At 41.6% G+C, this 57,671-nt stretch carries 54 protein-coding genes (1 of these 54 running past the window's edge); 21 read left to right on the top strand and 33 right to left on the bottom strand.

Going from position 1 to position 57,671, the window contains the following annotated elements; translation table 11 throughout:
* Nucleotides 1-2,645: the 3' portion of an alpha-mannosidase gene (locus NWP22_RS06380; RefSeq protein WP_271732652.1), read on the top strand. The gene continues 484 nt to the left of window position 1, outside the view; 2,645 of the gene's 3,129 nt are visible here — the last part of the coding sequence; the start codon falls outside the window, past its left edge; its stop codon occupies nucleotides 2,643-2,645.
* Between the two features lie 25 nt (nucleotides 2,646-2,670).
* On the opposite strand, the gene psbN is transcribed toward NWP22_RS06380, so the two are convergent.
* Nucleotides 2,671-2,802, bottom strand: coding sequence for a photosystem II reaction center protein PsbN (gene psbN / locus NWP22_RS06375; protein ID WP_200988972.1), 132 nt, complete (start codon nucleotides 2,800-2,802; stop codon nucleotides 2,671-2,673).
* A 191-nt stretch (nucleotides 2,803-2,993) separates the two neighbouring features.
* Here psbN and psbH point away from each other — a divergent pair, with 191 nt between their 5' ends.
* The 3 genes from psbH to pth all read left to right on the top strand — a co-directional run bounded on the left by psbH (nucleotide 2,994) and on the right by pth (nucleotide 4,305).
* Nucleotides 2,994-3,197 (top strand): photosystem II reaction center phosphoprotein PsbH, encoded by a 204-nt coding sequence (gene psbH, locus NWP22_RS06370; protein WP_200988973.1) that lies wholly within the window; start codon nucleotides 2,994-2,996, stop codon nucleotides 3,195-3,197.
* A 162-nt stretch (nucleotides 3,198-3,359) separates the two neighbouring features.
* On the top strand, nucleotides 3,360-3,632 hold the full coding sequence (locus NWP22_RS06365) for a TatA/E family twin arginine-targeting protein translocase (RefSeq protein WP_271732655.1): 273 nt from the start codon (nucleotides 3,360-3,362) through the stop codon (nucleotides 3,630-3,632).
* A 34-nt stretch (nucleotides 3,633-3,666) separates the two neighbouring features.
* Entirely contained in the window at nucleotides 3,667-4,305 is a 639-nt protein-coding gene (gene pth, locus NWP22_RS06360; protein WP_271732657.1) for an aminoacyl-tRNA hydrolase, read from the top strand.
* A gap of 118 nt (nucleotides 4,306-4,423) precedes the next feature.
* Here the strand turns inward: pth and rpsU are convergent, their stop codons facing one another.
* A complete protein-coding gene (gene rpsU, locus NWP22_RS06355) occupies nucleotides 4,424-4,600 on the bottom strand; it encodes a 30S ribosomal protein S21 (protein WP_200990068.1) in 177 nt (58 codons plus the stop codon).
* Nucleotides 4,601-4,772: 172 nt separating this feature from the next.
* Entirely contained in the window at nucleotides 4,773-5,633 is an 861-nt protein-coding gene (gene rsmI / locus NWP22_RS06350; protein WP_280801635.1) for a 16S rRNA (cytidine(1402)-2'-O)-methyltransferase, read from the bottom strand.
* 31 nt (nucleotides 5,634-5,664) lie between these two features.
* Here rsmI and NWP22_RS06345 point away from each other — a divergent pair, with 31 nt between their 5' ends.
* From NWP22_RS06345 to NWP22_RS06330, 4 genes are all read left to right on the top strand, one after another.
* Nucleotides 5,665-6,537 (top strand): sugar kinase, encoded by an 873-nt coding sequence (locus NWP22_RS06345; protein ID WP_280793150.1) that lies wholly within the window; start codon nucleotides 5,665-5,667, stop codon nucleotides 6,535-6,537.
* Between the two features lie 44 nt (nucleotides 6,538-6,581).
* Nucleotides 6,582-7,433 carry a 3'(2'),5'-bisphosphate nucleotidase CysQ family protein gene (locus NWP22_RS06340; protein WP_280793187.1) on the top strand — a complete coding sequence of 284 codons (852 nt, stop codon included), beginning with the start codon at nucleotides 6,582-6,584 and terminating at the stop codon, nucleotides 7,431-7,433.
* A 201-nt stretch (nucleotides 7,434-7,634) separates the two neighbouring features.
* Nucleotides 7,635-7,967 (top strand): RNA recognition motif domain-containing protein, encoded by a 333-nt coding sequence (locus tag NWP22_RS06335; protein WP_280801634.1) that lies wholly within the window; start codon nucleotides 7,635-7,637, stop codon nucleotides 7,965-7,967.
* 275 nt (nucleotides 7,968-8,242) lie between these two features.
* Nucleotides 8,243-9,004: a hypothetical protein gene (locus NWP22_RS06330; protein ID WP_271732663.1), complete on the top strand. Its 762-nt coding sequence runs from the start codon at nucleotides 8,243-8,245 to the stop codon at nucleotides 9,002-9,004.
* A 23-nt stretch (nucleotides 9,005-9,027) separates the two neighbouring features.
* Here NWP22_RS06330 and NWP22_RS06325 read toward each other — a convergent pair whose 3' ends face one another.
* From NWP22_RS06325 to NWP22_RS06310, 4 genes are all read right to left on the bottom strand, one after another.
* Nucleotides 9,028-9,915 (bottom strand): hypothetical protein, encoded by an 888-nt coding sequence (locus NWP22_RS06325; RefSeq protein ID WP_271732665.1) that lies wholly within the window; start codon nucleotides 9,913-9,915, stop codon nucleotides 9,028-9,030.
* Nucleotides 9,916-9,924: 9 nt separating this feature from the next.
* A complete protein-coding gene (locus tag NWP22_RS06320) occupies nucleotides 9,925-10,437 on the bottom strand; it encodes a hypothetical protein (protein WP_271732667.1) in 513 nt (170 codons plus the stop codon).
* A 17-nt stretch (nucleotides 10,438-10,454) separates the two neighbouring features.
* Nucleotides 10,455-11,108 (bottom strand): class I SAM-dependent methyltransferase, encoded by a 654-nt coding sequence (locus tag NWP22_RS06315; protein WP_280801633.1) that lies wholly within the window; start codon nucleotides 11,106-11,108, stop codon nucleotides 10,455-10,457.
* Between the two features lie 127 nt (nucleotides 11,109-11,235).
* The gene (locus NWP22_RS06310; RefSeq protein ID WP_271732669.1) at nucleotides 11,236-12,372 is read right to left on the bottom strand and encodes a cob(I)yrinic acid a,c-diamide adenosyltransferase; all 1,137 of its coding nucleotides are present in this window, start codon (nucleotides 12,370-12,372) and stop codon (nucleotides 11,236-11,238) included.
* A gap of 250 nt (nucleotides 12,373-12,622) precedes the next feature.
* On the opposite strand from NWP22_RS06310, the gene fraC reads away from it, so the two are divergent.
* Together fraC and fraD are read left to right on the top strand one after the other, a co-directional pair.
* Nucleotides 12,623-13,168 carry a filament integrity protein FraC gene (gene fraC, locus NWP22_RS06305; RefSeq protein WP_271732670.1) on the top strand — a complete coding sequence of 182 codons (546 nt, stop codon included), beginning with the start codon at nucleotides 12,623-12,625 and terminating at the stop codon, nucleotides 13,166-13,168.
* Nucleotides 13,169-13,213: 45 nt separating this feature from the next.
* Nucleotides 13,214-14,257: a septal junction protein FraD gene (fraD, locus tag NWP22_RS06300; protein ID WP_271732671.1), complete on the top strand. Its 1,044-nt coding sequence runs from the start codon at nucleotides 13,214-13,216 to the stop codon at nucleotides 14,255-14,257.
* A 23-nt stretch (nucleotides 14,258-14,280) separates the two neighbouring features.
* Here the strand turns inward: fraD and NWP22_RS06295 are convergent, their stop codons facing one another.
* Nucleotides 14,281-15,162, bottom strand: coding sequence for a carbohydrate ABC transporter permease (locus NWP22_RS06295; RefSeq protein WP_271732672.1), 882 nt, complete (start codon nucleotides 15,160-15,162; stop codon nucleotides 14,281-14,283).
* Between the two features lie 24 nt (nucleotides 15,163-15,186).
* Between NWP22_RS06295 and purN the strand changes: the two genes are divergently transcribed.
* Nucleotides 15,187-15,828, top strand: a complete 642-nt coding sequence (purN, locus tag NWP22_RS06290; protein ID WP_271732673.1) for a phosphoribosylglycinamide formyltransferase — start codon at nucleotides 15,187-15,189, stop codon at nucleotides 15,826-15,828.
* Between the two features lie 86 nt (nucleotides 15,829-15,914).
* On the opposite strand, the gene NWP22_RS06285 is transcribed toward purN, so the two are convergent.
* The 4 genes from NWP22_RS06285 to NWP22_RS06270 form a co-directional block, all read right to left on the bottom strand.
* Nucleotides 15,915-16,511, bottom strand: coding sequence for a CPBP family intramembrane glutamic endopeptidase (locus NWP22_RS06285; RefSeq protein ID WP_271732674.1), 597 nt, complete (start codon nucleotides 16,509-16,511; stop codon nucleotides 15,915-15,917).
* A complete protein-coding gene (locus tag NWP22_RS06280) occupies nucleotides 16,504-17,580 on the bottom strand; it encodes a DUF3326 domain-containing protein (protein WP_271732675.1) in 1,077 nt (358 codons plus the stop codon). Before NWP22_RS06280 ends, NWP22_RS06285 begins: the two co-directional genes overlap by 8 nt.
* On the bottom strand, nucleotides 17,577-17,765 hold the full coding sequence (locus tag NWP22_RS06275; RefSeq protein ID WP_271732676.1) for a hypothetical protein: 189 nt from the start codon (nucleotides 17,763-17,765) through the stop codon (nucleotides 17,577-17,579). Before NWP22_RS06275 ends, NWP22_RS06280 begins: the two co-directional genes overlap by 4 nt.
* 99 nt (nucleotides 17,766-17,864) lie before the next feature.
* A complete protein-coding gene (locus NWP22_RS06270; protein ID WP_271732677.1) occupies nucleotides 17,865-18,185 on the bottom strand; it encodes a 2Fe-2S iron-sulfur cluster-binding protein in 321 nt (106 codons plus the stop codon).
* Between the two features lie 489 nt (nucleotides 18,186-18,674).
* Between NWP22_RS06270 and acnB the strand changes: the two genes are divergently transcribed.
* Both acnB and NWP22_RS06260 read left to right on the top strand, forming a co-directional pair.
* On the top strand, nucleotides 18,675-21,284 hold the full coding sequence (acnB, locus tag NWP22_RS06265) for a bifunctional aconitate hydratase 2/2-methylisocitrate dehydratase (RefSeq protein WP_271732774.1): 2,610 nt from the start codon (nucleotides 18,675-18,677) through the stop codon (nucleotides 21,282-21,284).
* Nucleotides 21,285-21,641: 357 nt separating this feature from the next.
* Entirely contained in the window at nucleotides 21,642-23,723 is a 2,082-nt protein-coding gene (locus NWP22_RS06260; protein ID WP_271732678.1) for an AAA-type ATPase lid domain-containing protein, read from the top strand.
* Nucleotides 23,724-23,856: 133 nt separating this feature from the next.
* On the opposite strand, the gene NWP22_RS06255 is transcribed toward NWP22_RS06260, so the two are convergent.
* The 3 genes from NWP22_RS06255 to NWP22_RS06245 all read right to left on the bottom strand — a co-directional run bounded on the left by NWP22_RS06255 (nucleotide 23,857) and on the right by NWP22_RS06245 (nucleotide 28,363).
* Nucleotides 23,857-25,692: an AAA family ATPase gene (locus NWP22_RS06255; protein ID WP_271732679.1), complete on the bottom strand. Its 1,836-nt coding sequence runs from the start codon at nucleotides 25,690-25,692 to the stop codon at nucleotides 23,857-23,859.
* A 67-nt stretch (nucleotides 25,693-25,759) separates the two neighbouring features.
* Entirely contained in the window at nucleotides 25,760-27,643 is a 1,884-nt protein-coding gene (locus tag NWP22_RS06250; protein ID WP_271732680.1) for an ArsA family ATPase, read from the bottom strand.
* Between the two features lie 39 nt (nucleotides 27,644-27,682).
* Nucleotides 27,683-28,363 (bottom strand): GvpL/GvpF family gas vesicle protein, encoded by a 681-nt coding sequence (locus NWP22_RS06245; RefSeq protein ID WP_271732681.1) that lies wholly within the window; start codon nucleotides 28,361-28,363, stop codon nucleotides 27,683-27,685.
* A gap of 349 nt (nucleotides 28,364-28,712) precedes the next feature.
* On the opposite strand from NWP22_RS06245, the gene NWP22_RS06240 reads away from it, so the two are divergent.
* Nucleotides 28,713-28,961: a hypothetical protein gene (locus tag NWP22_RS06240; RefSeq protein ID WP_271732682.1), complete on the top strand. Its 249-nt coding sequence runs from the start codon at nucleotides 28,713-28,715 to the stop codon at nucleotides 28,959-28,961.
* Between the two features lie 57 nt (nucleotides 28,962-29,018).
* Here the strand turns inward: NWP22_RS06240 and NWP22_RS06235 are convergent, their stop codons facing one another.
* From NWP22_RS06235 to gvpA (NWP22_RS06200), 8 genes are all read right to left on the bottom strand, one after another.
* Nucleotides 29,019-29,306: a gas vesicle protein GvpG gene (locus tag NWP22_RS06235; protein ID WP_280801642.1), complete on the bottom strand. Its 288-nt coding sequence runs from the start codon at nucleotides 29,304-29,306 to the stop codon at nucleotides 29,019-29,021.
* A 95-nt stretch (nucleotides 29,307-29,401) separates the two neighbouring features.
* Entirely contained in the window at nucleotides 29,402-30,142 is a 741-nt protein-coding gene (gene gvpF / locus NWP22_RS06230; protein ID WP_271732684.1) for a gas vesicle protein GvpF, read from the bottom strand.
* A 47-nt stretch (nucleotides 30,143-30,189) separates the two neighbouring features.
* Entirely contained in the window at nucleotides 30,190-30,654 is a 465-nt protein-coding gene (locus NWP22_RS06225; protein WP_271732685.1) for a gas vesicle protein K, read from the bottom strand.
* 169 nt (nucleotides 30,655-30,823) lie between these two features.
* The gene (locus NWP22_RS06220; RefSeq protein ID WP_271732686.1) at nucleotides 30,824-31,216 is read right to left on the bottom strand and encodes a gas vesicle protein; all 393 of its coding nucleotides are present in this window, start codon (nucleotides 31,214-31,216) and stop codon (nucleotides 30,824-30,826) included.
* Nucleotides 31,217-31,364: 148 nt separating this feature from the next.
* Nucleotides 31,365-32,345 (bottom strand): gas vesicle protein GvpN, encoded by a 981-nt coding sequence (gene gvpN, locus NWP22_RS06215; protein WP_280801632.1) that lies wholly within the window; start codon nucleotides 32,343-32,345, stop codon nucleotides 31,365-31,367.
* 574 nt (nucleotides 32,346-32,919) lie between these two features.
* Nucleotides 32,920-33,513, bottom strand: a complete 594-nt coding sequence (gene gvpC / locus NWP22_RS06210) for a gas vesicle protein GvpC (protein ID WP_280801631.1) — start codon at nucleotides 33,511-33,513, stop codon at nucleotides 32,920-32,922.
* A gap of 45 nt (nucleotides 33,514-33,558) precedes the next feature.
* Entirely contained in the window at nucleotides 33,559-33,774 is a 216-nt protein-coding gene (gvpA, locus tag NWP22_RS06205; RefSeq protein WP_063873375.1) for a gas vesicle structural protein GvpA, read from the bottom strand.
* A gap of 131 nt (nucleotides 33,775-33,905) precedes the next feature.
* A complete protein-coding gene (gene gvpA / locus NWP22_RS06200) occupies nucleotides 33,906-34,121 on the bottom strand; it encodes a gas vesicle structural protein GvpA (RefSeq protein WP_063873375.1) in 216 nt (71 codons plus the stop codon).
* Nucleotides 34,122-34,563: 442 nt separating this feature from the next.
* On the opposite strand from gvpA (NWP22_RS06200), the gene NWP22_RS06195 reads away from it, so the two are divergent.
* From NWP22_RS06195 to NWP22_RS06180, 4 genes are all read left to right on the top strand, one after another.
* Entirely contained in the window at nucleotides 34,564-36,192 is a 1,629-nt protein-coding gene (locus NWP22_RS06195; protein ID WP_271732689.1) for a purple acid phosphatase family protein, read from the top strand.
* Between the two features lie 121 nt (nucleotides 36,193-36,313).
* A complete protein-coding gene (locus NWP22_RS06190) occupies nucleotides 36,314-37,366 on the top strand; it encodes a D-alanine--D-alanine ligase family protein (RefSeq protein WP_280801630.1) in 1,053 nt (350 codons plus the stop codon).
* A gap of 57 nt (nucleotides 37,367-37,423) precedes the next feature.
* Nucleotides 37,424-37,615, top strand: a complete 192-nt coding sequence (locus NWP22_RS06185) for a hypothetical protein (protein ID WP_271732691.1) — start codon at nucleotides 37,424-37,426, stop codon at nucleotides 37,613-37,615.
* Between the two features lie 81 nt (nucleotides 37,616-37,696).
* Nucleotides 37,697-38,296, top strand: a complete 600-nt coding sequence (locus tag NWP22_RS06180) for a hypothetical protein (RefSeq protein WP_280793167.1) — start codon at nucleotides 37,697-37,699, stop codon at nucleotides 38,294-38,296.
* A 373-nt stretch (nucleotides 38,297-38,669) separates the two neighbouring features.
* Here NWP22_RS06180 and NWP22_RS06175 read toward each other — a convergent pair whose 3' ends face one another.
* From NWP22_RS06175 to NWP22_RS06160, 4 genes are all read right to left on the bottom strand, one after another.
* The gene (locus NWP22_RS06175) at nucleotides 38,670-39,602 is read right to left on the bottom strand and encodes an alpha/beta fold hydrolase (protein ID WP_280801641.1); all 933 of its coding nucleotides are present in this window, start codon (nucleotides 39,600-39,602) and stop codon (nucleotides 38,670-38,672) included.
* Nucleotides 39,603-39,791: 189 nt separating this feature from the next.
* A complete protein-coding gene (locus NWP22_RS06170; protein WP_271732694.1) occupies nucleotides 39,792-40,184 on the bottom strand; it encodes a DUF4112 domain-containing protein in 393 nt (130 codons plus the stop codon).
* Between the two features lie 79 nt (nucleotides 40,185-40,263).
* Entirely contained in the window at nucleotides 40,264-41,991 is a 1,728-nt protein-coding gene (locus tag NWP22_RS06165; protein WP_271732695.1) for a DUF389 domain-containing protein, read from the bottom strand.
* A gap of 88 nt (nucleotides 41,992-42,079) precedes the next feature.
* A complete protein-coding gene (locus NWP22_RS06160; protein ID WP_271732697.1) occupies nucleotides 42,080-42,925 on the bottom strand; it encodes a procyclic acidic repetitive family protein in 846 nt (281 codons plus the stop codon).
* 93 nt (nucleotides 42,926-43,018) lie between these two features.
* Between NWP22_RS06160 and NWP22_RS06155 the strand changes: the two genes are divergently transcribed.
* Nucleotides 43,019-43,936, top strand: coding sequence for a metallophosphoesterase family protein (locus NWP22_RS06155; RefSeq protein ID WP_271732698.1), 918 nt, complete (start codon nucleotides 43,019-43,021; stop codon nucleotides 43,934-43,936).
* Between the two features lie 122 nt (nucleotides 43,937-44,058).
* On the opposite strand, the gene pcrA is transcribed toward NWP22_RS06155, so the two are convergent.
* From pcrA to NWP22_RS06135, 4 genes are all read right to left on the bottom strand, one after another.
* Nucleotides 44,059-46,383, bottom strand: a complete 2,325-nt coding sequence (gene pcrA, locus NWP22_RS06150) for a DNA helicase PcrA (RefSeq protein WP_280801629.1) — start codon at nucleotides 46,381-46,383, stop codon at nucleotides 44,059-44,061.
* A 73-nt stretch (nucleotides 46,384-46,456) separates the two neighbouring features.
* Nucleotides 46,457-48,169, bottom strand: a complete 1,713-nt coding sequence (locus NWP22_RS06145; protein ID WP_280801628.1) for a sensor histidine kinase — start codon at nucleotides 48,167-48,169, stop codon at nucleotides 46,457-46,459.
* 510 nt (nucleotides 48,170-48,679) lie between these two features.
* A complete protein-coding gene (gene metK / locus NWP22_RS06140) occupies nucleotides 48,680-49,942 on the bottom strand; it encodes a methionine adenosyltransferase (protein WP_271732703.1) in 1,263 nt (420 codons plus the stop codon).
* Between the two features lie 369 nt (nucleotides 49,943-50,311).
* Entirely contained in the window at nucleotides 50,312-51,316 is a 1,005-nt protein-coding gene (locus tag NWP22_RS06135; RefSeq protein WP_271732704.1) for a phosphoribulokinase, read from the bottom strand.
* 980 nt (nucleotides 51,317-52,296) lie between these two features.
* Between NWP22_RS06135 and petH the strand changes: the two genes are divergently transcribed.
* Nucleotides 52,297-53,640: a bifunctional rod-capping linker CpcD/ferredoxin--NADP reductase PetH gene (petH, locus tag NWP22_RS06130; protein ID WP_271732705.1), complete on the top strand. Its 1,344-nt coding sequence runs from the start codon at nucleotides 52,297-52,299 to the stop codon at nucleotides 53,638-53,640.
* A gap of 166 nt (nucleotides 53,641-53,806) precedes the next feature.
* Nucleotides 53,807-55,093 carry a homoserine dehydrogenase gene (locus NWP22_RS06125; RefSeq protein ID WP_271732707.1) on the top strand — a complete coding sequence of 429 codons (1,287 nt, stop codon included), beginning with the start codon at nucleotides 53,807-53,809 and terminating at the stop codon, nucleotides 55,091-55,093.
* 188 nt (nucleotides 55,094-55,281) lie between these two features.
* Here NWP22_RS06125 and NWP22_RS06120 read toward each other — a convergent pair whose 3' ends face one another.
* Entirely contained in the window at nucleotides 55,282-55,719 is a 438-nt protein-coding gene (locus tag NWP22_RS06120) for a CAAD domain-containing protein (RefSeq protein ID WP_271732709.1), read from the bottom strand.
* Between the two features lie 902 nt (nucleotides 55,720-56,621).
* On the bottom strand, nucleotides 56,622-57,080 hold the full coding sequence (locus NWP22_RS06115; RefSeq protein ID WP_271732710.1) for a pentapeptide repeat-containing protein: 459 nt from the start codon (nucleotides 57,078-57,080) through the stop codon (nucleotides 56,622-56,624).
* Nucleotides 57,081-57,671: the final 591 nt, after the last annotated feature.

Below are 57,671 nucleotides of genomic sequence, written 5' to 3'. Positions count from 1 at the left end.
AGTCTAATGATCATGATCATCCAGATCCGGGTTTTATGGCTGATGAGTTGGCGGTGGTACAACTGTTTTTAGCAAAGTTTGCGCCGGAACGTTTGGTTGATTTGGCGCAGGGGTTGCGGGAGGTAACAAACCCCAGGGGGACACAGATCGCCAACAAGGAGCTACGGGAAGTTTATCAGCGGTTATCGGGGTTGATCAACAGTTTAAATCCTAAAATCTATTTATTAGGTCATGCTCATTTAGATTTAGCATGGCTTTGGCCGGTGAGTGACACTTGGAAAGCGGCGCAAAATACTTTTGAGTCGGTTTTGCGGTTACAGGCTGATTTTCCAGAGTTGATTTTTTGCCATTCTACCCCAGCCCTTTATGCTTGGGTAGAGGAACATCGCCCAGATTTGTTTAGGCAAATTCAAGCCCAGGTAGCAGCTGGACGCTGGGAGGTTGTGGGGGGTTTGTGGGTGGAACCGGAATTAAATTTGATTTCCGGTGAGTCTATTGTACGTCAGCTGTTGTATGGTCAGCGTTATATCCAAGCTAAGTTTGGTAAGTTGTCCCCGGTAGCTTGGTTACCGGATACTTTTGGTTTTTGTGCGACTTTACCCCAGTTTCTAGTTAATGCTGGTATTGAGTTTTTTGTAACTCAAAAGTTACGCTGGAATGATACTAGCCAATTTGATTATGACGCTTTTTGGTGGCGATCGCCTGATGGTAGTCAAATCTTTAGTATGATGTCCGCACTTATCGGTCAAGGTATTGACCCGGTACAAATGGCAACATACGCTGATGAATGGCAAAGCAAAACCGGTTTTAAACAGTCCCTGTGGCTTCCCGGGGTGGGTGACCATGGGGGCGGTCCTACCCGTGATATGCTAGAAACTGCCCAACGCTGGCAAAGGTCTGATGTTTTCCCAGATTTAGAGTTTACCACCTCACAAAAGTATTTACAGCAAATCCAGGAGCAAGCTAACAACCTTCTACCTACCTGGAATGACGAACTATATTTAGAATTTCATCGCGGTTGCTACACTACCCATGCAGACCAAAAACGGTACAATCGACGCTGTGAAAATTTATTATATCAAGCAGAATTATTTGCTAGTTTAGCCTCCCTGATCTGTGGGGTGACCTATCCCCTTGAAATCGAAAAGGCTTGGAAACAAGTTTTATTTAACCAGTTTCACGATATTTTACCTGGTTCCTCCATTACCCAAGTTTATCAAGATGCACTCCCAGAATGGCAGCAAGTGGAAGCAGTAGGAACAAAGATATTACAAGAATCTTTATTAGCGATCGCCTCCCAAACCATTCTACCCCCTCCCCCCCATCCAGAATCAGAACCGATATTTATCTTCAATGCTCTCAATTGGCAACGTTCTGAGGTTGTCTGTGTCACACTACCTGAATCTCACCCACAATGGCAAGTCTACAACCTTTCAGGACAGCCAATTACTTCTCAAATATCAGCAGACAGAAAACTGCTGTTTCTAGCTCCTGAAATTCCCCCGGTAGGTTACCGCATTTTTTGGCTTTCCCCCACATCCCCAACCCCCCAATCCCCCAACACCCCCGACTGGACTTTAGAAAATGAATTTCTGCGGGTGATAATTAATCCCGACACGGGAGATTTATCTAGTGTATTTGATAAAACCCATCAACGAGAAATTCTAACTGGTGCGGGTAATCAACTACAAGCCTTTAAAGATAGCGGACAATATTGGGATGCTTGGAATATTGACCCCAATTATGCCCAACATCCCCTACCACCCACACAACTAAAATCTTTAGCATGGTTAGACCAAGGCCTAGTACAAAGTCGTGTCCGGGTGGTGCGTCAATTAGGTAAATCGGAATTTTGCCAAGATTATATTTTACAAGCTGGTTCGCCATTGCTAAAAATTGCCAGCACCGTTAATTGGCAAGAAAATCAGGTAATGGTAAAAGCAGCCTTTCCTGTAAATGTAGAAGCTGATTTTGCAACTTATGAAATTCCCTGCGGTGTCATTCGTCGCCCTACTCAACCCCAAACACCCGCAGAACAGGCTAAATGGGAAGTTCCCGCCTTGCGTTGGGCTGATTTAACTGGGGAAACTCAGGTAAATGTAAATAATGTAAATATTTATGTAAATATTTATGGTGTCAGCTTGCTGAATGACTGTAAATATGGTTACGATAGTAAAAGCAATCAATTACGCCTCACCCTGCTACGCAGTCCCAACTGGCCTGACCCAAAAACAGACAGAGGACTACATGAATTTACTTACGCCCTATATCCCCACGGGGGTAGTTGGGAAACAGCCAACACAGTTCAGCGTGGGTATGAGTTGAATATTCCCTTACAAGTAGTTATCAATCCCCCCACTACTCAGGATGCTACACCCTCACCCGGTGAAAGTGTGAGTTTCCTCAATTTATCCGCAGCCAATTTAATCTTAATGGCCTTCAAGCCCTCTGAGGACAACCCCCAGCAATTCATCCTCCGGTGTTATGAATGTCAGGGAGACACAGCGCAGTTAAGTTTACAGAGTCATTTAGGGCTAAGTTTGGGAAATGCTGTAGATTTGTTAGAAGCGAAATCATCCCAGCCGCAAAACTCAATCATAGAACCTTGGAAAATTGCCAGTTTTGAGGTGAACAGTGAACAGTAAACAGCCTGCGCACTGTTCCCTCACTCTAGTCTTCGTGGTCTTCAAAGGGGTCTGCTAACTGCTTACTAGGAGGACCGAAGGAAATGTAAATGGCATAACCCGTGATGGCAACTAAGGCAGCGCCAACGGAAATACTAACAATTGTTGCGGTGTCCATAAATGAAGAATTAATTATGAGTGCTATTATGGTTAAACTTGGCCTAGATTGGCACTGTTTATTTTAACATTTGTTTCGCTGTCACTAAAATTATTTTCCCTATGGCAAGTTATGACTCAGGCGCTTCGTGGTAATAGTAGAATATTACAGAAGATGAAAAAAAGCTTTGGTAACTGAATCTTAGGTGAACTATGGCACAACGCACTAGGTTGGGAGATATACTCAAACCTTTAAATTCTGAGTACGGTAAGGTTGCCCCTGGTTGGGGTACTACGCCTTTAATGGGTGTTTTTATGCTCCTATTTTTCGTGTTTCTGCTGATTATTTTGCAAGTTTACAACAAGTCTCTGTTGATTCAGGACGTAATGGTTGATTGGCGCTCTTTGGGCGGCTAAGTCAATACAGCGCAACTGTACCCGGCTTGTCCGGGTTTTTTTTTGGTTTTATACCAAAAACGTTAGCCTTAAATAAGTCAGCATGATATACATAAGGGGAGTTTTGATTTCGATTCTCCCCGGCCTAACTTGACCGCATTGTCTATTTATAGGAGAAAGGGCGTGAATATATTTGGTATCGGTCTACCGGAAATGGGTCTGATTATGGTAGTGGCTTTGTTGATTTTTGGCCCCAAGAAGTTACCAGAAATTGGTCGTAGTCTCGGTAAAGCAGTGCGGGGTTTTCAAGAAGCTTCTAGTGAGTTTCAAAATGAGTTTAAACGGGAAGCTGAACAAATAGAACAGGCTGTGAAAACTTCCGCACAAATCGAACCCAAGCAACTCGAAGCCACTAAATCTGAACAGGATGCGGCCGGTTCCTCCCCAATCAGTTAGGGAAGGACTAGCCAAAAAATTGATTTAAGGCATAATGACAGAAAGTGTTACGAAACCATCTCTGGTGATTCCTCAACTAATTGTCGGGTTGGGAAATCCTGAGCCTAAGTACGACCAAACACGCCATAATGTTGGCTTTGCTGCTATAGATGCACTGTCTCGTGCTTGGCAAATTCCTTTAGGGGAAAATCGCAAGTTTCAGGGTGAGTATGGCGAGGGAATAGCCCCGGGTAGGGGTAAAGTCCGCTTACTCAAACCTTTAACTTATATGAATCGCTCTGGACAGTCCATTCAATCTGTGACTAGTTGGTATAAATTACCTCCTGAGTCAGTGCTGGTGATTTATGACGATATGGATTTACCTTTGGGTAAAACTCGTTTACGGTTGTCTGGTTCGGCCGGGGGACACAATGGGATGAAGAGTACAATTTCCCACCTTAACACCCAAAACTTCCCGCGTTTACGCATCGGCATTGGTAAACCCAATGATGGCAGTAATAGCGATAAGTCTGAATCAATCTCTCATGTTTTAGGCAAGTTTTCTGCAGATGAAAGTCAACTGATATCTCTTGTGCTTCAGTTTGTGGTTGAGTGTGTAGAATTTAGCCTGAAACAGGGAGTAGAAAAGGCGATGAATCGTTGTAATAGCCACAATATCCCAGTCTATCCATAAACTACGTGAAAATAATATACCCTCACCTCTGAGATGTGGTGGGGTATATCCAAAAATCTTATGTAATAATTAAGGCAATGTACTATTGCTGATGTTAGGTCAAGCCTAAATAGGTTTATTAAAACCTTCGCTTACGTCTAGCTGATACCGCCTTACGTTTGCGCTTTTCTAGAGGTGTTTCAAAGTGGCGATGAAACTTGACATCAGCTAATATACCAGCTTTAGACACCTGGCGTTTAAACCGACGCAAAGCTGAATCAATACCTTCGTTTTCTCCTAGAACGACTTGGGTCATTCTTACCGCATCCTCATAATCAATACTTTCCACTGCAATTTTAGCCTCAAACTCAGGCAAACATCCCAAGGTACAGTCGGCATTAGGGGCAATTTATTAAATTTCTATTTGAGTTCATTAATTGTAATTACACTGAATATACAGTTGTTAAATCACCAAATCTATGGTACAATTATTGCTCGTTATCATTGCCCAGAGAAAGGGCTAGTTGATACAGCTGACGGCGAGGAAGAGAGGTAATTTTTGCTAATTGCCGGCTAGCTTGCGATCGCGATATTCCCTGAGTCATGATCTGAAGTAATTCAGCTTTGAGTTGTTCCTCTGTTAATTGGGGATGGACGGGGGGATTTCCGGCCACAAGTAGGGTATATTCGCCTTGGGGTTCACGCTGGCTGTAATGGGCGATAGCTTCGGCAATGGTTCCCCGCCAAAATTCTTCGTATAATTTAGTTAACTCCCGTGCCAGCACAATCTGGCGATCGCCACCCCAGACTGTTGCCAAGTCTTGTAAACTTTCTTGCAACCGATAGGGAGATTCATAGAAAATTAGGGTGCGGGATTCTGTCTGCAGAGAGTCTAAATACTCCCGCCGTTTTGCTGCTTTAGCTGGAAGAAAGCCTTCAAACACAAATCTATCTGTAGGTAGCCCAGCTGCGCTCAGAGCGGTAATCACCGCACTGGCCCCAGGAATTGGCACGACTGTTATTCCTGCATCAATACAAGCTATCACCAGTTCATAACCAGGATCAGAAATACCAGGCATTCCCGCATCACTCACCAGAGCTATGGCCTGGCCATTTGCCATATACTCTAATAATTCCGGGATACGGCTTTGGCGATTGTGTTCATGGTAACTTATTTGAGGGGTTTTAATTTGAAAATGCTGTAATAGTTTCCCAGTATGGCGAGTGTCTTCCGCGGCGATTAAATTTACTGTTTGCAAAATGCGCACCCCCCGAAAAGTCATATCTTCCAGGTTGCCAATGGGTGTAGCAACAATGTAAAGTGTTCCTGGTTTGGGTTCAGTCTGCATGAGTAAAAAAAATTAGCGTTAGGTGACACACATGAATAATCTCAGATCCCACCGGGGTTTATTTGTGGGTTTAATGACTTTGGATTTAATTTACCTCGCTGATTCTACCCCCAGAAATAATCAGAAAATTGTCGCTACTGACTATACTTTAGCAGCTGGTGGACCGGCTACCAATGCCGCTGTCACCTTTAGTTATTTAGGTAATCAAACTCAAGTTTTGGGGGTGCTGGGTTGTCATCCCATGACCCAACTGATTCGGGGAGATTTGGCAAAGTATCAAGTGGCGATCGCTGATCTTCAGCCTAGTATGACTACAGCACCACCTGTATCTTCCATTATCATCACCCAAAGCACAGGTGAAAGAGCTGTAATTTCTCTCAATGCAGCCAAAACGCAAGCTAATAGTGGATCTATCCCGGCAAATATTTTACAAGATATTGATATTGTACTAATTGATGGGCATCAAATGGCCGTTGGTCTGAGCATAGCGGCAATGGCTAAAGCTGAAAATATCCCAGTAGTCATTGATGGTGGTAGTTGGAAACCAGGATTTGAGGAAGTTTTACCTTTTGTTGATTATGCCCTGTGTTCGGCTAATTTCTATCCCCCTGACTGCAACACCGAGGGTGAGGTGTTGACTTACCTGAGTAAATTTAATATTCCCTACATTGCTATTACTCACGGGGAGAAACCCATTACATATTTATGTTCTACTGGAATGGGTGCTGTGGATGTCCCTCAGGTTCGAGCTGTTGATACCCTGGGAGCGGGAGATATTTTTCACGGTGCTTTCTGTCATTATATTTTAGAGGGCAGTTTTATGGATGCCCTGGCAGTATCTGCGACAATTTCGGCTGATTCTTGTCGATTTTTTGGTACTCGTCGGTGGATGGATGTTTCGTAATTGTCCACAGATCAACACAGATGAACACAGATGAAGAGGGGGGAATGAAGGATTTACAAGCAATATTGGCGATCGCTCTTGAAGTTAGTTGGGGTGCTTCTGATCTACTCAGGTCTTATTATCATGGCACTGCCAAAAATCCCGATCTTGATATACAGTACAAACACAATGAGCCTGTAACTGTTGCAGATGTGGCTGTGAGTCGATATATTATCGAGGAGCTACAAGGGGCTTTAGGTAATCAAGATTTTGCCTATATCAGCGAGGAGACCTATCAATCACCACTCGGTAAGCAATCCTCTCCATGGGTTTGGATTATTGACCCGTTAGATGGTACTCGAGATTTTATTCAAAAAACTGGCGATTATGCGATTCACATCGCCTTAGTCCAGGAATCACGTCCAGTTTTAGCTGTAGTTGCTATTCCGGAAGCTGAAAAGTTATACTTTGCGACTAAGGGAGGGGGTACTTTTGTCGCCACCCGTGACCAATGTTTTCCTATACAGGTCTGTTCCGGTAAGCCTATAGAAGATTTAACTGTAGTGGTCAGTCGCTCTCACCGCAATGAACCTTTAGATTATTTATTACAAAATTTACCTTGTCAAAATCAGAAATCTGTTGGTAGTGTAGGTTGCAAAATTGCCACAATCCTGGAAAAACAGGCGGATATTTATATTTCCCTTTCCGGGAAATCTGCCCCTAAGGACTGGGATATAGCAGCCCCTGAACTAATTTTAACAGAAGCTGGTGGTAAGTTTACTCACTTCGATGGCAGTTTGTTGCAATACAACACCCAAGATATTAATCAGTGGGGTGGTTTGCTGGCGAGTAATGGCGAACATCATCAACAGCTATGTAAGACCGCAGAAAAGTTAATGAGAGAGTGTCAAAGTTAAGTTTTTACTACCCTCTGTGAGTAAAAAAGTACCATCCTTAAGCTTAAAAGCTATGAACTGAATCAACCTGAGAAGATTTAAAAATGCTGTGCTATATTCGTGGGTATAAAGATTATTTTCGGTGGAGTAACTCCTTTTGGTTTCTAAAAAGCGCCTCTCCGAATCTAACTCTCTACACTTCTCGGAATTCGGAGACATTCTATGTCAATTTACGTCGGCAATTTATCCTATCAGGTGACAGAAGATGACCTGAAGCTAGCTTTTCAGGAATATGGAAAGGTTAATCGTGTTCAGTTACCCACCGACCGGGAAACAGGTCGTCCCCGTGGTTTTGCCTTTGTAGAGATGGAATCAGACGCAGAGGAAACAGCCGCCATCGAGGCTCTTGATGGTGCTGAGTGGATGGGACGTGATTTAAAAGTGAACAAAGCTAAACCACGTGAGGAAAGAAGTTCCACACGTGGTGGTGGCGGCGGTAACTGGGGTAACAACCGTCGTGACGGTGGCGGTGGGGGTCGCGGTGGACGCTACTAATCCCTAACATTGCCTTAGTAGTTCCCAAATGACCCTTAGCCCCCCCATTATAAATTTACTTTATGTTGGGGGGGATGTAATTATGGTAATGTATATTTTTGTATCGATTTGGCAGAGTGATTGGACTGATAATCTCATTTTTGCTCAACCTGTAAGATGATTAGACCTCTTTAAGCATTGGCGGAACTAATAGCCATAAATATATATCTTTTATATTTACAGGGTGTGGTGAATATAATTACCCGGCAAGTTTTGGCTCAAGATTATCAGGAAAAATGTTGCGCGTTTATCATCTTGTTCTCGGTGCTATTTTATTAGCTTTAACCCCGGTGGGAGTAAAAACTATTCTCCCTAATTTTTCTGCTGAGGTAGTAGAAAAGCCCAATTCTGTAGTAGAGACAACTCACAGCAGTCCTTCTCAAACCACTACTGGAATTACTTCTAGTACCATGGAAGGAAATACTTGGCAGAAAATTTTGGGTAAAACACCTACACCCAAGGGCTGGGAAGTTGTCCCTTGTCAGGTAAACCCCTCCCTGCTGTGCGTTTCTTCCCAAGGGAAACTTTTGGGTACCGTGGAAATCGGAGTTTATCCGGTGAAAGAAAATCAAAAATTTCAAAAAAATCTCACAGACGCGGGTATTCCCCTGGGTTCTCAGCTAGATTACCAAAGTCCTGATTACCAAAACAAGTTATTAATTGCACTCCAGACTTGGGTGGCTGATTTCAACGCTAGTTTTGTCAAAGACCGTCGGGATGTCCATGGAAACAAAATTATTTTCTCAGCTTACCCACCACAACCCGCATTAGTTGGTAAACTCCAGGGAATACGCTACGGGTTTGTGGGACTCAGTCCAGAGGGTGGAGTCGAAGAGTTACATATTAGTCATGTCACCTTCGACGGTACGGCTATTTACGTGATGACTACAGCTTTTGGCGCTGACTCTGTTACAGGTAAATTTGAGGAACTGGAAAATTTAGCAATTTTTCAAGCTTACTTTTCGGCCATCGCTTCCAATTTAAAATTACCGATGTGAGGGAATCCACCCGCTGGAATGGGTTAAATCTCGGCTACAGCGCGGGAAATCAATCGTCTCGCCAAGGTTTGTGTACCTGTGTGTTCATAGTAATTGGTAGCTACATCTAGAAAAGCCGCCAGATAATCTAACTTATCATCGGCCAGTTGCACAAAATTTTGCAAATTGCCAACTATTGTTTGTGGCGTTAAATTATTTTGGGTAACTAACCCCCCCATCCAACCTTTAACGGAGTCAAAGCTTTCGCCAATGAAGTTCAACTTACTCCCAACATTGTTACCGGGAATCGCATCTTGAATACCTTGGAAAGTCGAGTTTTGCGCTAATTCCTGGGGATTCATGCTAGATAGTGCAGATAATGCTTTGTAAATAAAGTCTGGACCTAGGGGTAATAATCCATCGACACAAACTAAAGCTACCATGCGAATCAGGGACTCACCAGCATACTCACCCAAAGAAGCGACAAAATCGCCGATACTGTCCCCCGGAATCCCATTAATTTGGCAGAATGCTACTAACTCTACTACTAATTTTAGGCACAAATCAATAGTTTGGGCTTTGTCGGCTTTGGGGGTGATATTGTTTAAAAAACCCAACAGAGGTATTTTTTCACCGACCTTGTTAGCTAATGCTGCTGTACCTAGGGCTGTATCTGTCCTGTCCACAGTTTGATAAAGCCACATAGCCCGTTGGTATCCTTGGGATCTGTCATTGTACAGGTATATCGCCCTTTCTCCAATTTGTTGAATTAAATCTTCATCAGTTTCCCCAGTTACAGTTTTAATGGTGTTGACAAAGCCTACGGTATTTTGCCACTCACCAGGAGCGATAAAATCTAGGGAATTTAACATGGAAACTGTTAACCCCCTAGTTGGAAGTTCATCAACTAACTCAAAAATTGGTTTGTTCACAAAAATCTCCTAGTTCAATTTAGCTAGACCATCAAGATTAAATTTCTCTATCCAATCTGCGCGATCGCTGGCGGTAAATGATGGATCGCGGGATAATACTTTTACTTGGTAACGATTATTTATCAATATTGCTGTTTGAGTCTGGCCAATTTCCCGCGCGGGATAACCAGCAATTGTCATAGTGCTATTAGAGTAGCTGGCCGCTGTTGCTGGTGTGCTGCTGGTGTCAGAAATAGCTAACATAGCTACATCTTGACCATCTTTCTTTAATTTAGCTTCAGCAAAACCTTTTTTCTCCTGGGTAAATACTCTTTGGTAACCATCACTAGCTACGGGAAAGAATTTATTAAATTCTCCCCCTTGAGTAGCAGTTTCTACAACTGCTTGACCTCGTTTTTGCTGAGTACTTTCCTGCTGTACCTGGTCAAAACGTCCCGGTTCTGCGGGGGTACAGGCGGTAGCTAGTATTAATACTGATATTACCAACCCAGCGAAAATTTTAGACACGCGAGGGAAATTCATTGTTTGTTCCTGATGTTTCAAATCTCAGCAATGCGGTGTGCTATGACAGCATAAAATGGATCTCCACCACCAGCACCTAACCACTGTAAAAAATTTGGCACAGTGGATTTATTCACAATTACCTCTGGAACTGTAAATCCCGGTACTGAGGTGAAGTACTGCTTCACTAATTCCACCCTAGCGGGTTCGGAAGCATCTCGCCAAGCTTGAATCGCTTTTTGAAAAAACATCCGGTTAGAAAAGCTGATAATTGCTACACCACTAGGTTTAAGGATACGATAAATTTCTGAAAATATGGCTTCTGGATATTGTATATATTGCACAGAAACACAATTGAGAACCGCATCAAAACTCTGGTCTGGTAGGGGTAGTTGGGGATGCTGATTCAAATTTTGGACAAAGTAATGATTTAAACGACGATTACGTGCTAATTCCTCGGCGTTGAGTCCATGTCCCTCAATATGGCTAAATTCCATCTCTGGTGGTAGGTGGGATACCCAACTGCTCATCATGTCCAATATACGCGTGTCAGGGCGCAGGCGATCGCGATATAAATCCGTTAGCTGTTGAATAAATCCCTCATCTACATGGGTGACGAAGCGGGGATAGTCGTAAAATACCTGGTCGTCTGTGTTGTCTAATTTTTGCCTTTCTTCGGGTTTGAGGAGCATAATGACCCTATTTTTTACCTTTCTTAGTGGTAAATACCGTAGTAAACATCATTAACATACCACCCAACAGAATAGCGATCGCAACCCCTCCGGTGATTAAATCCAGTAAATTGCTGTTCTCCATGACTTAAAAATCTACCCCCCGCTTTAGTTCTACACCTTGATTCGCATAATGTTTGTGACAGTATACCTCAGAGTGAACGCTAGCTAAATCAAAGTAGGCGGGTTGTTGTTGACAGCGTCCAGTAATAATAACCTCGGTATCCCGGGGTTTGCGAAGTAAGGCTTGAACTATGGGTTCAACCGGAAGTAATTCTAGGTCTACTGTGGGGTTAAGTTCATCAAGAATGATGGTTTTGTAGAGTCCCGAAGCGATGGCGGTTTTAGCAATTTCCCATCCTCTTTCTGCTTCTACATAGTCCAATTCCTGGCGAGAATTGCGCCACACGATTGCATCTCGACCGCAGCGTTGATGATCTACTACTTCTGGATATGATTGCTGTAAAGCGGCGATGGCTGAGTCTTCCGTATAGCCACTTCCTCCTTTGAGCCATTGCATAATTAATACACGTGTAGAGCCGGGGTGATTAATTCCCCTACCAATTGCCTGTAAGGCTTTACCTAATGCGCTCGTAGATTTACCCTTGCCAGCCCCGGTATAAATTTCAATACCATCTAGAAAAAGTTCTTTAGCTATGGGGTGGTCTTGGGGTTTCATTTCCGAGTGTAAATCGGCAATATCAAGTAAAGCTTGGGGTGCAGCGCGTCCAGTAGCGATGATTTCTAATTCTTGGGGTTTAGATTTCAATGTCCGTACTACCTCATCCACCCCTAGTAAACCCAAATCTAAAACCGGGTTAATTTCATCCAATACTACAACGGAATATAAACCAGAGGCAATGGCTCCTTTGGCTACATCCCAACCCCGCGCCGCTTCTTCTCGGTCGAAAGAGATGATTTCCTCTGGTCCAAAAAATTCCGCTCTCCCGGTGCGAACCTGATCAATTAAATGGGGAAAACCCCTCTGTAAAGCTGCGATCGCTCCGTCCTCGTCATAATCCCGTTCTGGCCCTTTTAAAAACCGCAACAGTAAAACGCGGCTGGAATCCCCCGGTGTATTGATTCCCAAGCCAATTGAGCGCAAAACTACCCCTAAAGCTGCTTGGGACTTACCTTTACCCGCACCGTCGTAGATGTGAATTTGACCTGTGAGCCGTTCAGGACGCACTTGCGCTGTGCGAATACCGATGCCGTTCCTTGTCATTTCTTGAAAAGCTGTAACGTGGGAATATCCAAAATTTTACCATAACCCTGCTATACTCTATATTATAGTATAATTTCATACTAAAAACTCTGGTATGCCTGGGAATTCTTGCTGCATAGATATTCCTAAAAATTTATCCACTCTCAAATTGCATAGGACTTACCTACTCCAGAATAAATCAGGTTATACTGGCAGACCAGGATAACTACCGGATCATTGCCCTAATTACACCTATCCAAATCGATAATTTATGCTTGGACTTGAAAATCTCACAACTCCTAAAATCCTACCCCTCGGTGCAGTTTTGTTTGGATTTTTATTTTTACTAACCGCCATTCCTATAGAAGCATACGTTTTAAACCAAAGGCTAAAATTCGACAAAAAAACTAGTACTTTTTACGCCATATCTATAAATCTCCTTTCCAGTACTATTGGTTGGGTGATATTTTTTTTACTAGAACCAGTATTACCCCTCAATTTAAAGTCAGAATTAATAAGTTACATATTTTTTAATACTTTTAGATCAGAAGCTAGTCAGGGCGTTCTTATTTTCACGGCTTTTACAATCTTCTTCTTTACCTTTTTCATGAAGTTCTTTCTTTTGAGGTTTCTCATACTCTCATTAAAAGAAGACTTGATAAATATCTATACAAAAACACCAGATAATAGTCGCTTAAAATGGCGGGTGACCAGCATTGCTAGATTACAAAATACAAATTTAGTTACCAGTATATTAATCGCGAACTCACTGAGTTACAGTGTGATTACCATAATTATATTTTTGAGCAGGAAGTAGACTTAAAACAGTTGTATAATTTTGAACAGATAAGAGGAGTGAAGGATGCAAACCTTATTTAAAGATGTTTTACTACTTTTTCAATTTATTGTCGGGATTTTTGAGGGAACTAGAAAGTTATTTGTGCCAAAGAAAGCTTATTCCTGGCAGACATTAATTTACTTGAGTTTTTATTCTTGGGGACTTTCACTGCTAGCTGTAGGTTATGTGCAAATTATAATTGCATTTTTAGGGTGGTTGTTTTTAATTGCTGGTACTGCCTGGTATACAACTGATGATCCTTTAAGAGTTCCTGGTACTTTTATGCCAGTGGGAGCAGTAATAACCGGGTTTTTAGTTAGTACTTTCGCCTTTGGTCATCCAGAGGATGTAATTACACCCAGAACTGTTGTTCTCTGGCCAACAATATCGGGAATAATTACAGCAATTCCAGAGTTTATTGAAGGTACCGAAACCAAGACTACAGCAAAAATTCCTAAACCAGAAGTTCGGGAAAAAATCATAGTTCTGGTGGCTAGTTGTATGTTAATTAGTTGCTGGATTCAGTTTTACTTTGTCATGGATAATTGGTTAACAAAATATCCCACCTTACTCACAGATAATTTTGAGCGTAGTAGCTTTGTGGTGAGAATTGCACAAGCAGAAACAACAGAAAAAAACCGGATCCCAGAAAATGGTGTAAATATACTCGATGGTATACAAATAAAAGTAGAACAACAATTAAATAAAACACCTTGGTCACAAGTGGAAAGATGGTTACTAGATGCAACAAATGAAGTAAGCAACTTAGGTAATCAAGTCATCAATGAGAAACTAGGACAATATGAGGAAAGTAAATTATGGAGTACGGATGCGCGGGTAGCTAATATTCCATCTGGATATGGATTAGATTTACTCAGTATCTGGCTAGGACCTAGTTCAGACCCCAAGGGGTATTTTTTACAAAAATCTTGTCGGATTGAACCAATAGCAGTATCTACCAGAACTCCCGTGAGTCTCGGACAGGTAGAGGTAAAAAATACAGTTGCAGAAATTGAATGCGATCGCCTGAGTAAATTTATTGCGGATGAAGTACCAGCCAAGCGTTGAGGGGATGAGGTTTTGGCTGTGGTTTAATCATCCCCCCAAGTTCGTAACTGCAAATAAACAAACACCAAAGTAAAAGCTAACAATACTGTAGCTGCGGCGGCGGCGTAGCCAAAATCAAATTGAGCGAAAGCTTCTTGGTAAATGTAGTAAACCAGCAAGTTAGTAGTATTGAGGGGACCACCGCCGGTAATTACATAAACCTGCTCAAAACTTCGCAATGTAAAAATTGCTGTAGTAACTATGGCAAATATTATAGTAGGTTGTAGTCCCGGTAGGGTAACGTGCCCGAACTGTTGCCAAGCATTAGCCCCATCTAGTTCTGCTGCTTCATAGCGACTGCGGGGGATTGCTTGCAACCCGGCTAAAAATACCACCATATTAAAACCGAGTTGTTTCCAGATACTCAAAATAATTAATACTGGCATAGCCCAAACTGTGCTACTTAACCAGGGAATGGGTACAATGCCCAGTAAGTCTAAAAATCCGTTGACGGGGCCAGTTGTTTGAAATAACCAGCGAAAACCTAAACCGGCGGCGACAAGAGAGATAATGGAAGGCAGAAAATAGGCACTCCTGAGCAGTCCCCGCAGCGCCAGGGATTTGTCTAATAGTACTGCTAGCCCCAAAGGAATAACTAAACTGGGAATGACCGTGGCAACGGTAAAATAAATTGTGTTACCTAAGACTTGCCAAAAATCTTGGGTCAGTAGCAAGCGCCAATAATTCCTTAAACCTACCCAAGTAGTACCTGCGGAGGTGAAACTACCAGCAGTAAAACTGAGGTAGAACAAATAAGCGATGGGCCAAATGATGAAGATGATCAGTAAAATCAGGGCGGGAGACAAAAAAATCCAAGCCGCAAAGGTATCATTATCTAACCAGGACTTAGTATATGTTTTTGGCATTTATCATTTTTCCTCTTTGCTGTTATGACTCTTTGCCCTGATTCTACCCTTAGCCTGGTTGCTCCCAGTATTAGTAAACGCCTTTTATCACTCAGTCAGCCCTTAAAATTAGGGATTATGGCTTCTGGTAGTGGCAGTAATTTTGAAGCGATTGCCCAAGCGATCGCAGATGAGCAATTAAACGCTCAAATTGAGGTTTTAATTTATAATAACCCCTTAGCCAAAGCTGCCATACGGGCGGCTAATCGGGGGGTGGACGCTGTATTATTAAATCACCGTGACTACGGCAGCCGCGAAGCATTTGATGGTGCAATTGTCAAGACTTTGCAGCAGTATGATATCGATTGGGTGATTATGGCTGGCTGGATGCGTTTGGTGACACCAGTGTTAATTGATGCTTTTACAGACAAAATTATTAATATTCACCCCAGTTTACTGCCTAGTTTTAAAGGCATTAATGCCGTAGAACAGGCTTTAGCATCTGGAGTAAAAATTACTGGCTGTACTGTACATTTAGTTTGTTTGGAAGTAGACAGTGGTCCGATATTAATCCAAGCGGCGGTGCCAGTATTACCTGAGGATACAGTCGAAACACTCCACGCTAGGATTCAAATTCAGGAACATATTATTTTACCACAGGCGATCGCACTAGCGGCGCAAAGGTAGTTAACTGGTACAAGTGCGACACCTCATATCTTAACTTAGGTCGAATTGAACCACAGATGAACAAAGATAAATCTCATTTGAGTAGATTATGTTTGATCCATTTTGGTTTGGCGGAATTTCCAGAAAAAGCCGGAAATCCAATTTGTGATCATGTGGGCAATAATTGGCACTAACAAGTTACCGGTGAGCAAGGCGCTAAACCCCAGCATTAAGCCAATGATAGTTGCCCAAATTACATAGGGCCATTGTTGGGGTCCACTTAGATGTAAAATACCAAAGGCTAGACTAGATACAATTACGGCTACATTATCTAGGCCTAGGGCTGGTAGCATCACTCCCCGAAATAAAAGTTCTTCACTTAAGGCCGGGAGTAAGCCTAGCCAGATTAGGTCGGGTAAAGCTAAGGGCTTGATGACTATGTTGAGGTAATAGTCTGCGCTTTGACGGTAGGGAGGATAAAGGCGATAAGCTAAACCACTTAAGGCGGCGATGATTAAACCTAGCCCTAAGCCTAAGAGTAAATCTTTTGCTGACCAGTACCATCTTAATAAGTAAACATCGCCATAGCTTAACCACACTCTGGCGACTATCCACAACACAATTGCAGTCACCCCCATAGCTACTAATACTTGGGTGCGTGTCAAGTAGGGAATTTCTGGTTCTTGATTTTGTTGTTCAACCACGATTTGTAATTACTGGCTTCAATGAGGATATTTTAGGACTGAGGGCGGCAGGATTGATGCCGGCTTTATGGGCTACTATTACACCTACGGCCTCTAAATATGAGTTTACCTGCATGGCTGTGATTCCTAAAGCCAGGGCAGGAACCTGGATCAGGGTTTGATTTTCTGCTACGGTAATAATTTGGCATGGCTTTTGATTTAAGCTGATTAAGGCACTACTACCACAAGCATTTGCAGGTACGATGGCTGCATCTACTTCATCTGCCCAAATATCATCTGGTAAAGATGTAGTTGGCTGTTTTTCTGTAATAAATTGGGGGGCGCGACTTAAACCCACAAGTACACATGGTAAAAAAGTATAACCTAATTCTTCGGCGGCAGAACGAGGTGATAAATAGGGGTCTGGGGGTGCGGTTGCTAAGGCTGGAGCGTGGGCGCAGGGTATTTGGAAGGTGCGCACGATTAAATGGCTGATTACTGCTTCCGCACCCGCTAAGGGGTCTACTCCTTGGCCATGACGGTAGTTTTGTACTGCTTCCTCATCCATGTCATCGGGGAAACGGGCGACAACGGCGATCGCTTCTGCGCCGGCTTTGTTAATTAATATTTCTGCCCCTCTAAGGAGACTGTCAGGGTTGCCAATGGTTCCCCAACTAACTCCGGACTTAGATAACCGTAATTCTACGTTTATTGGCGCATCTGTAATTACATAGTCTGTAAGAGTTAAACCCAGGGTAGCTCTGGCAGCATCTGCCGCTTGTAGGTGTCTGAGCCGTAACTCTGGTTCTATACCTTGGTCTAAAAGTAAACCTATCTTATTATTACGCACGGGACGTAAACCCCAGCATCCAGAGGCAAATTTGTCAAGTCCGTAACCTTCCACATACAGGGTGTTGGGGAGGTTCCAATACAAACTTGCACCATTGAGGACATTGGGGTGAGTGATGAGGCGATCGCAAACCTGTGATATAACTCTAGCTACAGGTAAACCATCACCAGCGTAACCGCCAATGGCAGCCCCCACCCCAGTAGGTATAATTAAAATGGCTGTATAGGGGCGTTGATTCACTCGACTGATGCACAGTCCAAAGTCACAACAGCTTCAACAACAGCTTTTTGCTGTGCTTGATCCACAGAAGTAATCGCCCAACGCAGGGGTTCACCTTGTTTTTGCAATTCCGCTGTAATTGCTGTTTCCAACTCAGTAGGAGTTGCTTGTAAATCAACTTCAGCAGTAATAAAATGGGTTGTCATGGCGGTAAATCTTTGATATTTCCAGTTTCTACAATAACTGATATCAGTTACCAGTTATCAAATAAGTTCATAGTACTGATAACTGATAACATAACTTATCTATTGGTCTTTACCAAATTGCAGCTGATAAACTATTTCTTCCTTTTCGGTTTCCACTTTCAAGTCAGAACGGGGATAAGCAACACATAGCAAGGCGTAACCTTGTTTTTGTAGTTCTGGACTCACGCCCATCCCATCAGTTTGATCTACAGTTCCCTCGGTAATTTGACCAGCACAAGTGGTACAAACTCCTGCATGACAAGAACTCGGTAAATCTAGACCAGCGGCATCGGCTACTGATAAGATTGTTTCATTTTCAGGAACTTGTAAAGTATGAGTTTTGCCTTGGTGATGAATTTCAACGTTGTAAGTTTTCGACATATACAAAAGCAGGTGATGCCACGCACAAATTAATTATATTATCTGACTTAGTTAAAAATCTTGCAGATATTCTCATAAATATTTAGATGAATTTGGCCAAAAGATAGCAATTGACCTCTCCTGGGGGTTTAAAGCTACACAACAGAGCTAAAGCGGCTCCATCTCGCCTTGTAGTTTCGGTTTCCCAGAGGGTGAAAAACTCACCTACACTCAAGTTTTTCTAGAAGGGAACAGGGAATAGGCTTAAAGCTCTCTATTTGTAATGGTTTCATTATCTGTTTTTGTTGTCACCTGCTTGGCGGTTGCTATATATCAAAGGTGAAAGATATTGAATTAGTCAAAACTATACTTTCAGTATAAAACAAAATTACTAATAACCAATTACCTGTGAGGCTTTTAGGTATAAAAATCAGGTGAACTTTGATAGCTAAATTTTGCCGAAAAATATTTGATAATTAAGGGGAGAACATCCCAATGGAGAACACCAAAATGCTAGAACAATACCGTCATCATGTTGCGGAACGCGCCCAACTCGGTATTCCCCCTTTACCATTGGATGGGAAGCAAACCTCAGAACTTGGCGAATTGTTGCAAAATCCGCCAGTAGGTGAACAGGATACATTATTACATTTATTGCGCGATCGCGTCCCCCCTGGTGTAGATGCAGCAGCTTATGTGAAAGCGGGATTTCTCACAGCCATTGCTAAAGGCGAAATTACCAGTCCTTTAGTTTCCCCCGTCGCCGCAGTAGAATTACTGGGAACGATGGTAGGAGGATACAATGTTCAATCCTTAATTGATTTACTGCAAATTTCCGGGGATGAAGCGATCGCCGCCCACGCCGCCACTGCCCTGAGTAAAATTCTGTTGGTGTATGATGCCTTTCATGATGTTTTGGAATTATCCCAAAGCAATCCTTACGCCAAGCAGGTAATTGACTCCTGGGCTAATGCGGAATGGTTTACCAGTCGTGAGAAACTAGCAGAAGCGATTACGGTGACAGTATTTAAAGTCCCAGGGGAAACCAACACCGATGACCTATCCCCCGCCACCCACGCCACCACCCGCCCGGATATTCCCTTACACGCCTTAGCCATGCTAGAATCAAGGCAACCAGGGAGTTTAGAAACCATTGCCGAATTAAAGCAAAAAGGACATCCTGTGGCTTATGTGGGCGATGTTGTGGGTACTGGTTCCTCGCGCAAATCTGCCATTAACTCAGTATTGTGGCATTTAGGAAATGATATTCCTTATGTACCGAACAAACGCGCTGGGGGTTATATTTTAGGTAGTGCGATCGCACCGATTTTCTTTAACACGGCTGAAGATGCAGGTGCTTTACCCATTCAATGCGATGTAGGTAACTTAGAAACCGGTATGGTAATTACCATCCATCCCTACAAAGGCGAAATTACCAACCAAGCAGGCCAAGTCATTTCCACCTTCACCCTCAAACCCGAAACCATCCTAGATGAAGTCCGCGCTGGTGGACGTATCCCCCTACTCATTGGGCGTACCCTCACCGACAAAACCCGGGAAGCCTTGGGTTTATCACCCAGCACTTTATTTATTCGTCCCCAACCACCCCATGATACAGGCAAAGGTTATACCCTCGCCCAGAAAATGGTAGGTAAAGCTTGCGGTTTACCCGGTGTCCGTCCGGGGACATCCTGCGAACCCCTGATGACTACCGTTGGTTCTCAGGACACCACAGGCCCCATGACCAGGGACGAATTAAAAGAACTAGCCTGTCTGGGTTTTAGTGCTGACCTAGTTATGCAGAGTTTCTGTCACACTGCGGCTTATCCCAAACCCGTAGACATTAAAACTCACCAAGAACTACCAGATTTCTTTGCCCAGCGTGGTGGTGTAGCCTTACGTCCCGGCGATGGTATTATTCACTCTTGGTTAAACCGGATGCTATTACCTGACACTGTGGGAACAGGGGGCGACTCCCATACCCGCTTCCCCTTGGGTATTTCCTTCCCCGCAGGTTCTGGGTTAGTAGCCTTTGCGGGTGCGTTGGGTGTGATGCCCCTGGATATGCCAGAATCAGTATTAGTCAGGTTCAAAGGTGAATTACAACCGGGTATCACCTTACGGGATATTGTTAATGCTATTCCTTACGTGGCCATTCAAAAAGGTTTGCTGACCGTAGAAAAGAAAAACAAGAAAAACGTCTTTTCAGGGCGGATTCTGGAAATGGAAGGCTTACCCAATTTGAAAGTAGAACAAGCCTTTGAACTTACCGATGCTTCCGCAGAACGTTCTTGTGCAGGTTGCACAATTAAGCTGAGTGTTGAGACAATTTCGGAATATCTGCGTTCTAATGTCACCCTGTTAAAGAATATGGTAGCTAGGGGTTACACCGATGCACGTACCATTATGCGCCGGGTGGCGAAAATGGAAGAATGGTTAGCTAACCCCACGCTCATGGAAGCTGATGGAGATGCAGAGTATGCAGAAATCATTGACATTGATTTGAATGAAATCACAGAACCCATTGTCGCTGCACCTAATGACCCTGATAATGTGAAATTATTATCAGAGGTTGCCAATGACCCGGTACAAGAAGTTTTTGTTGGTTCTTGTATGACCAATATCGGTCATTATCGCGCCACTGGTAAAGTGTTAGAAGGTGCTGGTGTGGTGAAAACTCGCCTGTGGATTTGTCCGCCTACCCGCATGGATGAACACCAACTCAAACAAGAGGGTGTGTATAATATCTTTGAAGGGGCTAATGCACGTACAGAAATGCCTGGATGTAGTTTATGTATGGGTAATCAGGCGCGAGTTGCAGATGGGACAACTGTTTTTTCTACTTCGACTCGTAACTTCAATAATCGCATGGGTAAAGATGCGCGAGTTTACCTTGGTTCTGCGGAGTTAGCGGCCGTTTGTGCGTTGCTGGGGCGCATTCCCACAGTGCCGGAATATTTAGATATTGTGGCACAAAAGATTCATCCTTTTGCTGATGATTTGTATCGGTATTTGAACTTTGATCAAATCACTGGTTTTGAGGATGAAGGGCGAGTTGTCGCTGTGGAAGATATGCCCAAACTTGAGGATATTTTAGGTATGCCTAGGGCAGCAAGGTAGTTAGTTTCATGCCAGAATAGCCTGTAATTGGCAAAAACATCTTCTTGTATATATCTTGTATATATACAAGAGGTTTCATTTTATTACAGACCAGAAGATTAAGATTTGTTCGTTTTCTCTATGTTTCTTTACTTAGCAGTATAATTGCTACAGAGTCCACTAGAATGTCATAAGTATGTTTTCCTTGAACAGACTTACTGAGCTTTTTGGATTCATCCTATGTTGATATTTTTCAATATTTAATATCTCCATTGATTGGCTTGAAATATTTTTGCACAGAGCCTCTCAACTTTTCAAATGTAAATATTGAAAACCTCAGTTATTCCGACTAGAGAAACTAGATTTGAGGAACCATGAATGTATACAAAAACAGTTATTCCCCATTGGGGTATTCCTCCTGTCCTTGATTTAGAACAAGAGCTTCCCCAATTTCAAAGTAAAGCGGCTCGAAAAATAGCAGAGATAGTATTAAAAATCAGTACGGACTGTAAACCAATCATATTGCAAGCTCCTCCCGGCAGTGGTAAAACATTTACATCGGCATGGATTCACACACAATCTCATTTAGAAGGCATCTTTGCTGAAATAGATTGCTCCCAATTACCCCCAAATAACCAAGGTCTTCTGTTGGGCAACAGTAACCAAAAAGGGATACTTGAAGAGATTGAGCAGGGTACTGTACTAATTGATAATGTACAGTTATTAAGTGAAGCAGAAGGCGATCGCCTGATCAATTTCCTTAAAAATCGACCAAACAATCAATTACGTCTAATTCTGGCCAGTCCTCAACCCATTGTCACCGAAGGGATAGAAGTTCATCAAGTCAAACTTTTTGCCCTTTCCCAACGCAAAGAAGACATTCCCATCCTGGCTGAGTATTTCTTAACAAAAATCTGTCGCACGCAAAATCGTCCCACTTTAAAACTCAGTCAAGTAGCCCTGCGGCGTTTACTCAGTTATCACTACCCCAACAACTTGGCGGAATTAGAAATCATCCTGCAACGAGCAGTATTAATGACCGCTCGTGACCAGTGCATGATTTCCGAACAAGTATTATGGTCAGTAGAATCGAAGAAAAACAGTTTTCGCCTTGACTTATTAAACTACCTACCAGCTTTACGCCAATTCTTCCTGAGTAAATGGTGGCTAACTCCATTCTGGTGGGTAAGTATGGTCATGTTTATCCCCCTAGTTATCCTGGGTTTTATCGGTTCACCAACGCGAGAGCATAGCTTAATGCTCAACCTATTCTGGGCATGGTGGTGGCCAATATATTTACTACTGTTTCCTTTAGTGGGGAGACTTTGGTGTGCTGTTTGTCCATTTATGATTACAGGTGAATTGCTCAGAAAAATCTCTGTGTGGGTTTATCCCCGCCAGTTGCGCCCTTGGCCTCATAAATGGCTGAATAAATGGGGGGCGTGGTGTGTCTGGGGGGGGTTCCTGATCATTTATCTATGGGAAAAACTCTGGGATTTACCCCATTCTGCCTATCTTTCCGCCTCCTTATTACTAGTAATTACAGGTGGGGCGGTAATCTTCAGTCTCATCTATGAACGTCGTCTGTGGTGTCGTTATCTGTGTCCCATTGGCGGCATGAATGGAATGTTTGCTAAATTATCTATGATTGAGTTGCGTGCCACCGAGCAAGTCTGTGGTTGTCAGTGCAGTACATTTGCCTGTCGCAAACCCACCCCAGCCACACCAGTTACTTTTGCTGAAGCCCTACCCACGGAAGGACAGGCCAGCTATGGATGTCCTCTGTATTCTGTGCCGGCACAGTTATCAAATAACCGGGATTGTGTGTTATGTATGGGATGTCTAAAATCTTGCCCTAATCGTTCTGTACAGCTGAATTTACGGATTCCCGGTGCAGATTTATGGGAAAATCATCAAGGTTTTGCCGCAGAAGTTGCCTTAATGCTGTTGCTATTGGGTGGAGTTTTTCTGCACAACTCTCACAAGTTTTTGAGTTGGTTTGGTTTAGGTGCTTTGTCACTAGATTCTGAGCATTTATTGCTGGGGGTGTCCGTGGCAATAGTTTTGTTAAGTCTGCCTGGAATATTCACCTATTTAACTCACCGTCTGAGTCGTTGGCTCGATGGTGAAATGCCAGATTACTTAACCGTTGTTTATGCTTATTTACCCATGACACTGGCGGCAAATTTAGCATATTACCTACCGGCTATGATTACCGAATCTGGAAAAATTTTACCAGTATTTGCCCAAAATTTGGGTTATACTGATATATTTTTACCTAGCTTAAGCTGGGATGTACATGTGGCGACTTTTCTCCAGGGTGTGACATTACTGGGTATTGTTCCGGTGAGTATTTTTGCGCTTTTCAGGATTAGCAAAGGTGATTTATTGAGAAATTTGCCACATATTTGCTTGCTTATGGGTTTTGTTGCCGTGTTTTTTGGTCTGATGGTTTTTTAACACAAAGAAGGAAAATCATCTTTGAATAGTTGAAGTATTGTCTCTATTCCCACAGTGCCTATGAAACCCTACCAGGGAAGCAGGGAGAGGATTGGGGCAATTCATTTATTTATTGCCCCTGGCTATGGTTGAATTAAACTGTACGTTGCTGGATTAAAGCTTCATAAGAAGCTTGGAAATCATCAACAGTAATCTTGATGGCAGCAGTATCTGTTTCACCTTGAGACCTAAACCGGCGAATTGCTTCTACAGCGGCCTGATTGCAGAGTAATACTAAATCCGCACCATTCCAACCTTCTGTCACCTTAGCCCAGTGTTCCAAATCTACATTTAAAAGAGGTCTGCCTTGATTGTAAACTTGCAAAATCTTGCACCGACTATCTAAATTCGGTAAATCTACTTTTAATTGTAAATCTAACCGCCCTGCCCGTAACAGAGCAGGATCTATGGCATCAGGACGATTTGTAGCCCCAATTACCAAAATATTTGCGCCGGTTCCTAAACCATCTAATTCCGTGAGTAATTGTCCTACTACCCGGTTACTGACTCCCGAATCACCGGTGTAAGTCCCCCGTGCTGGCGCTAATGTATCAAGTTCATCGATAAATATTACACAGGGATCTGCTTGTCGCGCCTTAGCAAATAACTCCCTAACTGCTTGTTCACTGGCTCCCACCCAACGGCTGAGTAAATCTGGTCCATTAATACCAATAAAGTTAGCTCGGGCTTGGGAAGCCACAGCCTTGGCTAATAATGTTTTCCCAGTACCGGGCGGACCCCACAAGAGTATTCCCTTGGGCGCTCTGGCTTTTGTTTCTTTGTAGAGTTCTGGATACAACAAAGCCCCTTCCACAGATTCCCGCAAGGTCTGTTTTATGGTTTCCAAGCCCCCAATATCTTCCCATTCCACATGAGGAACTTCAACTTCCATGCTACGAAGTACTGCTGGTTTGATTTCCTTGAGCGCCTGCAAGAAATCAGATTGCTGCACCGTAATAACTTCTGGAATTGGCATATCAATGGAAGGAACCTGACGGCGTAAAGCTGTGTATGCTGCTTTTTGACAGACAGCTTTTAAGTCAGCCCCCACAAATCCCACGGTGCGATCGGCAATAAACTCCAGATCAACTGTATTATCTAAGGGCATAGCACGAGTCAGGACTTGCAGGATTTCTTTGCGCCCATTGATATCTGGAACTCGAAACTGAATTTCTCTGTCGAATCGTCCGGGACGGCGTAGAGCTGGGTCAAGATGATCAGGGCGATTAGTAGCTCCGAGTAAAATCACGCCTTTGTTGTGGGAGAAACCATCCATGAGGCTCAATAGTTGGGCAACTAAACGCTTTTCTACTTCCCCTTCTACTGCACTACGGTCTGGGGCCAAGCTATCGATTTCGTCAATAAAGATAATACAAGGAGCATTTTTGGCAGCTTTTTCAAAAATAGCCCGCAGTTTTTGCTCTGCTTCACCATAATATTTGGTGATGACTTCAGGGCCAACAAGGGCAATGTAGTTAACCCCCAGTTCTTCAGCTAACGCACGGGCTGTGAGTGTTTTGCCGGTACCGGGGGGACCTACTAATAATACCCCATGTGTAGGTTCGAGTCCTAACTTAACTAGCAGGTCAGGGCGTTTTAAAGGAATAGCAATCAGTTCTTTGAGTTCTTTGAGTTCTTGGTTCAATCCCCCAATATCTTTGAGGGTTATACCTAAATTACCTTCAGGTTGTATATTGGGGTCAGATGCACCTGTATCACGTGCAGGGGAAGATGGGGTACGAATGGAAGTAGTACCAACATTACTAGTTGTATTATTATTAGTACGGGGAATGTTACCGGTTCTGGGAATACTGCTTAATGAACGTGAGTTAAACTGCACATCAGTTTTAATTTCTCCATTTTCCACTTTTTCTTCTAGAGTTTTCACCAACTCTATAAACTGCTCAAATCCCTTGAATAAATCACTCATAAAGTTCCTCGAAAAATGAATTGAGAAAATATATCTTAGGCTACATACAGCTTAAATTTGATATTGATTAATCAAAGTCAAATAAAAGATTTGCAGCTGCTTGAATACGGGCAATTGGTTCTACTGATCTAGGTAAATTGGGTAAGCGGATGATTGTTTGTTCGGGAAATAAGCTGGAGTCAATTCCTATTTCTTGAGTATAGCGATTTTGCACTACATAACGTTGTTGGATTCCCATATCTTTCAGGGATGCTGTTAGGCGTATATGTTCAGATATAATCGCACCTTCTGCCTGAATTACTCCCACAAATTGCGTATGCTTTGGATTTTTTAATTTCTTTTGGGCTTGGACAACTTGTTGACGTAAATTCCGCAACCGCCCAATTAAATCTAGTCTACCTACAACGTTCTGGTATTTTATCCATAACTTAAATATCCACGATAACCAATCTCCTAAAGCAGATGGCATTGCCAAAAATTGTAGCAGATGACCGGTGGGAGCAGTATCTAAAATAATCAAGTCTTGCTGGTTACTATCCAATAAGTCCATAATAGTGATTAGGGACAGTATCTCATCAATACCTGGTAAAGCTTGAGACATAATCTGTCGCCAAGCTCCTGGAAGATAAGCAATATCTATTGTGCTATCAGTTTCTGTTCCTTCACCACTAATCATATCCGCTAATTCCCAAAGATAATCCGTACGAAACTGATCTAATATTTCATCAGCATCAATTTCTTGTCCGGTCAAATTAGTTGCCAATGATGAGGCTTGATGTCCCAATTTTTGTCCAAATGCATCGCCCAAGGAATGAGCAGGATCTATGGAAATTATCCGAATTTTTTGTTGAGGATGACGATTAGCTAAACCCCAGCCTAAAGCTCCTGCAACTGTTGTTTTACCAACTCCTCCTTTACCCCCCACAATAATTAGTTGACATCCTTCGGCTACAAAGTCACTGAAGCTTGGGAGGATTCTACTTGGCCACTGAATTGCTGGCGGGGTAGAAAGTTCGACGCTGTCAATTTTTTGAATTTGTCGTGCCAGGTCATCCAATGCCAAGGAACCTAATGGTTCTTTTGCTTGTTGTGGTACAATGAAAACTGGTTGATCGCCGGCAATTTTTAAGAATTTATCGGTCAAATTTTGTTGCTCTGCATAGCGGTCTGTATTTATATCGCTATCTGTGATGATGCGATTTATCAGAATTCCCGTATAGTGAATATTGAGAGTTTTTAAATTATCTAAAAATCTTTCAGTTTCTGCTAAACACATGGGTTCAGCAATTGTGACTACCAAGCAACCTGTAAATGTCTCATCTTGTAGCAGTCGTCTCCCTTCTGCTAATTGAGATTTCATATCCTCCAGAAAATCATCTACTTCATCAGATTTATAGCTCCCTCTGAAACTCTCTGTGATCACACGATGTTTTTGTTGAAATAATTCAAAGGAATTTAAAATTACATCGAAGAAATCTTTTAATTGCAACAAATTTAATGTATGACCTGAAGGAGCCATATCAAGCACTATCCGGTCTACGGTTTTTTCTGAAAGTAGACGCTGAATTTCTAGCAATCCCATCAGTTCATTTAAGCCGGGCCAATTTAGATCCCAAACCGGGGCTAAATCTTCTCCGTCAGCTAAACTCCCTCGCTCAACTAGCAGTTCTAAGAATCGACTATATTTAGCCCTAAATTCCACTAATAGTTTTTCAGCATCTAATGCTCGAACACTCAAATTAGGTAAATCTTCTACCTGTGAACCATCATCTGTGACTTTTGAAAGTAATACATCTCCTAAGGAATGTGCTGGGTCTGTAGAAAGTAACAAAATTTTTTCCTCTGGAAACTTTGTCGCCCAGTAACGAGCAAAACTGCAAGAGATAGTAGTTTTACCAACTCCGCCTTTGCCGCTAAACATAACCAAGTTAAGTGAGTCGTACTGCTTCATAACTTTAAAAGAATTAGGAAAAGAATAAATAAACTTTAATTAAATAAAGTGGTAAGGAGGAAGAGAATCTCCTAACAATAAATTCCAACGAGGACAAGCTTTTTGCCAATTTAAAGTTTGTTCTAAAAACCAATTTTTATCTTCAATATTAACCAGCATATGAATGCTTACTTCTTGCTCTTTTTCTTTAACAACAACCGGATAATTATTGGTTGTTGTTATTAAATCAATGAGATAGTGTTTTTCTGCTGCTTGTGCAATACTAAAGTCTTTTTGGTTTTGATACTGTTGCTTTTTAGCTAAAAAGTAATCTTTTCCCCTGGCCTTTACTGGTGCTACTTCCTCTAGTATTACAGGAATCAATTTCAAAGTAAATTCAGTCTTACCATGAATTTTTTGTAGCTGCTGGCGATATTTTTCGGTATTTGATTCTAGGTGAATGAGCAGATTTTTCTGAGAATTAAAGCATATTCCAAACTGCACGGGTAAAACTGTAATCTGCTGGTAAAGCTCACAAATAACTCGGTCATGGCATAAAGCCATCTCGATAATTTTCTGCTCATTATGTTGGAATGACTCTAAAGATATTCCAGGCTCAACAATAGCCGAAAGATTAGTACTCTTAATCAGCACTACTTGACTAGCAGCACCTTGTGGTAAAATTAAGGGCAAGCTAGGTGTTTCTAAAAAGGCATAACTATAGAGGTTTTCTGATTCCATATACTGCACCTAGATAGTTGTATAATTTTAACTAATTCAGTTTCCGCTCCCACATTGTAATAATATTAAATTATCATCCTCGATTTGGTAAAAATTATACCATATTTTTATATTTTTGGTGATAGTGCCAGATTTTGAAGACTTATAGAGTTAGTTTAAAGTATTGCTGAAAATATTTACATATTCTTGAAAGATTTACAATGACACCTTAGTTAGCTATAATTAATAATTAATAACAATTCAGACATTGTTCATGAAAAATACTCCTAAGCGTAGTGTTATCAGACCTAAGATTAGTACAATGCCTCGCAATAAGAACGAGGCATCGTGCCAGCTGGAACTGTATCAAATGGTGACTGAAAAGGAACGTCTTCAAAGGGAACTATATTTCATTAGAGAGCGAACAAGTTTACTAAACAGGCGTTTAACTACCCTGAATCACCAAATAGAAGAAACCGAGAAAACGATTAAGAAATTCCGTCAAAATGATCCGGAGTTAACAAATACTCAAGATATAGGCTCTCGAAAAAATATATATGTTGAGTCTATTGAATCGGTGCAATCTAAGAACTACAATGTTCTGGAAATTGAATATTAAGTCGGTCATATTGCCGAAAATTTGACAACTCCCGGTTGGATCTTGATCTACTTAAGTCTATGCTCTCACCTGATTTTGTTCTTCCAAGGCTTCGTATTCTTCAGATTCTGCTTCCAGTCGGGCTTCTTCTTCCAATTCTTGGAGTTTTAAAAGAATTTCTTCTTCTTGAGCGTCATACTCTTCTTCGGTAATGTCGCCCATGTCTAGGGAAAGCTGCAGGGTCAATAATTGTTTGTTCAGGTTTTCTTGATCATTAAATTCGGTATTAGCACGCTCTTCAATTTTCTCTGCAATCCATACAACTCCATTAATTGGACCCATTATTGGAGATAGTAAAAGTTTCATCAGCATAGTCATAAATCCTTGGTAGTTGATATTGCATTTTTAAAGCTATTATTACATACAGCAAGAGGGATGGTAATAAATAGCTGCAATTGGGTCTATGGTTCAGCCAGTTGTGCAAATGTGTAGGGAGCAGTGAAATTGTTGTAGCGAATACGTAGGCGATCGCCAAATTTCATATCAATTGCTTCTACGATTTCACCGAATTTAGATTCACTTTCCCAAGGAATCAAAAATGCGGTGTTATAAATCATGTCCTCTGTCATAAGTTCACCCTCTATAACCTCTGTTGCTAAAGGATTTAGCTCATTAGAGAAAACTTCAATCACAGATTGTTTGCGAGCGGATAAATTACTTTCAATTAATTGTCCAATGTGAATCACCTCCTCTATACTTAATTTTCTACCTTCCATATTGTCACGCTCCTGTTTCAAAGCGAGATTAGATTCCATCATGGCTTGCAATTCAGACTTGCTATCCCAAAAAATCTTAACACTCACCTCTCTTTGTCCGGCCAGTTTTTGAAATAAGTTGTGCAATTGCTCTTTATATGGTTCGATGAGTTGTGTGGTTATTGCGTCCCAGTCTTTAATAACTAATCCGAACTGGAGAGGAAGAAGGACATTAAATCCTGCTTGCATTGTCTCCTCTAACACTTTTTCATGAGTTAATAAATTGCGTCGAGAAGCCAAATATTTCTCTTTAGATGCTTCTGAATATAAAAAAGTCAATCCATCAACTACCTGACTATAAACAGGTTTCCCGTCCAATCCTGTAATAGAAACAGAGCTAGGAATTATATCGGGGAAAATCCCATACAAATAAAGACCAAAATTCATTAATTTATTAACCCATTGAGTTGGAATTTACAACTGATCACTTTTGATTACATTGTTTTGGCGGTCAAAACTAACCGTAACTTAGCATGAATCAGGTCTAGTTGAGCTAAACCGATATCTATCTCACCGTCTACAACAACTCCAGTATTTAAAAGCCGGTCTAATAACTCTACCACTGAAGCCTGATTGCTAGTTTCCCCTGGATAATAAGAACCAGAGGGAGGTAAAAGACTACCAAAATCTCCTAAATTTACATTGAGGTCTGATGGCTCAATTTCAAATATCTGACAAAAATCTAAAATTTGTGACTCTAACTTTTGCAAACTTTCCGCCGCTCGGTCTAAATCAGATTCACACAGTAACTCCTGTTCCATACGCCGAATTACTTGCGCTTCCATTAGTTGACGCAGCAATTCTAATACAGTCAATAATAAAGGAGCTAAACCCGCTTCGTTATTTTTAGAAGCCTTGGTTGGTAAATCCTTAAAGTCTTCCGATGGATTACAAACCATTTCTATAAATGTAACCTAAACTTTCAGTTTCTTTGAATGCAATTCAATCAGTCATTTTTCAATAGTTATTAACCGTCCCAGTCTGTTTGACTTTCGCTGGTTCAAACAGAAATTTTAACCAATTACTCATCTAACTGGGAATCTCGTGATCAAATAATTTCCTGGTTACTTAATCATGTTGAATATTCTCTGGTAATGGAGTTTGATCTTGGATACTCGCAGACTTAAGTAACTTTATTTCGGATTCTAGACTCTCCAGGCGATTTTGAAGCTGTTGATTTTCTTCAATTAATCTTTGGGCTTTACTGCTCAGATAAGGGTCATTTTCCCACCAATTAATACCCATTTCCTTGGCTTTATCAACGGAGGAAATTAACAAGCGAATGCGAATATGTAAAAGTTCAGTTGATGCGATAGATATAGAAATATCGCCCGCAATAACAACGCCCTTATCTAAGACTCTTTCCAGAATGTCCGCTAAGTTTGAGCCTTGAGTAGATGTGTTAATAGTTCGACTTGAGTTTGTCTGATGACGTGTTGGTAGTATGGGGGTAGAAGTCACGAATAATTCAACTCTTGAATAGTATAAAGACGATAATTTTGCTCACAAACAATTTGTGTTCCAAAGAACCAGAAGCATTTAGTATTAGATGCCATCTGGAGCTAAGTCTTTGAAAATTCTAGTTATTACTTGACTTTTTGGTATGAGTTTAGTGATTATAAACTTCTTTATCAAAAAGATCAGCATTTTCTAAATCTGTCTTTGGCTGTGAAAGTTCTGTTTGGAAACTAGTCTTGCTAAGTAATTCCATTAAAATATTTGTCGCTTCACTCATAGCTAAATTACTGCGGTTGCACAGAACATCGATAGCAATCTCCTGAAAGTCTGGATTTTCTACTTCTACTATAATGTCATTTTCCGCACATACTTTAGCAATCATCAAACAAGACCGTAAACCTGAAGTTTTCTCTGCTTCTATAGCCAGACGAAACGATCTTACCAACTGCACTATTAAGTAAGCAGATTCTCGAGATATGTTTGTTTTCTGAATTAATATTTCGCCTTGAGTTATCTCATCTGGTTCTGGCATATTAATAGTTACCAACCTATCCATCAAAGCATCTTGGGTTGAATGAACTCCGCAGTATTCTTCGGGATTGGATGTAAATATAGCGCGAAATTTCGGATTAACGTGTAGATACTCTGGCTGATTACTACTAGGAGGTAGGCTGAGAATTTTTTCTTCTAAAGCTGAAAGTAAAACGTTATTAACTTCTGGACGTGAACGGTTAAATTCATCATAGACTAAGGTAAAACCTTCTCGACAGGCTAAAGTCAGTCTAGAATCAACCCAGTTCTGTTGTAATTGGTCTTCTACTTTAACGACGTTGTGAATATAATTGTCCAGTAATTTCTTGCGAGTATAACCAGTTTCACTACCAATCAAATCCGAACTTTTAAATTCGTCATCGCCAAACAGTAACATTACTGGGATCTCGAGACAGTGCGCTATGTGGAGTGCTAAAGTTGTTTTACCTGTTCCCGCAGGGCCTCGCAAGTGAACGGGAAACCCTGATTTGAGATAACGCAATGCTCTAGCTGCTACTTTCTCAATCGCAGGTGTCATGACAAACTGTCCTGGACGGACACGAATAACTGCTCTTTTGTGATTCGTATTGGTGATAGCCATAAATTGAAGCTGGTAATAAATTGAAGGTGTGTGAGACTATAGACTGAAAGATTTCAAGTGTTACTGTCAATTGGGATTTGCCAAGGGACTCTCTGCACTTTAAAGGTGTGTAGTGATATCAAATTTTTCTAGCGGTCTAGTTTTTGAAGTCCCAGGCTAGGTTTTGATTTTTTCTATTCACTTGATGATCTTAACATTTTTGACGCTAACTAAAACCAGGATTTGTGATCCAAATCCCAGTTATAAGTTGAGAAAGCATGGAACTATCTTTATATTCAATCAGAGGGAAATTAAGGTGCAATTATTGATTTAATGTGATAGAGTTCCTCTCTATCGTACTATATAAAGGTAAATAAATCTAAAACTCTAGTTAAGTAACACTATTGACTTTATTCGTTAAGCAAATATTGGAATCAGTGGGTTAGCAATACAAGCCTATTTTACTAAAGTCTCGGAACACTTTAATTTTATTAATTAACCCCTTGTATTAGCAGTTTTGCAACTGAAAGATAAAGGGGGTTTATTATTTAGCCCAATTGTGAAACAGATGAGATGTGTTTATTGCGAATCTTGATTAAAGTCCGGATCCACCAATAACACTCATAAACAAATCCTGACGGAATTGACGCAGTTCTGCTGCTTGGGCTTTGGCCTTAGCAACACGTTCTTTAGCAGTGGTGGCTAAAAATTGCTCAGTTTCTTGCTGTAGGTTTTGATAGAACTCAAGCAATGCTGCCGCTTGTGCTTTCGCTTGAGCAACACGTTCTTGAGTTGTGGTTGTTAAAAATTGCTCAGTTTCTTGCTGCAGGTTTTGATAGAAATCGAGCAATGCTGCTGCTTGTGCTTTCGCTTGAGCAACACGCTCTTGAGTTGTGGTTGTTAAAAATTGCTCAGTTTCTTGCTGCAGGTTTTGATAGAACTCAAGCAATGCTGCTGCTTGTGCTTTCGCTTGAGCAACACGTTCTTGAGTTGTGGTTGTTAAAAACTGCTCAGTTTCTTGCTGTAGGTTTTGTTGGAACTGACGCAGTTCTGCTGCTTGTGCTTTCGCCTGAGCAACTCTAGCAATACTTTGAGCAACTCTAGCACTTTTGCTGCAATCAATAAGTTTATTAACACTCTCGAAGATGGAGCGGTTTTCTTCCCGGATTCTTTCCATCAAAGCAGACATGAACTTCTCCTGAATAATGATAAAGTGGTCTTAACCATTTGATAATTAAGCAGGAACTGCTGCAGACTGAGTGAGTCCTACTGCTTCTGCATATTTCAGGTAAGTTTCTACAGAAGCAATGACAATTCTAGCTTCAATAGCCAGTAATTCGATACCAACTAAAGAAACACGAGCCCAAGCATCGATGACGATACCTTTGTCCAGGATTCTATCAATAACTTCTGCCAAGCTGGAGGAAGAGTTAGTTTTTTCAACTGCCATATGTTTACACCTTACAATCCCTTGTAACCGTTAGCTATCAAGCTTTTTTTAAATTTGCAAAATGCAGAATAACGCAGAATAACTATAAGAAACTTATAGTTATTCTACAAAAATGGATTTTATTGTGAGAATTATGCAGGAACTGCAGCAGACTGAGTCAGACCTACTGCTTCTGCATATTTCAAGTAGGTTTCTACAGAAGCGATTACGATTCTAGCTTCAATAGCCAGTAATTCGATACCAACCAAGGATACACGAGCCCAAGCGTCGATAACGATACCTTTGTCAAGGATTCTGTCGATAACTTCTGCCAAGCTGGAGGAAGAGTTAGTTTTTTCAACTGCCATATGTTTACACCTTAGATAATTGTCGCAAAGTTTACCTGTGGCAAAAAAAGAATGTGTTTTTTTACTCACAATTGGAACATTAGCATCTCTCCCCAGCATTTGGCAATACCTTGGAACAAAAAAAGTGTAAAAAAGTTTAAAAAAGTTAATTTATGAAATTGATGTATGAAAAAAGTATATTTTTAGGAAAAAAAGTCACAAATTGTGACAAATTGCTGTATAATCTGAATTTTTATGACTTTTACTCTGTTTTAATACTATTTACGGCGTCTATAAGGAGCATCGCAGTTTGGAAAGTGCAGGATAGAACATCCCCCCCAGCTTCGGGGGGCGCGATTGCGGTATCACTGAAGTTCCTCGCTTTTATTGATCTCGCGACCAGCCGAACTAGAAAGAACATTATGTTTTATGCTGGTAACTGTAAATGTGGGAGTAAAAAACTATGGTATCAGCACCGCATCTGCTGACAGACCCATTTTTGCAACTGCCAACTACCAACTCAGTGCAAGTAGTTTGGTTTACTGAATTTGCAGGTCAAGAACACGTGGTTTACTACGGTGAAAATCTGGATAAATCGAGATGGGCAAAAACGAGTAAACTTAGCCGCACAAGAGAAGACCAGCAATCAAAAGTAGCAAATACAACTATAAATCAACCTGTCAAACGCCATATTTGGCGACACGCAGCTGAGGTGACGGGGTTAACCCCCGGTGTGCGTGTTCCCTATTTTGTTATGAGTGTGCGAGAAGATGGTGCAAGTGTTAGGAGTGATGTTTTCACTCTCGCGCCTACCCCGGAGCGGGGTCAAGCAATGAAGATTCTATTGACTTCAGACCATCAATTAAAACCGATGATAGCAGCCAATCTGCAAAAGGTGGTGGAAACAGTCGGACAAATAGATGGGGTATGGTTCGCTGGTGATTTAATTAATGTGAGCGATCGCGCCTCAGAATGGTTTGATGATCATCGGGGTGGTGCGTTCTTTCCGGCTTTACAAGGTCGTGCTAATTATAAAATGGCGCATAATGGTGTTGAAACCATTTATACAGGTGGTGAAATCATTCAACACGCCCCCATGTTTACAGCCATTGGTAATCATGAAGTCATGGGGAGAGTTGGGAGAAGCAATAGTTTAAACAATGAGTTTAATGATACCATTCCCCGTGCTGTCGCCGAAAAATTATACAGGGGAAATTCTTTAATAGATAATTCCTTTAATACACAGACCTACGAAGAGATTTTTAGCTTACCTGAAAGTGAATCCGGCGGTAAAAAGTATTATGCAGTGAGCTTTGGGGATGTGCGTCTAGTAGTACTGTACGTAACTTGTATGTGGCGAACCCAAAAAATAAATACAGTATACAGAGGTAGATATACAGAAGCAGTCCAGGATTTAGACAATCCTGAAAATTGGGGTTATGGACAGTTTATTTTTGAACCAATTGCCAAAGGTAGTGAGCAATATAATTGGTTAGAAGCAGAACTTGACAGTGAAGAGTTTCAACAAGCCAAATATAAAGTAGTGATGTTCCATCATCCCCCCCACACTCTGGGTGATAACATCGTCCCTGCTTATACTGACCCAGTGCAGATCATAGAACGTGATCACAAAGGTAAGATTACCGCTGTCCGTTACGAGTACCCCAAAGACACAGACTATATTAACCGTGATCTTGTCCCGTTACTAGAAGCGGCTGAAGTGCAACTAGTATTATATGGACATTCCCACCTGTGGAATCGGTTTATAAGTCCTAGTGGAATGCAGTTTCTAGAAACATCGAATGTGGGTAACTCCTATGGTGCTGCTTGGGGGAACAACAAACGAGAAATACTGACTGTATCTCAAGAAGATTATATTGCAGTGGGTGATCCTTACGGATTAGAACCAGTAGTCCCAACCATAGCACCTTTGTTAAGGGAAGATAATCAGCCCATTCCTTACATAGCGAGTAACGACATCACGGTTTTTAGTATATTTAACACAGGCACTGGGATAGTAACTAGCTATTATTTTGATATGCGTAAACCAGATTCAGATGTAGTAAAATTCGATGAATTTAAATTAAAATAATCCCATCCCAGAAACCTCTGTGTTTGTCTGTGTAGTTCCTTTATAGTGCGCACAAAAAAATATAGCAACCTCAACAGGTTGTGATAAACTCTCAGCCAGAGAAAATAAAAAGGTACTAAAAATGACTAAGCTGCGGGTGGGACTGCTGTTTGGGGGTCGTTCGGGGGAGCATGAAGTTTCAATTAGTTCAGCACGAGCGATCGCCCGTGCCTTAAATGTAGAAGAAAATGCTCACAAATACGAAATATTGTCTTTTTACATCCAGAAAAATGGCTGCTGGTTAGGGGGAGAACTAGCACAGCAGATTCTAGAAACTGGTATTCCCCAATTAGAAACCCAAAACTTGAACCCGTGGCGATTACCTGACCAAGTAACAGAAGTAGATGTTTGGATTCCCATTCTGCACGGTCCCAACGGAGAAGACGGTACTATTCAGGGGTTGCTGACATTAATGCAAGTTCCCTTTGTGGGTTCTGGGGTCTTAGGTTCGGCTGTAGGTATGGATAAGATTGCCATGAAAATGGCTTTTGAGCAAGCCGGATTACCCCAAGTGAAATACAAGGCCTTAACTAGAGCGGAAGTTTGGTCAAATCCCTGTGTGTTTCCCAAACTATGCGATGAAATAGAGTCAGCCTTAGACTATCCCTGTTTTGTGAAACCTGCTAACTTAGGTTCATCAGTGGGTATTGCCAAAGTGCGATCGCGTTCAGAGTTAGAAGCGGCCTTAGATAATGCTGCTACTTATGACAGACGAATAATTGTGGAAGCGGGTGTAGTTGCTAGAGAAGTAGAATGTGCCGTATTAGGTAATGATCAAACTAAAGCCTCCATTGTAGGAGAGATTACTTTCCACAGTGACTTCTATGATTACGAAACTAAATATACTGTAGGTAAGGCAGATTTATTAATTCCTGCACCCATTCCAGATGGTGTGAGCCGCCAAATCCAAGATATGGCCTTACAAGCCTTTGCAGCTGTGGATGCTGCTGGGTTAGCAAGGGTAGATTTTTTCTTTGTGGAAGCTACCGGGGAAGTATTAATTAACGAAATCAACACCTTCCCAGGCTTTACTGCTACCAGTATGTATCCGCAGCTTTGGGCTTATAGTGGTATACCCTTTGCGGAATTAGTAGACCGGTTAATTCAATTAGCTCTAGAAAGGTATAAGGTTTAAATGATAAAAATATAATCAGATATAGTCAGATGTAATCATTTATGGGATATTTTGGGAATGAAACTATCTGACTACCCTAAATCAAAGGGAATAAATTACCAGACTGCTTGGAGGATGTGGAAACGTGGTGAACTTAAAGCTACTCAGCTTCCTACAGGTACAGTCATCGTTGATGTACAAAAAACCTTTGAAGGAGTTGTGATTTATACGAGAGTATCTACTGCTGAAAATAAAAGCAATTTAGACTGAATTGCACACCTGGCTACTGATACCTGATGTCTAAGCCTCCACTACAATCATGAACTAGAGGGGCGTAAGTTGAAACTAACCATGGAACATAGTCACAGTAGACAGTATGAGGCGAGGCAAATCAGAAGACCGGGAAATAGGAAATCAAAATTAGTCGATAATTTCAACATTTTTATCTATGTGCTGATACGTCATCCAGGGTTATTGTTGACTGGGTTGTTCACAATCCTCATAGGAATTACCGCCTTAGCTTTGTATAGCTTGGGTGATGTTGGTAGTAAACATAAGGTAGAGCCACTAGAAATACCGGCTGTAGTGGCCAAACCAATGACAAGGCCTTCCGACAAGAACAATCCTACACCTTTATGGATGGTAGCGGCCATCGCCCTGAGTTGTGCCAGTGGTTGCTTAATGATTTTGCGACTAGTCAATCACCAGGTATCAAGAGCGGACAAACCCATCACTAGTCCAAGAGCAAAATCAAGGATTTTAAATAGTTCACCTATTGTTGCACCACTCGAACCCAGGCTAAGGAAATCAGATACACCGGAAACGGTTCTAGCATCAGAAGATATGCATCCACTGGATAAAAGGCAAGAAATTTTGGCAGAGTTGATGGATATTCGTCAAAAAAATTCTTGGTCGGCAATTTTATTGTCCAAATCTCAACCTGGTTCCTAAGTTGATCAAATGTGAGCTTTGTCCATAATCCCAGGGGTAACCAATAGCCATGATAACAATCTAAAAAACTGCCAAAATGGCAACCATACTGAGATTTAGTGGGTTAGATTAAAGAAGACAAAAACAAGACGGGTTCTATTAATTGGGATTATCAAGAATAAACTTACCTTGATAAAGGATAACGGTTTTAATCAATAGTTTTGGTATTTGTCGCACCGGGAATATTAAATATATCCGCGTTGTCACTGTTATATACATTAGCCCCCTAAATCAATGACAGTGCTGATAAATATTCCTGAACACTACAGCAGCAAATACCAGAGTGAGAGGTTCAAGGCGATTGGTATGCCTTCTCTCACTCTTTTTTTTTCGGTCAAAAATTTGTCTTGTGCAAAAAATCAAGAATAGCTGCATTGATCACCGCTGAGGAACCAGTCGCAGCATCATGACAGCAGTTATCTAAAATTCTTAGCTGGGAATGAGGGATAGATAGATGTAACTTTTTACCATGACTGAGGGGGAACCAACTATCTTGATCTCCCCACATAATCAGTGTGGGACATTTAATATTACCTAAATTATTTTGAATCTGACTGAGCATATTAGGTTTATTAAGTTGCCAGTTCTCTATTTCCTGTGCTGCTATTTGTAACTCCTCAGCGACTTTGACAATAGTCCCAGGAAACTCAATAAATGGATAGGTTATCCAATACACATCTTCTTGTGTCAACAGTGATGGGTCGAAAAGCACTCCACGCCTTTCTATAGCCATGATTTCTCGTAATATAGGGGCAAATAGATAAGCTAAACGCAAAGAGTCTATTGTATCTAATACTTCTATTGGCGTTTTAGCAAGTATCCACATTGCCCAATGGGGTAACCGTTCGGTGAAAATAGGTACATTGACAACTATTAACCGCCCCACTAATTGGGGATTGTGTTGAGCTAGGGCCAGGGCTACTAATCCCCCTAAAGATTCTGCTACAATGGCGGCGGGTTGATCACATAAAGCCTGAATAATTCTTTCTAACTCAATAACTTGATGACCGTTCTGTTCTCTACGTAACCGAGGTTTTTCCGAAAAACCATAACCTTTGGCATCAAAGCAAATGACTCGAAAATGTTTAGATAATGGAGCAATACTATGGCGCCAATTGTAGCTCCAACTACCCATACCGTGTAATAAAAATAATGGCTGACCATTACCTACTTCACCATAGGCAATTTCTACGGGATGTCCATGTGTATCACTAATAATGAGAGTTTGTCTACCTTGAGGAAACGTAGCCTGCCACCAATCTTTCATTCCTTTATGCATAAGTTGTTTAAGGCATTCTCATTATTATCATGGGAATGCTATTAAGACAATGGCATGAAAATATAGATTTTCCTAATTTTTGCAGATGTGCTGAGTTATTTGTGGAAAAATATCAGCCTATGGGCTAATGAATAAACCTACTGACAAATCAAATAGGAATGCTAAAAATTTTGGTATTTATTTGCTCCGAGGTAGAGTCAACTGTAAATGTTCTTCCAATAGCTTGATATTATACTCATTAGCTGTCCAGGCGAAATCAAATAAGTCTCCCATGATGGGGACAGTACCTACTAAGCCATCGATGATCACATTCAAGACCATTCTGCTTAACATACCTTTAGGAACACCTATTCTGGCGGCTTCGATAACGATGTAACTAGCCAGGATGACTCCCAAAATGTCGCCACCAATGGGTAAAAATCCCACAAGGGGATCTAAACCAATGTGAATTGGGGTTCCGGGAATGGTGACAACTTTATCAAGGATGCGACTCAGCTGACGCAGCCGTTTGAGTGTGAGTGCTTGAGGGTCGGAATCAAGATGGGAAAGCCGTCGATAAGAATCAGGCATGGAGGCGATCGCTTATTTGAGGTGAAATTTTTACTAGTGTATGGATTTTGCGATTATTTGTCGATATTACTACTGGCGGCTATCTGGATGATTTTAATGTAAGTTGGATTACCGCCCTAGGTTGAGATTCTGCTCCTGTTTGCCAGTCTATGCGATCGCTGCTAATTTGCCATTGTAACCCCAAATATTCTATCACTGCTTGCGATCGGTCTAGGACAAGTTCCGCTAACTCATTTTCTCTCTGATTAATGATCATTTGTAGGTTTAAACCGGGCTGCTGCTGTAAAATTTTACCTGCACGGTCTAATAATTGACGGTCATCTGACCTAATTTCTGATTTCTGATTCTCAAAAGATATAGCCCCTAAAGAAGTAGCTACTCTCTGCATACTCACCTGAACAGACTGATCATCTAGGAGACTTCTGACGCTATCGGCGACTAAAGTTTGAGCATCTCTATCAATATCCCGTTCACTGAGATACACCACCCGGATGCTTAAAGGCGCAACTGGACTAGTAGTTAACTCGTAATTAATCATTTTTGCTGGTGGGGGAAGCCGCAAATCAAGCAATGCAGATTGAATTTCCTGCACAAAAATTGATTGTAACTGGGCGATGGTTAACACTGGTTCAGGGGGTTGTTCCTTTGGTACTGGGCGTAAGAGTTCATTGGATGCGGTGGGAATTTCCACCAGCTTCAGCGCTAATAATTCTTGAGGTCTTCCCAAGCGGGAAGCTAAGATTTGAATATAACTATCCTGCTCCTCTGCTGAATATTGCTGACTTGTAAACACCTGAAGTTGAATTGTCAGCTTATCCTTTTGTTCTGAAGTCGAGATGTTGCTAATGAAAGAACGTGCTTCACCATCGGCAAAAGTAGCAAAGTTTTTCTGCCACACATCCTTTGCGGAACTACGAATACGATTTTCCTGTTGCTGGAGAGCAATTTCCCGTCCGAGTTGACTCAGGGAACGATTGAGCGGGAAAATAATCGCGCCAATGGTGATAATTATTAACAATAGTCTGCCTGGAAGCGAGCCAATTTTGCCCAGTTTGCTATAAGCGGGTACTTTTTCCAACCAATTCTGCACCCAGAGACTCTCTGGATGTGTGTTACGCCATTCCCTAACTCTTTCTCTTACCTGATGATTGTCAATATTTAGTCCCAGAAACACCAGCATGGCAGTAAAGGTAATGGCTACCAAGTTAGTGAAAAAAAGTAAGCCGCCACCACTAGCTACCTGTATTCCTTGGACGCTATTGAGGCTGATAGCCACCCCAATACCATAGCCGACAACACATAGTGGCGGCATCAAGGCCACGGCAATCGCAACACCAGGAATGGAAGTAGCCACCCCTTTGGGTTCTTTACAAATTGCCACAGAACCCACTGCACCGGAAAACAGGGCGACTACTAAATCCAGAAGATTAGGTTGAGTCCTGGCTAAAATCTCACTGGTAATTTCTTTGAATGGCAGCAATGATACTAGTATTACAGCAAAGGAAATGGCAACTAGACAACTTAATATTAAATTCAGCAGTGAGCGGATGGCTAAGACGACATCACCCGCAGCTAGTGCTAGTCCATTGGCGAGAATACCCCCCATTAATGGAGAAATCAGCATGGCACCAATAATCACAGCGGGACTATTCAGAACTAGTCCTAGGGTAGCAATACCAGCGGAGAACAAAACTTGAATCCAATAACTAACATCGTCCAGGCTGAGTGAACTACATATTTCCAGGTATACTTGCTCTTTACGAGCTTGACCTACTCCCAAGTTGTTGGCAAACCAGTTTCTAAACATATAAAATCCTCATAGCAGCCCCAATCAAAAAGTACCGGTAAGTTAGGCATAATTTAAGTGTGTTATCATTCTATGGTATATTTATATGCTATTGAAAAATAATTATCTCATTACCAACAACTGGGTTACGGGCTATAAGCTTGTCTTGGGAGTCAATAATTTCTAGATGGGTAAAATCAAGTTCTTGAGAGCGTTGTAATATTTCCCCAGCTAGTTGCTTTTGTTCAGATTCTGGGAGATTGTACCAATCATCATTAATTTTGACAGTCAAATTACTAGTACGGAAGTTAGCTTGTATTGATTGTATTAAACCAGATGCAAAGCGATCGCTAATTTCGGCTACTTGATTTTTAATGGCTGCAATCAAGGTTTCTTCTGGTGTCAATTTTAAGATGGGTATTGGTTGTGGTTCCGGTATGACTTCCGGGGTGGGTATTGCTTCTGGTTCCGGTATGACTTCCGGGGTGGGTATTGCTTGTGGTTCCGGTATGACTTCCGGGGTGGGTATTGCTTCTGGTATGGGTGCTGGAACTTCCGGTGTGGGTATTGGTTCTGGTATGGGTGCTGGAACTTCCGCAACCGGCGCAACTGTAGCTACTTCAGTTTGATTTTGCATAAAGATACTTACAGTTGACCACATTACCGCCACAGTGATCATGGCTAAAATTCCGCTCAAAACTGCATCTGACAAGTTGTTAGACACATTTGATGGTAGAAACAAGCGGACTTGTCTTAAAAATCTATTCCATTGTATTACCAGACCTTGCCAAAAACGGGGTGTTTCTTCACTACCTGGTAGTACTGGAGTCTCAAGTTTAACTACCGCGGTTTCTAAAATTCCAATCGTCCCTCTGATAATTTGGATAATTTTAACTTTCCAAAGGGGTACTTGGGGCGAAGGAGAAGGTTGTGAATTTTGATTGTCTTGTGACATGGAATTTTGACTGCTGCTTGTGCCTTAATGTATCACTTCGTTGATCATGAGTTCTTCGGCTAAACTGACTAGATATTGAGTTTGGTAAGTTTTATGAACCTGAAACGCCGTCAATTCTTATTTTTAGGTACTCTTGGCACTATGGGGACAGGACTTTTAGGCTGGACGCTCACTCGTCCCAATAGCCGAATTAATAATAATATGCCAAATTCAAGAGTATTAGCCACCACCCCACCCAAAAAGGACTTACTATTACGTTTTACCTCCGTTGCGGATACTGGGACTGGCGCTAGAGGTCAGTATAGCGTGGCTGGGGCAATGAATTATTATCACCAAGAAAATCCTTATGATTTAGTGGTTTTAGCTGGAGACAATATTTACAATGATGGCGAAATTGAAAAAATCGGTGCTGTTTTTGAACGTCCTTATGAAAAATTATTGACACAGAATGTAAAATTTCATGCTTGTTTAGGTAATCATGATATTCGCACTGAGAACGGCGACCCTCAAATCAAATATCCCGGCTTTAATATGCAGGGGCGTTATTACACATTTCGCCGCGATGCGGTGCAATTTTTTGCTTTAGATACTAACCGTAATGCTGACTGGGAAAATCAAGTTATTTGGTTAGAACAGGAATTAAGCCGCAGTGATGCACCTTGGAAAGTGGTATTTGGACATGATCCATTTTACTCATCGGGTCACTATGGAGTCAGTCAATCACTAATTAAACGCTTTACGCCTTTATTTAAAAAGTATAATGTGCAGCTTTACATCAATGGTCACGACCACCATTATGAGCGCACTGGTAATATTGATGGTACCACCTATTTAACTACTGGTAGTGGTGCTGGTGTTCGTCCTGTGGGGCGTTCTCAGTGGACAGAACATTCTGCCGAAAGATTGGCTTTTGCTGCTTATGAGGTGTATCCAGATAGAATTGAGGTGAGGGCGATGGGTACTGATAAACGAATTTTTGATCAAGGTGTGATTCAGTTTAAGTCTGTTTAATCTCTGAGTATCTGGTGGCTAATACCCACCAAATAAATTAGCACTATCAAACTTAAAACGCCTTCCTTGCTTCAAGACCAACGTTCTTATAGCTCCTAGGAGGATTGACTTGGCTAAATCCATCAGTCTACTCTTTGTAACTGGGCTAGGTGGGGGTCAACAATTTTCTGCCCCAAACTGGCGAATTTAATCGCTACGGATACCTTATTCCCTTGTCCGAAAATATGCGTTATTTTACCTATACCAAATGCTTTATGTAATACCTTATCCCCAACTTGCCAAGTTTGGGTTGTATAAGGCTTACCGCTAGCTTTGACAGCAGTTTTGCTCTGGGTATGACGGCTTTGATGGTGAGTAGTTAATAATTCTTCTGGTAATTCATTGAGAAATTGCGATCGCATCGCCGGTTCACGAGAACCATATAAACGACGTTCGCGGGCGTATGATATATATAACCTTTCTTGGGCGCGAGTAATGCCAACATAACATAGGCGGCGTTCTTCTTCTAAAGCTGCTGGGTCGTTAATAGAACGGTAATTAGGAAATAATCCCTGTTCTAATCCCACTAAAAACACCACAGGAAATTCTAACCCCTTAGAAGAGTGCAAGGTCATTAAAGATACCGCCTTTTGCCCTGCTTTTAAATTATCCAAATCAGAACTGAGGGCGCTACTTTGCAAAAAGGCTGTGAGGGAAACGTCCTCACTTTCTTCTTGAAATTGGAGTACGGCGTTATAAAGTTCCTGAACGTTTTGAATTCTATCTTCGGCCTCATCTGTGGCTTGGTTTTTCAGGTCTTGAGTATAACCAGACTGCTCTAGCAGTTCTTGTAAAAGTTGGGAAACTGAAACTGTTGCGGCTTTTTCCTTGCAGTTGTTAATCATTTGAGCAAAGTTATTCACAGCTTTGGCCGACCTTCCCGCCAATGTATTAACTGATGTTTCATCACTGAGTATTTCCCACAAGGTTATCCCCAGTTCTTGAGAGGCGTTAACTAAGCTTTCAATGGTGGTTTTACCAATACCGCGCCGGGGAGTATTGATGATTCGCAGTAAACTAACTGTATCAGCAGGATTGGCGATCGCTCTGAGATAAGCTAAAACATCTTTGATTTCTTTGCGATCATAAAACTTCATTCCTCCCACAACAGTATAAGGAATTTGATTCCTGACTAAAAACTCTTCAAAAGGTCGTGATTGGGCATTAGTCCGATAAAGAATCGCAAAACTACCCCAGTCTAACTCAGGATTTTGCTGTTCTAAACCAAGAATTTGCTCAATGACAAACTGGGCTTCCTCAATTTCATTATCTGCTTTATGACAATAAATTTCCTCACCCCTTCCTCGGGTGGGTTTGAGGACTTTATCAATACGTTGAGTGTTATTCTCGATTAATTCATTAGCTGCTTGCAGAATATTCTCACAAGAACGGTAATTTTCTTCCAGCTTCACCATGGAACGGGTATCATCATCAGCTAAACCATCACCGAAGTCTTGCTGAAATTCTAATAAAATAGTGAAGTCAGCCATTCTGAAGCTGTAAATAGACTGGTCTGCATCACCCACCACAAACACTGAGCGGTTTTGCCATTCCCATGCACTCTTGTTCTCTTCACCATTAGTCACTAACAAGCGAATCAAATCATACTGAGTGCGGTTAGTATCTTGATATTCATCTACCAGGATATGGCCAAACTTACCATGCCAGTAACCTAAAACCTGCTCGTTTTGCTGAAACAATCTTGTAGGGACGAGAATTAAATCATCAAAGTCGAGAGCGTTATTTTCTGCTAACTTATCTTGATAACAATTATAAACCTCGGCGATCACCCGCCCGCGATAATTGGGTTGTTGCCGCTCAAACTCGCGGGGTGAAAAGCCTTGATTTTTAGCGTTACTGATGGCATAGCGCACAGAGCGCGGGTCAAATTTCCTATCGTCTAAATTTAGCTGTTTGCTGACAATCTCTTTAACTAGACTTTGGACATCGGATTCATCAAAAATCGAAAAATTACGAGTCCAAATCCGTCCTTTTTCATCTTGGTATTTCTCAATATCAAACCGGAGAATCCGAGAAAATAAACTATGAAAAGTCCCACACCACAAGTCTTTAATGGTATTTTTATAGACTTGCGATCGCAACTGCATTTGCTGGTATTCTGTCAACACCTCAAATTTTTGGCCATGTTGTTTCATCGCCAAGTCTTGAGCAAATAGCGTTTGAATGCGTTCCTTCATCTCCCGCGCAGCTTTATTAGTAAAAGTAACCGCCAGGATATTCTCTGGATGAACACGGTGTTTGAGAATCAGGTTAGCAATGCGATATGTCAGCGCTCGTGTTTTACCCGAACCTGCACCAGCAACAACTAATAGCGGACCACAATAGTGTTCGACGGCTTGACGCTGACTGGAGTTAAGATGGCTAAGAAAATCAGTAGTTGTTGTCATAGCCGTGTAGGTAAATCATTGACTACTTGCATATTAGCAGAGTATGTGAGCCATAAGATTTTACCTACCTGCCTTAATCTTGCATAGTCAGTGGTAAGTGAACAGTGAAAGTAGATCCCACTCCGGACTGGCTTTTAACAAAAACCTCACCACCCATCATCTGGCAAAAGTGGTGGGTAATTGCTAAACCCAATCCCGTACCACCATACCTTTTTGTGGTTGATGTGTCCCCCTGTGTAAAAGGTTTAAATAATTGTTGCTGTTGAGTCTCAGACATCCCAATTCCTGTATCAGTGACGCTGAAAGTAATTATACTAAAAGGACTATCTGGGAGTACGTATGTCTTTTCCCGTTTGACGTTTAAGGTTACCTTACCATTGGTGGTAAACTTAGCAGCATTACTGAGTAAGTTTAATAATACTTGCTTCATCCTCGTGCGATCTGCGTACATTGTACCCAGTTCCTGATCACAATGCACTTCTAGGATATTCTGATTTTTGTCCATAGCGGATTTAACTGTCAGAACCACATTATTGATCAGCGCCGCAATGTCGAATGTCTCTGGGTAGAGAGTCATTTTCCCTGCTTCAATTTTTGACAAGTCCAGGATGTCATTAATCAGTTCTAGGAGATGTCTACCAGCCAAATTAATGGTTTCTAAGTCAGTGATAAAATCTGGAGATAAATTTAAATCTGTGGCGTCATCTTGCAGCAGTTGACTCAAGCCAATCACGGCATTTAATGGGGTGCGTAATTCGTGGCTGACGTTGGCTAAAAATATGCTTTTGGCTCTACTTGCAGCTTCGGCTAATTCTTTAGCTTGTTCCAGTTCCTTTGTGCGTTCAGATACACGTTCAATTAATCGATTTAGGGACTTGGCTAATAAGCCAATTTCATCTTCAGTGGTGACGGGAGCGCGTAAATCAAAATTAGATTTTCTTGCCACTTGTTCAGCTACTTGAGTTACAGTAATTACTGGTTCAGCGATCGCGCGACTAGTACGCCAAGCAATAATGGCCGCAGTGACCACTGATACCAGCATACTCATAATCACAATAAACCTCTCAACTTTTTTAGCCTGCTCTACGTCTTGTTGCCTTGCTTGTTCTTGGTTTTCGGCAATTTTCAGGATATTAGTTAATCTTTGTGAGAGTTGGTCGAGCTGCATGGCTGTTTCACCAGCCATGATTTTTAATAATTGTTCTCGTGTAACTGCAATCTTTTGTGGTTCAGGGTCAATGTCCTGTAAGACAGTCTCTATTTCATTTAGGTATGATGTTAAGCTAAGACCATAGTCATGTAATAAAACTTGTAAGTTATAACTGTTTGCCGCTAATCTATCGGGCTTTCTGTCTATATATTGGGCAATATCCTGCTCTAAACTCTTAGCTGTCTTAACACTTTGCAAAAATTTGGTTTTTTTATTGAGTAATCGTTGTGAATTTTCCAAGACCGCCACTAAATTGGAGCTATAGAATTGTGCATCTAATACCGCATCCTTATAATTTGTAAGTAGTTGTCTTTGTTCTTGGGCTTGATTGAATTGTCTGATTTCTCTTCCTCTGTAGTAATTGGCAATTACTAATCCAGTAAGTGCGCCAAAAAAGCCAATTCCGATGGCTACAAAATAACCATAACCAATCTTTTGATGTATGCGCCAGGAACTGGCTTTGAGTTTCCCCTGTGAGGGAAATTCTATAGTTGGGAGTTCAGTCAAAGGCTCTTCTGCTGGCACTTTTTTGCTTTTGGAACTGCTATTAAGAGGAATTGGTTTTTGAGTTTGCATTGATCAAATCTCCTGAACCTCCCGCCAATATAACCCCATCAGCCTTGCTTTTAAGATCACATTTATTCATGATTAGCATTTGACATGATCTTTTGTCATAGAATAAGGAATTAATGACTAGATAATTATCAAGGATAAATTATTTTACGAAGATACAAAAATCCCTGATTAGTCCAGCTTCCTGACCACTATACCAGTTCTCACCTGAATCAGGTATACCTATAGATTGCCTGGTGTAACCATAGAACAGATATATACACAAAGTAGGGGGGTTTGTGGATGTCATGCTTAATGGTTGATCATATCTGTTAACCCGTCCCTAATGACCGCTGGGTACACAGATAATTACGTTATTTGTGGCAATATTAGGACTATTGGCTGTATGCCTCCTATATTAGCTCTAACTCTTAGAAATGCACAGAGTTAATCTAGGTTTTTTGATGGGGAACCTAGAAAACCCAGTCCCATTGCAAGGGTTATATGGCTATCTTGACACTGTTGCTACAGTCTTTAGTGGACAGCAGCGGAAAGCGACTGTGTTACTAGCTGCTTCAACAATTCAGCTTTATCGGTGCGCTCCCAAGGCAAATCTAAATCATTCCGCCCAAAGTGACCGTAAGCTGCGATGTCCTGATAAAAACGTCCGCCTCGTTCACTTGGTAAGTTACGTAGATTGAAAGTATCGATAATCCCTGCTGGACGTAGTTCAAATTGGTCTTTGACTAATTCCAGTAAAGTTTGATCATCCACTTTCCCAGTACCGAAGGTTTCCAGAAAAATGCTCACTGGTCGCGCTACACCAATGGCATAACTTAGCTGAACTTCACACTTTTGAGCCAAACCAGCCGCGACAATATTCTTGGCCATATAGCGAGCAGCATAAGCAGCAGAACGGTCTACCTTTGTGGGGTCTTTACCGGAAAAAGCGCCGCCGCCATGACGGGAATAGCCACCGTAGGTATCAACAATAATTTTCCGTCCTGTCAGACCAGAGTCTCCTTGGGGTCCACCAATGACAAATTTGCCAGTGGGGTTGACTAAGAAACGTGTTTTGTGATCTGGCTTAATGTCAATGTCACCAAAAACAGGTTTTACTACTGCTGACCAGAGGTCCTGTTTAATTTTGGCTTGTATTGCCACTTCCTCGGTAATTTCATTGATAGCTTCTGTGTGCTGAGTCGAAATCAGAATAGTGTCAATACCTACCGGATATCCGTCTTCGTAGGCCACAGTCACTTGTGTTTTGCCGTCGGGGCGGAGGTATGGCAATTCACCTGTTTTGCGAACTACTGCCAGTCTGCGAGCAATCCGGTGAGCAAGACTTATGGGTAAGGGCATCAGTTCTGGTGTTTCGTTGCAGGCAAAACCGAACATTATACCTTGGTCACCCGCGCCAATTTGATCGAATAGTTGATCACTAGCCTGCTGGCGTGTTTCTTGGGCGGTATTAACACCCTGGGCGATGTCGGGTGATTGTTCATCTAAAGCTATGAGAACACTGGCGCTGCCCGCAGAAAAGCCATTAACAGCATCTATGTAGCCAATTTCGGCTATTTTCTTACGGGCAATGTTAACGTAATTCACATGGGCTTTACTAGTAATTTCACCAGTTATTAGCACCAAACCAGTATTAACTACTACCTCAGCTGCGACACGACTGCTGGGGTCTTCTGTCAGTAAGGTATCTAGGATAGTATCAGAAATCTGATCGCATATCTTATCTGGATGACCTTCGGTAACTGATTCGGAGGTAAATAAATAACGTCTAGACAAAGAGCATTCCTCCTGTTCCAATAGTTGTTACTGGCTAAATTTTGGTTATTTATTTAGTTCAGCAACTAATGTATGAAATCATAACAATATTTATGCACTCAGCAGTTAGTATTTGATTTATTTTTTTCAAATTACACATTGACGTTAAGTACTCTATGAGTACGATAAGATTTGCTTGGGTAGTCAGTAGTGATTAGTTATTGAGGGTACATACCCCCCACCCCATGGCTACCCTAGCCAAGCTATCTTAGGTGTCGTTAAGGAATAATCACTGCTACCACATAGCTGGTGAACTGAAATATTTTGCTGATACAAGAAAGGGGGAAACCCAGAAGTACCCCCGAAACATCCGACACAGCTAAAGACGACTTAAACTTGAACTGCCAGTTTAGCTTCTTTTGCTGTTAACCGCTCGTAGACGCTACGCATTTTCAAACCTGCCAGCACTTGGAACAGCCCAGTTCCATTGTTGGAACCTGGATACTCACGGTGTTGGAGTAGCAAGTGAGTCATCTCACCTTGATATTTGGTGGATGTTTTACTCAGATGGGTTTCGATATAAATAACTTCATCAAGGTTGTCAAATTGACCGTCTATTTCTAATACAGAAACGTAACGTCCGTAGTAAACATCGGATCCATAGTATACTTGCATACCAGGATACGAGCAAGTGAGTTTCCGTCCGCAAGGTGTCCAGTTAATGGTTGAACCTTCATCAAACAAGTAGGTTGGTTCAAATCCTTCCTTGTCTTCACGTTGGAGCATACGTACCCGTAGGACTTTGCGCTCAGTATCATTTTTAATCAGGTTCGTGGGGAGTACTTGCAGCACCACATCAGCGAATTCTCTTTGTGGCTCGATGAATTTTTCAAAATCGGGTTTACGAGAATTGATTTGAGCTAAAACGTCTTCGTAGCGATGTCCCCTTTCTGCCATATCCCGCTGGATTTTCCAGGCAATTTTGACTTCATCACTAATATCGAAATAGACGCTGAAATCAAGTAGCGATCGCACGCGCTCGTCATATAAAGGATGTAGTCCTTCCACAACTATGATGTGATTGGGCTCGACGCGCTCGGGTGGATCGATCATACCGGTTTCGTGGTTATAAATCGGCTTATTAATCACTTGACCTTCTTTGAGCGCTTTGATTTGCTCATACATCAGGTCAAAATTGTTGGCTCTGGGGTCAAGTGCAGTTATCCCAGTTTCTTTACGCTGTTTGCGATCTAGGGAATGATAGTCATCTAGACAGATAACTGTCATGAACTCTTCACCAAATAAATCTATTAAACGACGCAAAAAGGTAGATTTACCGCATCCTGAGTCTCCGGCTACTCCAATCAATACCACGCGTTCGGGTTTAGTTGTCATAAATTTCCTCTAAATACTAAATGTGTCAATCAATATTTTTTCACACAGAAGATTTTGAAACCAGGAGTTGACGCCATTAGTTGATCCTGTGTTCTTGCTACTCCACAGGCATATGAAATATTGAGACGGACATACAACCAAGTTATAGTTGTATTTCATCCGGCTAATATTTAATTACCTGACGGGTAAGTATTTAATCCTAGTGGTGTCCTTGATCTTAACAGAAGTGGGTATTCCACCACAATATTTGCTGTGGGAAAGAATCTCCTGCTTTACAAGCATCCTCATGATTTAGTTATTCATTTTAAATGACCAGGGATCATTCTTAAAACCGTTGCGTGAAAGTTTTACACTTATATTTATTGGGGGGTTCTGGTATAATTTATTTAAGGTGACAATTTTTCTAAATAATCAAATTAGAATTAGCCGCCGGTGATATAATGGGTTGTGCAAGAAGGATCACCAGAGACGTGTTAAAAAATCCTAGTACCGAGCAATGCCGGGAACGGAAATACAGTGAACGTTAATGCCTTGATATAGGCTTGAACAAATGCTTGTGCAGGTAAATCTGGAGAGGGTTTTAGGGCAGAGATAACTGCAAACTAGACAAACCCTGATGTGGCAAAAATCTGCCGCTAAAACTGCCTTTATAGCGGTGAGAGTGTCAAAAGTCATTGTATCTTAGCCCTTGGGCGGTGAAAAGCTATCTCCCTCACAGGGGTAGTATTTCACGAAAAAAAAGATTAAATTGACTCAATATTAACATTATGCCCAAAATTTCTCCTATACCTTAGAAGGTGAACAGGTGTGTTTTTTGCTATCCCTGTATGTCTTTGGTGAGTGATCCTAGTAAGGCATTAGCTGATGATGCCGCTTTCCCAAGGCGTCAGTTTTAGTAACCGAAAATCCGATAAACTAAAACTGGCAAAAGGAAAGAATTTTTGAGAAACGGTTAAGTAAAAATCGGAGTGTGAGAAAGAATGTACAATCAAGGTGCTGTTGAGGGTGCTGCCAATAGAGAATTAGGTAGCCGCGTCTTCGTTTACGAAGTGGTGGGTCTGCGCCAAAACGAAGAAACTGATCAAACAAACTACCCAATTCGCAAAAGTGGCAGTGTGTTCATCAGAGTACCTTACAACCGCATGAATCAAGAAATGCGACGGATCACTCGCCTAGGCGGCAAAATTGTTAGTATCCAATGTGTAAGTGCTCTAGAACAACTGAATGGTAAAGGCTCTCATAAAAGTGCTGAAAACAACCAAGAGTCTGTAGTTACGTCTGAAACATCTGCTAACAGTGAGGGAAATGGTAAAGCCACACCTGTGAATGCAAATAGTGAAGTCAAGGGCTTTGCTAAACCACCAGCTGAAGAACAGCACAAGAAGAAGGACAAGAAAGGTAACACCATGACTCAAGCAAAAGCCAAAAAAGGTGCTGACGTTCCTGTGAACACTTATCGTCCTAATGCCCCATTTGTTGGTAAGTGTATATCTAATGAGCCACTGGTTAAAGAGGGCGGTATTGGTATTGTTCAGCACCTGAAGTTTGACCTGACTGGCAGTGATTTAAAATACGTAGAAGGGCAAAGCATTGGCATTATTCCCCCGGGTGTAGATAAGAACGGCAAGCCTGAAAAACTCAGATTGTATTCCATTGCTTCCACCCGTCATGGTGATGATGTGGATGATCAAACAGTGTCGCTATGTGTCCGTCAGTTAGAGTACAAGCACCCGGAAACCGGGGAAACAGTCTATGGTGTTTGCTCTACTCATCTGTGTTTCTTGGAACCCGGCGCAGAAGTGAAAATCACTGGACCGGTGGGTAAGGAAATGTTGTTACCTGATGATCCTGACGCTAAAGTAATTATGATGGCAACGGGAACAGGTATTGCTCCTATGCGGGCTTACCTATGGCGGATGTTTAAGGATGCAGAAAAAGCTGCTAACCCAGAATACCAGTTCCAAGGATTCTCTTGGCTGATATTTGGTGTGCCCACCAGTGCGAACATCTTATATAAAGAAGAACTCGAGGAAATGCAGGAGAAATATCCTGATAACTTCCGCCTGACCTATGCCATTAGCCGGGAACAGAAAAATGCCCAAGGCGGTAGGATGTATATCCAAGACCGTGTGGCAGAACACGCAGATGAACTGTGGCAATTGATTAAAGAAGAAAAAACTCACACTTACATCTGCGGTTTACGTGGTATGGAAGGTGGTATTGATGAAGCCCTGACAGCTGCGGCGGCTAAGGAAGGAGTAGTTTGGAAGGATTACCAAAAGGAACTCAAAAAGGCTCATCGTTGGCACGTGGAAACTTACTAAGTTAAGTCCATAGTCATGACTCATTAGACTGAGGCGACTAACAAAGGATAAAAGGACAGTCAGTAGGGTGGGTGAATAACCCACCCTAAAATTGTTTTATTGGATAGCTGAGAACAGATTTCTCGGTGCTTGATTTACACGAAGCAGAAAATAGGGTGCAAAATTTGTGGCCGTGAAACTAGGAATATTAGGATTGGGCACTGTCGCCACAGGTACAGTGCAATTACTGCAAGATGTGGTGGGACGTAACCCGTTATTGCAGGAAATAGAAATATATCGGGTGGGAGTGCGATCGCTCGACAAAATCCGGGAGGTAGAATTACCATCCCATGTGTTAACTACAGATTTAGAAGCCATTGTTAACGATCCGGCTGTGGATATAGTGGTTGAGTTAATCGGTGGACTAGAACCAGCGCGATCGCTGATGCTCACAGCTTTAAAGAATGGTAAACAGGTTGTCACTGCGAATAAAGCCGCCATTGCGCGTTTTGGGTCAGAAATTTTTACAACTGCCAACCAATCGGGGGTATATGTGATGTTAGAAGCTGCTGTGGGGGGCGGCATCCCAGTGATTCAACCTCTAAAGCAGTCCTTAAGTGTTAACCGTATTAATACTGTTACTGGTATAATTAATGGCACAACTAACTACATCCTTACCCGGATGCAAACGGAAGGTAGCAACTTCAGCGATGTCTTAGCCGATGCCCAGAGATTAGGTTACGCAGAAGCTGACCCCACCGCTGATGTGGACGGTTTAGACGCAGCAGATAAAATTGCCATTCTGGCATCACTAGGCTTTGGTGGACGCATCAACCTGGAAGATGTCTATTGTGAAGGCATTAGGCAAGTCACCAAGACAGATATTACCTACGCCGAAAAATTGGGATTTGTGATTAAATTATTAGCGATCGCTAAACAATACACAGACTCATCTCCTCTGTCTGTCAGAGTTCATCCCACCTTAGTACCCAAAACACATCCATTAGCCAGTATTAACGGTGTTTATAATGCGATTCTTGTAGAAGGAGAACCAATTGGGCAGGTAATGTTTTTTGGTCCTGGTGCTGGTGCGGGTGCCACGGCTAGTGCTGTGACCTCAGATATCTTGAATTTAGTTGCTGTCCTCAAAACCAGTACAACCAAGCCAAATCCACTATTAAGCTGTGGACACCAAGATTATTGTCAAATTGCCCCCATAACAGAACTAGTGACGCGATTTTATGCGCGTTTCCTGACCAAAGACCAACCTGGAGTGATTGGAAAATTGGGTACTTGCTTTGGCAATTATAGCGTTAGCTTAGAGTCAGTAGTGCAAACGGGCTTTCAGGGAGGACTCGCAGAAATTGTTGTTGTCACCCACGATGTCCGAGAAGGAGATTTTCGGCAAGCCTTGGCAGAAATTGAGAATTTAGAGGCCATTGATAGTATTCCCAGCTTACTGCGAGTGCTGTAACAGGAGACAAGTGGACATTTAATCGAGATATTGCCAATATCACTAGGAACACCTAGATAACTAGATAATATTAAGCAAGATTAGACCCTAAGCAAACCCGAGTAGTAATGTCGAGCCGATATCTTGCCAACTAGTTACCATCCCCCAGATCCTTGACAACGGACTGGGGGAATTGCCACCAGGATTAATTAACCTTCCGGGCTATTTTTGCCGACAACTTGCGATTTTAGAGTGGTGATTTCACTAGTTAGCTCTTTCCGGGTCGAGGCTTTGAGCAAATAGCGATAAACGAACCAAGCCGAGTAGCCAATACCAATCAATTCAAAAGTCGGTGCTACTAAAGGAATATCATTCAAAGAGTCTAATATTGCCAAAAGTACCTTAACCGAAACAATTGCTGCGACAATTAAACCAACACTAACCAAGGGCTGCTTATATTGATTAAAGAAGCTTCCCAAGTACTCGGGCAGTGTTGCTAAAAAACCAGAGATTTGTTCACCGTATTTTTGCCATTGCTCTTGAGATTGCATAGGAGGCTGGAGTTTAGTAATGCTTCCTGTTTGGTTATTAATATCTGGCACTGCTGCCTCTTGAGATTTGGTTTCTGGGTATTCCGGTTCTTGCATTTTCACTCCTATAGATTGAACAGTTGAGTTTATCTAATCCGGACAATGACAACCAAAAGGCTGTTGATTAGGCAATGCACGAGGGCATCAGTACAATTGGTTTGGATCCACAAAAGCTTTGAGTGTCCCATAACCATAATTGCCTCATCAGCTCTACTGCATCAACTACAAGGTAGACAGTCAGCATGGGGATAGAAGTCAGAAAGCGGCAATAGCTCTTAAAATCGGCTTTCTGGGTTCTAGATTTTGTAAATCAGTTGGAATCGTCAGGTTGTGATTATCCCATACCATGGCAGGTGAGCTATTTCAACGTGAAGGCACGAAGCTGCCTATCTTGAGATCCGGGTTCTGACAATCAAATCATGCCAAAATCAGACTACCTCACATTTATACAAGTTTAAAGGCTGATTTTAACTGATATTCAAGCTATCTTAAGCCGCCTTCGTGAATTAACTCATTGAAAATTCATCTTAATATGTAATAAAAATTTTTATGTCTTTAAATACACTTGACATAAAATATATTTTATGGTATTTAAGTTGACGTTATTACTACTCAGAATCATATCAAAGAATAGATATAGCCTTTTTCAGGCTCATGAAGTACACACCAATTCCCTATTCCCTATTCCCTATTCCCTATTCCGGTGTTCGGTGTGTTCGGTGTGTTCGGTGTGTTCCCTCAAACTAAAAAAAATTGTACCTCACGAGCATGGGAAATGCTATAATACCACAGATATTAATATCTGACTATATTTTTGTTATTCCAACTGAATACTGTTGATACTGCGGAGTATCAATTAAGCGCAATTAGTAAAGGCGCTTTCAGTGCGCCTAAGAAAGTTCTTTTATGGACTCTTGAGAAAGCCTCCTATCTTCAGACAGGAGAAGCTTAAAGAGGTGCTAATCCCAGTCGGGGAACATATCTGCCGCATCTCCACCAATACCGATTCCAGTATGATAAATTTCTGCACCAGTGATTACCATGTCATCCATGGATGCACCATAGACATTAGAGTCATAAATCTGAGCGCGAGTCAGATTTGCTCCGTTGAGATTAGCTTCCTTGAAATTAACGTTGGTTAGCAAAGCGGAAGTTAAATTTGCACCCTTCAAATTAGCATTAGTTAAATCTGCGCCTTCAAGATTGACTCCTTCGAGGTTAGCGCCGGAGAGATTTGCACCTCGTAAATCAGCACCAATTAAATGAGCACCTCTGAGGTTAACTCCTGATAAATCGCACTCAACACATTCTCTTGTTAAATTTAGCCTTTGTAAATCCTGGTAATTACCAGCGTTAACTCTGCTAATTATAATTAGGGGAGTTGCTAAGGCCAGAACCGCGAATAGCTGGGTTTTCATATGTTTTCCCCCTCATCCTTCAACTAAATCCGTTCTTTTCCTCACGTTCTTATTATCTCACTAAATTCTCGAAAATTTTGATTTTCATACACAAGTTGATAGTGAGCTTATATAAATGGTTTGGTGATGTGAGACCTAGTGTTAACTAGGTTTTTGGGCGATTACTTAGCCATCAAATCTACTGATTTGGATGATTAAGGTAATGTTAAATATTGTGAATAAGCTGTATTATTTTGTATAGTTTCACAGGGAGTATTAATCTGTCGTTGAATACTAGGAAAATGACAGTGTATAAAATGAAAAAGCAGTATTATAAAGCACTATAAAATCCCTCATATACTAATTTACGAGGATAGAAAGCAAAAGAGGGAGTTTAGCTCCCTCAAGAAATCAGATAATTATTTATAGCCTTTTTCAGGCTCATGAAGTACACACCAATTCCCTATTCCCTATTCCCTATTCCCTATTCCCTATTCCGGTGTTCGGTGTGTTCCCTCAAACTAAAAAAAATTGTACCTCACGAGCATGGGAAATGCTATATTTCAACCGGGGTCAGGAATTACAAACGTTCCTTTGGTAATAAGGCAATAG

Source organism: Anabaenopsis tanganyikae CS-531, assembly GCF_029891675.1.
Taxonomy (GTDB): domain Bacteria; phylum Cyanobacteriota; class Cyanobacteriia; order Cyanobacteriales; family Nostocaceae; genus Anabaenopsis; species Anabaenopsis arnoldii.
This window is presented reverse-complemented; position numbering and strand designations above follow the sequence as displayed.

Bases quoted from the DNA above. Each gene is read 5' to 3' on its own strand.
- NWP22_RS06320 (WP_271732667.1), bottom strand. From the start codon at position 10,437: ATGAATTTCCCTCGCGTGTCTAAAATTTTCGCTGGGTTGGTAATATCA.
- purN (WP_271732673.1), top strand. From the start codon at position 15,187: ATGACTCTTTGCCCTGATTCTACCCTTAGCCTGGTTGCTCCCAGTATT.
- NWP22_RS06255 (WP_271732679.1), bottom strand. From the start codon at position 25,692: ATGAGTGATTTATTCAAGGGATTTGAGCAGTTTATAGAGTTGGTGAAA.
- fraD (WP_271732671.1), top strand. From the start codon at position 13,214: ATGCAAACCTTATTTAAAGATGTTTTACTACTTTTTCAATTTATTGTC.
- gvpC (WP_280801631.1), bottom strand. From the start codon at position 33,513: ATGTCTGCTTTGATGGAAAGAATCCGGGAAGAAAACCGCTCCATCTTC.
- NWP22_RS06315 (WP_280801633.1), bottom strand. From the start codon at position 11,108: ATGCTCCTCAAACCCGAAGAAAGGCAAAAATTAGACAACACAGACGAC.
- NWP22_RS06170 (WP_271732694.1), bottom strand. From the start codon at position 40,184: ATGCCTGATTCTTATCGACGGCTTTCCCATCTTGATTCCGACCCTCAA.
- NWP22_RS06245 (WP_271732681.1), bottom strand. From the start codon at position 28,363: ATGGAATCAGAAAACCTCTATAGTTATGCCTTTTTAGAAACACCTAGC.
- NWP22_RS06295 (WP_271732672.1), bottom strand. From the start codon at position 15,162: ATGCCAAAAACATATACTAAGTCCTGGTTAGATAATGATACCTTTGCG.
- NWP22_RS06145 (WP_280801628.1), bottom strand. From the start codon at position 48,169: ATGCAAACTCAAAAACCAATTCCTCTTAATAGCAGTTCCAAAAGCAAA.
- NWP22_RS06240 (WP_271732682.1), top strand. From the start codon at position 28,713: ATGGTGACTGAAAAGGAACGTCTTCAAAGGGAACTATATTTCATTAGA.
- NWP22_RS06275 (WP_271732676.1), bottom strand. From the start codon at position 17,765: ATGACAACCCATTTTATTACTGCTGAAGTTGATTTACAAGCAACTCCT.
- NWP22_RS06165 (WP_271732695.1), bottom strand. From the start codon at position 41,991: ATGTTTAGAAACTGGTTTGCCAACAACTTGGGAGTAGGTCAAGCTCGT.
- pth (WP_271732657.1), top strand. From the start codon at position 3,667: ATGACAGAAAGTGTTACGAAACCATCTCTGGTGATTCCTCAACTAATT.
- NWP22_RS06235 (WP_280801642.1), bottom strand. From the start codon at position 29,306: ATGAAACTTTTACTATCTCCAATAATGGGTCCAATTAATGGAGTTGTA.
- gvpN (WP_280801632.1), bottom strand. From the start codon at position 32,345: ATGGCTATCACCAATACGAATCACAAAAGAGCAGTTATTCGTGTCCGT.
- NWP22_RS06115 (WP_271732710.1), bottom strand. From the start codon at position 57,080: ATGAAAACCCAGCTATTCGCGGTTCTGGCCTTAGCAACTCCCCTAATT.
- NWP22_RS06190 (WP_280801630.1), top strand. From the start codon at position 36,314: ATGACTAAGCTGCGGGTGGGACTGCTGTTTGGGGGTCGTTCGGGGGAG.
- NWP22_RS06120 (WP_271732709.1), bottom strand. From the start codon at position 55,719: ATGCAAGAACCGGAATACCCAGAAACCAAATCTCAAGAGGCAGCAGTG.
- NWP22_RS06260 (WP_271732678.1), top strand. From the start codon at position 21,642: ATGTATACAAAAACAGTTATTCCCCATTGGGGTATTCCTCCTGTCCTT.
- NWP22_RS06310 (WP_271732669.1), bottom strand. From the start codon at position 12,372: ATGACAAGGAACGGCATCGGTATTCGCACAGCGCAAGTGCGTCCTGAA.
- NWP22_RS06135 (WP_271732704.1), bottom strand. From the start codon at position 51,316: ATGACAACTAAACCCGAACGCGTGGTATTGATTGGAGTAGCCGGAGAC.
- NWP22_RS06345 (WP_280793150.1), top strand. From the start codon at position 5,665: ATGAATAATCTCAGATCCCACCGGGGTTTATTTGTGGGTTTAATGACT.
- gvpF (WP_271732684.1), bottom strand. From the start codon at position 30,142: ATGAATTTTGGTCTTTATTTGTATGGGATTTTCCCCGATATAATTCCT.
- petH (WP_271732705.1), top strand. From the start codon at position 52,297: ATGTACAATCAAGGTGCTGTTGAGGGTGCTGCCAATAGAGAATTAGGT.
- NWP22_RS06195 (WP_271732689.1), top strand. From the start codon at position 34,564: ATGGTATCAGCACCGCATCTGCTGACAGACCCATTTTTGCAACTGCCA.
- NWP22_RS06175 (WP_280801641.1), bottom strand. From the start codon at position 39,602: ATGAAAGATTGGTGGCAGGCTACGTTTCCTCAAGGTAGACAAACTCTC.
- rpsU (WP_200990068.1), bottom strand. From the start codon at position 4,600: ATGACCCAAGTCGTTCTAGGAGAAAACGAAGGTATTGATTCAGCTTTG.
- pcrA (WP_280801629.1), bottom strand. From the start codon at position 46,383: ATGACAACAACTACTGATTTTCTTAGCCATCTTAACTCCAGTCAGCGT.
- fraC (WP_271732670.1), top strand. From the start codon at position 12,623: ATGCTTGGACTTGAAAATCTCACAACTCCTAAAATCCTACCCCTCGGT.
- NWP22_RS06225 (WP_271732685.1), bottom strand. From the start codon at position 30,654: ATGGTTTGTAATCCATCGGAAGACTTTAAGGATTTACCAACCAAGGCT.
- NWP22_RS06270 (WP_271732677.1), bottom strand. From the start codon at position 18,185: ATGTCGAAAACTTACAACGTTGAAATTCATCACCAAGGCAAAACTCAT.
- psbH (WP_200988973.1), top strand. From the start codon at position 2,994: ATGGCACAACGCACTAGGTTGGGAGATATACTCAAACCTTTAAATTCT.
- NWP22_RS06340 (WP_280793187.1), top strand. From the start codon at position 6,582: ATGAAGGATTTACAAGCAATATTGGCGATCGCTCTTGAAGTTAGTTGG.
- NWP22_RS06180 (WP_280793167.1), top strand. From the start codon at position 37,697: ATGGAACATAGTCACAGTAGACAGTATGAGGCGAGGCAAATCAGAAGA.
- NWP22_RS06330 (WP_271732663.1), top strand. From the start codon at position 8,243: ATGTTGCGCGTTTATCATCTTGTTCTCGGTGCTATTTTATTAGCTTTA.
- NWP22_RS06335 (WP_280801634.1), top strand. From the start codon at position 7,635: ATGTCAATTTACGTCGGCAATTTATCCTATCAGGTGACAGAAGATGAC.
- NWP22_RS06185 (WP_271732691.1), top strand. From the start codon at position 37,424: ATGAAACTATCTGACTACCCTAAATCAAAGGGAATAAATTACCAGACT.
- psbN (WP_200988972.1), bottom strand. From the start codon at position 2,802: ATGGACACCGCAACAATTGTTAGTATTTCCGTTGGCGCTGCCTTAGTT.
- acnB (WP_271732774.1), top strand. From the start codon at position 18,675: ATGCTAGAACAATACCGTCATCATGTTGCGGAACGCGCCCAACTCGGT.
- gvpA (WP_063873375.1), bottom strand. From the start codon at position 33,774: ATGGCAGTTGAAAAAACTAACTCTTCCTCCAGCTTGGCAGAAGTTATT.
- rsmI (WP_280801635.1), bottom strand. From the start codon at position 5,633: ATGCAGACTGAACCCAAACCAGGAACACTTTACATTGTTGCTACACCC.
- NWP22_RS06155 (WP_271732698.1), top strand. From the start codon at position 43,019: ATGAACCTGAAACGCCGTCAATTCTTATTTTTAGGTACTCTTGGCACT.
- NWP22_RS06250 (WP_271732680.1), bottom strand. From the start codon at position 27,643: ATGAAGCAGTACGACTCACTTAACTTGGTTATGTTTAGCGGCAAAGGC.
- NWP22_RS06160 (WP_271732697.1), bottom strand. From the start codon at position 42,925: ATGTCACAAGACAATCAAAATTCACAACCTTCTCCTTCGCCCCAAGTA.
- gvpA (WP_063873375.1), bottom strand. From the start codon at position 34,121: ATGGCAGTTGAAAAAACTAACTCTTCCTCCAGCTTGGCAGAAGTTATC.